This is a genomic window from uncultured Pelagimonas sp., from assembly GCF_947498515.1.
In the GTDB taxonomy this organism is placed as follows: domain Bacteria; phylum Pseudomonadota; class Alphaproteobacteria; order Rhodobacterales; family Rhodobacteraceae; genus Pelagimonas.
On record NZ_CANMKO010000010.1, the window covers coordinates 57,057 to 114,240 of the forward strand.

The 57,184-nt window shown below is 56.8% G+C and carries 53 protein-coding genes (2 of these 53 only partly in view); 19 read left to right on the forward strand and 34 right to left on the reverse strand.

All coding sequences use genetic code 11. The annotated features are described in order from the left end of the window. From Q1A43_RS18020 to Q1A43_RS18075, 12 genes are all read right to left on the reverse strand, one after another. Positions 1–241, reverse strand: the beginning of a protein-coding gene (locus Q1A43_RS18020; protein WP_299937468.1) for an ABC transporter ATP-binding protein. The gene continues 449 nt to the left of window position 1, outside the view; the window shows 241 of its 690 coding nt (coding positions 1–241); its start codon is at positions 239–241; the stop codon falls past the left edge of the window. Beyond that, a complete protein-coding gene (locus Q1A43_RS18025) occupies positions 238–987 on the reverse strand; it encodes an ABC transporter ATP-binding protein (RefSeq protein ID WP_299937471.1) in 750 nt (249 codons plus the stop codon). The genes Q1A43_RS18020 and Q1A43_RS18025 overlap by 4 nt, the downstream gene beginning before the upstream one ends. Then, complete coding sequence (locus Q1A43_RS18030; protein ID WP_299937660.1) at positions 980–1,963, reverse strand: branched-chain amino acid ABC transporter permease; 984 nt, start codon at positions 1,961–1,963, stop codon at positions 980–982. Before Q1A43_RS18030 ends, Q1A43_RS18025 begins: the two co-directional genes overlap by 8 nt. 8 nt (positions 1,964–1,971) lie before the next feature. Further along, positions 1,972–2,892, reverse strand: a complete 921-nt coding sequence (locus Q1A43_RS18035) for a branched-chain amino acid ABC transporter permease (protein ID WP_299937474.1) — start codon at positions 2,890–2,892, stop codon at positions 1,972–1,974. Between the two features lie 54 nt (positions 2,893–2,946). Further along, complete coding sequence (locus tag Q1A43_RS18040) at positions 2,947–4,083, reverse strand: ABC transporter substrate-binding protein (protein ID WP_299937477.1); 1,137 nt, start codon at positions 4,081–4,083, stop codon at positions 2,947–2,949. 144 nt (positions 4,084–4,227) lie between these two features. After that, complete coding sequence (locus Q1A43_RS18045; protein WP_299937480.1) at positions 4,228–5,844, reverse strand: AMP-binding protein; 1,617 nt, start codon at positions 5,842–5,844, stop codon at positions 4,228–4,230. An 8-nt stretch (positions 5,845–5,852) separates the two neighbouring features. Beyond that, the gene (kynA, locus tag Q1A43_RS18050; RefSeq protein ID WP_299937483.1) at positions 5,853–6,683 is read right to left on the reverse strand and encodes a tryptophan 2,3-dioxygenase; all 831 of its coding nucleotides are present in this window, start codon (positions 6,681–6,683) and stop codon (positions 5,853–5,855) included. Further along, positions 6,680–7,837, reverse strand: a complete 1,158-nt coding sequence (locus Q1A43_RS18055) for an acyl-CoA dehydrogenase family protein (protein ID WP_299937485.1) — start codon at positions 7,835–7,837, stop codon at positions 6,680–6,682. Before Q1A43_RS18055 ends, kynA begins: the two co-directional genes overlap by 4 nt. Next, entirely contained in the window at positions 7,837–8,637 is an 801-nt protein-coding gene (locus tag Q1A43_RS18060; protein ID WP_299937488.1) for an enoyl-CoA hydratase family protein, read from the reverse strand. Before Q1A43_RS18060 ends, Q1A43_RS18055 begins: the two co-directional genes overlap by 1 nt. Beyond that, positions 8,637–9,113, reverse strand: a complete 477-nt coding sequence (locus Q1A43_RS18065) for a MarR family transcriptional regulator (RefSeq protein WP_299937490.1) — start codon at positions 9,111–9,113, stop codon at positions 8,637–8,639. Before Q1A43_RS18065 ends, Q1A43_RS18060 begins: the two co-directional genes overlap by 1 nt. After that, on the reverse strand, positions 9,110–9,868 hold the full coding sequence (locus Q1A43_RS18070) for an SDR family NAD(P)-dependent oxidoreductase (protein WP_299937493.1): 759 nt from the start codon (positions 9,866–9,868) through the stop codon (positions 9,110–9,112). Before Q1A43_RS18070 ends, Q1A43_RS18065 begins: the two co-directional genes overlap by 4 nt. After that, a complete protein-coding gene (locus Q1A43_RS18075) occupies positions 9,865–12,159 on the reverse strand; it encodes a bifunctional salicylyl-CoA 5-hydroxylase/oxidoreductase (RefSeq protein ID WP_299937496.1) in 2,295 nt (764 codons plus the stop codon). Before Q1A43_RS18075 ends, Q1A43_RS18070 begins: the two co-directional genes overlap by 4 nt. A gap of 222 nt (positions 12,160–12,381) precedes the next feature. Here Q1A43_RS18075 and Q1A43_RS18080 point away from each other — a divergent pair, with 222 nt between their 5' ends. Further along, on the forward strand, positions 12,382–12,738 hold the full coding sequence (locus tag Q1A43_RS18080; protein ID WP_299924414.1) for a hypothetical protein: 357 nt from the start codon (positions 12,382–12,384) through the stop codon (positions 12,736–12,738). Next, complete coding sequence (locus tag Q1A43_RS18085) at positions 12,739–13,971, forward strand: biotin/lipoyl-binding protein (RefSeq protein ID WP_299924411.1); 1,233 nt, start codon at positions 12,739–12,741, stop codon at positions 13,969–13,971. It begins immediately after the preceding gene. A 201-nt stretch (positions 13,972–14,172) separates the two neighbouring features. Here the strand turns inward: Q1A43_RS18085 and Q1A43_RS18090 are convergent, their stop codons facing one another. Beyond that, the gene (locus Q1A43_RS18090) at positions 14,173–15,489 is read right to left on the reverse strand and encodes an MFS transporter (RefSeq protein WP_299937499.1); all 1,317 of its coding nucleotides are present in this window, start codon (positions 15,487–15,489) and stop codon (positions 14,173–14,175) included. A 72-nt stretch (positions 15,490–15,561) separates the two neighbouring features. Further along, positions 15,562–16,356, reverse strand: a complete 795-nt coding sequence (gene thiD, locus Q1A43_RS18095) for a bifunctional hydroxymethylpyrimidine kinase/phosphomethylpyrimidine kinase (protein WP_299937502.1) — start codon at positions 16,354–16,356, stop codon at positions 15,562–15,564. A 127-nt stretch (positions 16,357–16,483) separates the two neighbouring features. On the opposite strand from thiD, the gene Q1A43_RS18100 reads away from it, so the two are divergent. Further along, entirely contained in the window at positions 16,484–17,512 is a 1,029-nt protein-coding gene (locus Q1A43_RS18100) for a hypothetical protein (RefSeq protein WP_299937505.1), read from the forward strand. 52 nt (positions 17,513–17,564) lie between these two features. On the opposite strand, the gene Q1A43_RS18105 is transcribed toward Q1A43_RS18100, so the two are convergent. The 6 genes from Q1A43_RS18105 to Q1A43_RS18130 form a co-directional block, all read right to left on the reverse strand. Beyond that, on the reverse strand, positions 17,565–18,884 hold the full coding sequence (locus tag Q1A43_RS18105) for an SPOR domain-containing protein (RefSeq protein ID WP_299937509.1): 1,320 nt from the start codon (positions 18,882–18,884) through the stop codon (positions 17,565–17,567). A 67-nt stretch (positions 18,885–18,951) separates the two neighbouring features. Then, on the reverse strand, positions 18,952–19,584 hold the full coding sequence (gene upp, locus Q1A43_RS18110) for a uracil phosphoribosyltransferase (RefSeq protein WP_299924399.1): 633 nt from the start codon (positions 19,582–19,584) through the stop codon (positions 18,952–18,954). Beyond that, the gene (locus tag Q1A43_RS18115; protein WP_299937512.1) at positions 19,581–20,588 is read right to left on the reverse strand and encodes an adenosine deaminase; all 1,008 of its coding nucleotides are present in this window, start codon (positions 20,586–20,588) and stop codon (positions 19,581–19,583) included. The genes upp and Q1A43_RS18115 overlap by 4 nt, the downstream gene beginning before the upstream one ends. After that, positions 20,585–21,787 (reverse strand): phosphopentomutase, encoded by a 1,203-nt coding sequence (locus Q1A43_RS18120; RefSeq protein ID WP_299937513.1) that lies wholly within the window; start codon positions 21,785–21,787, stop codon positions 20,585–20,587. Before Q1A43_RS18120 ends, Q1A43_RS18115 begins: the two co-directional genes overlap by 4 nt. Next, the gene (locus tag Q1A43_RS18125; RefSeq protein WP_299937516.1) at positions 21,784–23,076 is read right to left on the reverse strand and encodes a thymidine phosphorylase; all 1,293 of its coding nucleotides are present in this window, start codon (positions 23,074–23,076) and stop codon (positions 21,784–21,786) included. Before Q1A43_RS18125 ends, Q1A43_RS18120 begins: the two co-directional genes overlap by 4 nt. Further along, on the reverse strand, positions 23,076–23,495 hold the full coding sequence (locus Q1A43_RS18130) for a cytidine deaminase (RefSeq protein WP_299937519.1): 420 nt from the start codon (positions 23,493–23,495) through the stop codon (positions 23,076–23,078). The genes Q1A43_RS18125 and Q1A43_RS18130 overlap by 1 nt, the downstream gene beginning before the upstream one ends. Positions 23,496–23,695: 200 nt before the next feature. Between Q1A43_RS18130 and Q1A43_RS18135 the strand changes: the two genes are divergently transcribed. Further along, the gene (locus Q1A43_RS18135) at positions 23,696–25,975 is read left to right on the forward strand and encodes an NADP-dependent malic enzyme (protein ID WP_299924387.1); all 2,280 of its coding nucleotides are present in this window, start codon (positions 23,696–23,698) and stop codon (positions 25,973–25,975) included. A 33-nt stretch (positions 25,976–26,008) separates the two neighbouring features. On the opposite strand, the gene Q1A43_RS18140 is transcribed toward Q1A43_RS18135, so the two are convergent. After that, complete coding sequence (locus Q1A43_RS18140; RefSeq protein WP_299937522.1) at positions 26,009–26,911, reverse strand: hypothetical protein; 903 nt, start codon at positions 26,909–26,911, stop codon at positions 26,009–26,011. A gap of 307 nt (positions 26,912–27,218) precedes the next feature. Between Q1A43_RS18140 and prpE the strand changes: the two genes are divergently transcribed. Next, the gene (gene prpE, locus Q1A43_RS18145) at positions 27,219–29,111 is read left to right on the forward strand and encodes a propionate-CoA ligase PrpE (protein ID WP_299937525.1); all 1,893 of its coding nucleotides are present in this window, start codon (positions 27,219–27,221) and stop codon (positions 29,109–29,111) included. A 121-nt stretch (positions 29,112–29,232) separates the two neighbouring features. On the opposite strand, the gene Q1A43_RS18150 is transcribed toward prpE, so the two are convergent. Together Q1A43_RS18150 and Q1A43_RS18155 are read right to left on the reverse strand one after the other, a co-directional pair. Continuing rightward, a complete protein-coding gene (locus Q1A43_RS18150; RefSeq protein WP_299937528.1) occupies positions 29,233–29,748 on the reverse strand; it encodes a hypothetical protein in 516 nt (171 codons plus the stop codon). A 68-nt stretch (positions 29,749–29,816) separates the two neighbouring features. After that, on the reverse strand, positions 29,817–30,578 hold the full coding sequence (locus tag Q1A43_RS18155) for an NAD kinase (protein ID WP_299924376.1): 762 nt from the start codon (positions 30,576–30,578) through the stop codon (positions 29,817–29,819). 179 nt (positions 30,579–30,757) lie between these two features. On the opposite strand from Q1A43_RS18155, the gene glyA reads away from it, so the two are divergent. Next, positions 30,758–32,044: a serine hydroxymethyltransferase gene (gene glyA / locus Q1A43_RS18160; RefSeq protein WP_299937531.1), complete on the forward strand. Its 1,287-nt coding sequence runs from the start codon at positions 30,758–30,760 to the stop codon at positions 32,042–32,044. 120 nt (positions 32,045–32,164) lie between these two features. Here glyA and Q1A43_RS18165 read toward each other — a convergent pair whose 3' ends face one another. Then, complete coding sequence (locus Q1A43_RS18165) at positions 32,165–32,572, reverse strand: VOC family protein (protein WP_299937534.1); 408 nt, start codon at positions 32,570–32,572, stop codon at positions 32,165–32,167. Further along, positions 32,572–32,952 carry a VOC family protein gene (locus Q1A43_RS18170; RefSeq protein ID WP_299937536.1) on the reverse strand — a complete coding sequence of 127 codons (381 nt, stop codon included), beginning with the start codon at positions 32,950–32,952 and terminating at the stop codon, positions 32,572–32,574. Before Q1A43_RS18170 ends, Q1A43_RS18165 begins: the two co-directional genes overlap by 1 nt. 39 nt (positions 32,953–32,991) lie before the next feature. Here Q1A43_RS18170 and Q1A43_RS18175 point away from each other — a divergent pair, with 39 nt between their 5' ends. From Q1A43_RS18175 to Q1A43_RS18195, 5 genes are all read left to right on the forward strand, one after another. Further along, positions 32,992–33,537 (forward strand): winged helix-turn-helix transcriptional regulator, encoded by a 546-nt coding sequence (locus tag Q1A43_RS18175; RefSeq protein ID WP_299937539.1) that lies wholly within the window; start codon positions 32,992–32,994, stop codon positions 33,535–33,537. Positions 33,538–33,707: 170 nt separating this feature from the next. Next, on the forward strand, positions 33,708–33,914 hold the full coding sequence (locus tag Q1A43_RS18180; protein WP_299937542.1) for a hypothetical protein: 207 nt from the start codon (positions 33,708–33,710) through the stop codon (positions 33,912–33,914). A 76-nt stretch (positions 33,915–33,990) separates the two neighbouring features. After that, complete coding sequence (locus Q1A43_RS18185; RefSeq protein ID WP_299937544.1) at positions 33,991–34,530, forward strand: RNA 2'-phosphotransferase; 540 nt, start codon at positions 33,991–33,993, stop codon at positions 34,528–34,530. Between the two features lie 107 nt (positions 34,531–34,637). Beyond that, the gene (locus Q1A43_RS18190; protein WP_299937546.1) at positions 34,638–36,848 is read left to right on the forward strand and encodes an NADP-dependent isocitrate dehydrogenase; all 2,211 of its coding nucleotides are present in this window, start codon (positions 34,638–34,640) and stop codon (positions 36,846–36,848) included. Positions 36,849–36,996: 148 nt separating this feature from the next. Continuing rightward, positions 36,997–37,125: a transposase domain-containing protein gene (locus tag Q1A43_RS18195; protein WP_299937548.1), complete on the forward strand. Its 129-nt coding sequence runs from the start codon at positions 36,997–36,999 to the stop codon at positions 37,123–37,125. Between the two features lie 91 nt (positions 37,126–37,216). Here Q1A43_RS18195 and Q1A43_RS18200 read toward each other — a convergent pair whose 3' ends face one another. The 6 genes from Q1A43_RS18200 to Q1A43_RS18225 all read right to left on the reverse strand — a co-directional run bounded on the left by Q1A43_RS18200 (position 37,217) and on the right by Q1A43_RS18225 (position 45,267). Then, positions 37,217–39,739: a methyl-accepting chemotaxis protein gene (locus Q1A43_RS18200; protein ID WP_299937550.1), complete on the reverse strand. Its 2,523-nt coding sequence runs from the start codon at positions 39,737–39,739 to the stop codon at positions 37,217–37,219. A gap of 228 nt (positions 39,740–39,967) precedes the next feature. Further along, a complete protein-coding gene (locus Q1A43_RS18205; protein WP_299937552.1) occupies positions 39,968–41,128 on the reverse strand; it encodes an ABC transporter substrate-binding protein in 1,161 nt (386 codons plus the stop codon). Positions 41,129–41,659: 531 nt separating this feature from the next. Beyond that, positions 41,660–42,289, reverse strand: coding sequence for a nucleoside/nucleotide kinase family protein (locus Q1A43_RS18210; protein WP_299937555.1), 630 nt, complete (start codon positions 42,287–42,289; stop codon positions 41,660–41,662). Next, positions 42,286–43,086 (reverse strand): ATP-binding cassette domain-containing protein, encoded by an 801-nt coding sequence (locus Q1A43_RS18215; protein WP_299937557.1) that lies wholly within the window; start codon positions 43,084–43,086, stop codon positions 42,286–42,288. Before Q1A43_RS18215 ends, Q1A43_RS18210 begins: the two co-directional genes overlap by 4 nt. After that, entirely contained in the window at positions 43,062–44,144 is a 1,083-nt protein-coding gene (locus tag Q1A43_RS18220) for an ABC transporter permease (RefSeq protein ID WP_299924350.1), read from the reverse strand. The genes Q1A43_RS18215 and Q1A43_RS18220 overlap by 25 nt, the downstream gene beginning before the upstream one ends. A 112-nt stretch (positions 44,145–44,256) precedes the next feature. Continuing rightward, positions 44,257–45,267 (reverse strand): substrate-binding domain-containing protein, encoded by a 1,011-nt coding sequence (locus Q1A43_RS18225; protein WP_299937559.1) that lies wholly within the window; start codon positions 45,265–45,267, stop codon positions 44,257–44,259. A 197-nt stretch (positions 45,268–45,464) separates the two neighbouring features. On the opposite strand from Q1A43_RS18225, the gene Q1A43_RS18230 reads away from it, so the two are divergent. The 3 genes from Q1A43_RS18230 (at position 45,465) to Q1A43_RS18240 (ending at position 48,612) form a co-directional block, all read left to right on the forward strand. Further along, the gene (locus Q1A43_RS18230; protein WP_299924603.1) at positions 45,465–46,664 is read left to right on the forward strand and encodes an ROK family transcriptional regulator; all 1,200 of its coding nucleotides are present in this window, start codon (positions 45,465–45,467) and stop codon (positions 46,662–46,664) included. Between the two features lie 637 nt (positions 46,665–47,301). After that, positions 47,302–47,469, forward strand: coding sequence for a hemin uptake protein HemP (locus Q1A43_RS18235; protein WP_299924344.1), 168 nt, complete (start codon positions 47,302–47,304; stop codon positions 47,467–47,469). A 657-nt stretch (positions 47,470–48,126) separates the two neighbouring features. Then, complete coding sequence (locus Q1A43_RS18240; RefSeq protein WP_299937562.1) at positions 48,127–48,612, forward strand: histidine phosphatase family protein; 486 nt, start codon at positions 48,127–48,129, stop codon at positions 48,610–48,612. Between the two features lie 142 nt (positions 48,613–48,754). Here Q1A43_RS18240 and Q1A43_RS18245 read toward each other — a convergent pair whose 3' ends face one another. Next, entirely contained in the window at positions 48,755–50,365 is a 1,611-nt protein-coding gene (locus Q1A43_RS18245) for a choline dehydrogenase (protein WP_299924338.1), read from the reverse strand. Positions 50,366–50,485: 120 nt separating this feature from the next. On the opposite strand from Q1A43_RS18245, the gene Q1A43_RS18250 reads away from it, so the two are divergent. From Q1A43_RS18250 to Q1A43_RS18270, 5 genes are all read left to right on the forward strand, one after another. Next, entirely contained in the window at positions 50,486–51,721 is a 1,236-nt protein-coding gene (locus Q1A43_RS18250) for a TRAP transporter substrate-binding protein (protein ID WP_299924333.1), read from the forward strand. A gap of 98 nt (positions 51,722–51,819) precedes the next feature. Next, on the forward strand, positions 51,820–52,488 hold the full coding sequence (locus Q1A43_RS18255; RefSeq protein ID WP_299937564.1) for a TRAP transporter small permease subunit: 669 nt from the start codon (positions 51,820–51,822) through the stop codon (positions 52,486–52,488). 1 nt (position 52,489) lies between these two features. Next, complete coding sequence (locus Q1A43_RS18260; RefSeq protein ID WP_299924327.1) at positions 52,490–53,845, forward strand: TRAP transporter large permease; 1,356 nt, start codon at positions 52,490–52,492, stop codon at positions 53,843–53,845. Between the two features lie 14 nt (positions 53,846–53,859). Continuing rightward, positions 53,860–54,630, forward strand: coding sequence for an IclR family transcriptional regulator (locus Q1A43_RS18265; RefSeq protein WP_299924324.1), 771 nt, complete (start codon positions 53,860–53,862; stop codon positions 54,628–54,630). 143 nt (positions 54,631–54,773) lie between these two features. Next, positions 54,774–56,210 carry an aldehyde dehydrogenase family protein gene (locus tag Q1A43_RS18270; RefSeq protein ID WP_299937566.1) on the forward strand — a complete coding sequence of 479 codons (1,437 nt, stop codon included), beginning with the start codon at positions 54,774–54,776 and terminating at the stop codon, positions 56,208–56,210. Positions 56,211–56,225: 15 nt separating this feature from the next. Here the strand turns inward: Q1A43_RS18270 and Q1A43_RS18275 are convergent, their stop codons facing one another. Both Q1A43_RS18275 and hpaR read right to left on the reverse strand, forming a co-directional pair. After that, positions 56,226–56,993 carry a DeoR/GlpR family DNA-binding transcription regulator gene (locus Q1A43_RS18275; RefSeq protein WP_299924318.1) on the reverse strand — a complete coding sequence of 256 codons (768 nt, stop codon included), beginning with the start codon at positions 56,991–56,993 and terminating at the stop codon, positions 56,226–56,228. A 5-nt stretch (positions 56,994–56,998) separates the two neighbouring features. Further along, positions 56,999–57,184: the final stretch of a homoprotocatechuate degradation operon regulator HpaR gene (hpaR, locus tag Q1A43_RS18280; protein ID WP_299924315.1), read on the reverse strand. It continues 264 nt past the right edge of the window; only the last 186 of its 450 coding nucleotides appear in the window; its start codon lies beyond the right edge, outside the window — the gene reads right to left on this strand; its stop codon occupies positions 56,999–57,001.

A 57,184-nucleotide genomic window follows, 5' to 3' on the forward strand; every position in this document is an offset into this window, starting at 1 on the left:
CAACGCCAAGTCGGGCCACCTTGTGCGACGGAACCCGCGCCAGATCTTGACCGGACAAGCACACCATTCCAGACGTGACCGGCAGCAATTTGCAGATGGTTTTGACAGTGGTCGATTTGCCCATGCCGTTGCGCCCCATCAGTGCCAAAACCTCGCCTTGGTCCACGGACAGCGACACGCCAAACAAGGCCTGTGTTGCCCCATAAGAGGCGGTGATGTTGTCGACAGTCAACAGGGTCATTCTTCGTCCCCCAGATAGGCGGCACGCACATCCGGATTGGCGCGAATGTCGGCCACCGTGCCCGTCGCGATCACCGCGCCGTAGACCAGAACGGAAATCCGATCGGCCAATGCAAAGACCGCGTCCATGTCATGTTCCACCAAGAGGATCGGGGCCTCGGATCGCAGCCCATCCAAGAAGGTGGTCAGTCGTTTGGAGCCTTCGGTGCCAAGCCCCGCCATGGGTTCATCCATGACAAACGCCTTGGGTTTCAAGGTGAGCGCCACGGCAACCTCGAGCTGACGGCGTTGACCGTGTGACAATTCAGCGGTGCGAGTTGTGGCGTGATCTTGCAAGCCAACGCGGGTGAGCGCCTCTTCGGCCACTTCCCGCAAGTCGGGGTTTTTCAACGCGGGTTTCCAGAAACGAAAGGGCGATCCCCCCGCCCCCAGCGCGCCCAGAACGACGTTTTGCAACACCGTGTCTTCCATGGCGAGGGCCGAGATTTGGAACGTCCGGCCAAGGCCGCGTTTCGCCCGCGCCGGTGTGTTGAGGGCGGTGACGTCTTGGCCTTGCAAGAACACCTGCCCTGCGTCGGGTTTTAGCCCCCCGGCGATCTGTTTGATCAGAGTCGATTTGCCCGCGCCATTGGGGCCGATCAAGGCGTGGATTTCCCCCGCGCGCAAATCGAGGCTCACGTCTTTGCTGGCCTGTAGGGCCCCGAAGCTTTTGGAAACATTGCGGGTTTCAAGGAGGACATCAGTCATGGGCATTCTCCTTTCCCGCCAGTGTGCCAATGACACCGCCGCGCGCAAACAGCACAATCAACAGCAACAGAATGCCAAGATAGATGTGCCAATAGTCGGACAAGCCGCCAAGCAAATGTTCCAACGCAATAAAGATCACCGCGCCAACCACCGGCCCAAAAAGCCGCGCCACACCGCCAATGATGATGAACACCATGATCTCACCGCTGGTTTGCCAGCTGAACATCGTCGGGCTGACAAAGCGGTTGAGATCAGCAAAGAGCGCGCCCGCCAAGCCGGTGATCATCCCCGACAGGGTAAAGGCCACAAGGCGCAGTTTGTAGGGCGAAATGCCGACGGTTTCGACCCGTTCGGCGGTTTGACGTGCGGCGTTCAGGGCAAGGCCAAAGGGTGATTTGGCCAGACGCGCGCAAAGGATCAGCACGATGGTCAGGACGGTGAAACAGATGCCGTAAAACTGGATCGGGTCAAGTGTGTTGAGGCCGGGAAAGCCGTTGCGCACATAGATCGACAGACCATCTTCGCCGCCATAGGCGGGCCAGCTGATGGCAAAGAAGTACAGCATTTGGCCAAAGGCCAGCGTGATCATGATGAAATAGACCCCAGAGGTGCGCAAAGACAGCGCGCCAATCGCCAAAGCCGCAAGGCCCGAGGAGATGATGGCGGTCAACCAGATCACCGGCATCGACTTGGTGCCTTCGATCACAAATGGGGTTTCAAGGATTGGGCTATAGCTTTGGGCGTGGCTCGCCAGAATGCCCATGGCATAGCCGCCAAGGCCGAAAAACGCCGCGTGGCCAAGGCTTACCAAACCGCCAAGACCCAGCGCCAGGTTTAGACCAACACCGGCCAATGCGAGGATGACCGCCTTGGTCGCCAGAGTGATCATAAAGGGTTCATCGGCGATCCACGCCCAAAGCGGGAAGAGGATCAGGCCGGCCATCATGGCAAGATTAAACAGGGTTTCGCGTGTCATCTGGGTCATCAGGCACGCGCTCCGAAAAGACCGGTTGGGCGCCAGATCAGCACCACCGCCATGAGGATGTAAATCGCCATAGAGGCCAGCGAAGAGCCAATGGATGTGGCCGCCGAGGCCTCCATAAACTGTTTGAAAAGCGCGGGGAGCAAGACGCCGCCCAAGGTGTCGGTCAGGCCAACAAGAATGGCAGCGATCAACGCGCCTTTGATTGAACCGATGCCGCCGATCACGATCACCACAAAGGCAAGGATCAAAACGGGTTCGCCCATGCCAACCTGAACCGATTGGATCGCGCCAACGAGCGCCCCCGCAAGTCCGGCCAGCGCCGCGCCGAGAGCGAAAACGATGGTGTAGAGTTTAGAAATATCAACGCCGAGCGCCGCGATCATCTCGCGGTCATTTTCACCGGCGCGAATTTGAATGCCCAGCCGCGTGCGGTTGATCAGCCAGAAAAGCGCCGCCGCAATCGACAGGCCAATGGTGATCAGGGTCAGGCGATAGAGCGGATATTCGATGCCGCCGGGAAGGGTTACAGGACCGGCAAGGTAGGGCGGTATGTTGAGAAACAGCGGGAAGGAGCCAAAGATCCAGCGTGTGCCTTCGGAAAAGATCAGGATGAGGGCAAAGGTGGCCAAGACTTGATCGAGATGATCACGATCATAAAGCCGTCGGATCACCACAACCTCGACCAAGGCCCCCACCGCCGCCGCCGCAGAGAGCGCCGCAATCAGAGCCAATAGGAACGACCCGGTCGCCCCGGCCACCGCCGCCGCCGCAAAGGCCCCGATCATAAAGAGCGAGCCATGGGCGAGATTGATCAGGCCCATGACGCCGAAAACCAGCGTCAGACCAGCCGCCATGACAAAGAGCATGACGCCAAGTTGCAGGCCGTTCAGGACCTGTTCGGCGAGAAGTATCATAGACATGCGAGGAGATCCGTTAGAGTGGTCCGGGCACCCATGCGCCCGGACCGGGTTGATTTAGAATTTGCAGTCAGCCGCGTAAACATCCGCATGATCCGACAGCGCCGTGCCGATGATCTTGTTGGTAAAGATGTCACCCTCTTTGATCACTTCGCGCACATAGATGTCTTGGACCGGGTGGTTGTTGGAACCGAATTTGAAGTCCCCGCGGGTGCTATCAAAATCCGCTGCCTGAAGTGCGGTGCGGAAGGCATCGGCATCCGAAACATCGGCCACATCCATGGCGCTCATCAACAGGTTGGCGGTGTCAAACCCTTGGCTCGCATAAAGCGAAGGCAAGCGGCCATAGGCCTCCTGGAAGGTTTTGACAAACTGCGCGTTGGTGGCGTTGTCGATGTCTTTGTTCCACTGCGAGGTGTTCACAACGCCCAGCGCGGCATCACCAACCGCCTGCAAAATCCCCTGATCAAAAGAGAAAGCCGGACCAACAACTGGGATGTCCAAACCGCTATCGGCATATTGCTTGAGGAAGGAAATCCCCATGCCGCCGGGCAAGAAGAAATAAACGCTATCGGCACCAGATGCACGGATCTGCGCAATTTCCGAGGCGTAATCGGTCTGACCGAGCTTGGTGAACAACTCACCGGCCAACTCGCCCTCATACATGCGTTTGTAACCGGTCAACGCATCCTGACCTGCCGGGTAGTTGGGGGCAAGAATGAAGGAATTCTTGTAGTCAGCCGTATTGGCATAGGCCCCACCTGCCTCGTGCAGGTTGTCGTTTTGCCATGCGACGTTGAAGTAGTTGGGGTTACAACCCTTGCCCGCCAAAACCGACGGACCAGCGTTGGGCGAGAGGTAGAATTTTCCCTGTGCGACTGCGGCGGGAACCACGGCCATAGCAAGGTTCGACCAAATGATCCCGGTCAAAACATCAACCTTTTCCGATTGGATCATCTTATCGGCCAATTGCACGGCGATATCGGGTTTACGTTGATCATCCTCGATCACCACTTCGATGTCTTTGCGGTCGGCTTGCGACACGGCAAGCATAAAGCCATCGCGCACATCAATACCAAGGCCCGCGCCGCCCCCAGACAGGGTGGTGATCATGCCAACTTTGAGACCTTCGGCCGCCACCGGGGCGGTCAGGGCCGCCATACAGCTGGCCAATGCAAGTGCTTTCAATTTCATATGTCTTTCTCCGTGTTGGTCCGCGCGTATCGCTCTTGCGGTGATCTGGCGGGTTGCTTTTTCGGGCCGTGAGACCGCTAACAGGGCTGCATTGATCTATGCAAAACCGACAGGGTCAACAGTCTTTTATCAATTGGTTGAATTCTAAGGGTCGTTTGCGCCCCCCGGTTTGAGTTGGAAACGTTGAATTTTCCCGGTTTGGGTTTTGGGAAGGGCGTCACAAAACACCACCGAACGCGGGTATTTATAGGGGGCGATGGTGGCTTTGACGTGGTCTTGCAAATCTTGCGCGCTTGCGGGCGTGGCCAACACCACATGCGCCTCAACCACCATCCCGCGCGCCTCGTCTGGGGCACCGATCACCGCGCATTCCTTGACCGCCGGATGCGAGAGCAAGGCCGCCTCAACCTCAGGTCCGGCGATATTATAGCCCGAAGACACGATCATATCGTCGTTGCGCGCTGCAAAATGCAGATAGCCGTCTTTGTCCATCTGGAAGGCATCGCCGGTGATGTTCCAGCCATCCTGCACATATCCCTGTTGACGCTCATCCGCCAAATACCGACACCCGGTCGGGCCGCGCACCGCAAGCTTACCAACCTCACCAGCGGGGAGCGTTTCACCCTTTGACCCAATGATTTTGACCTCATAGCCGCGCACCGGCTTGCCGGTACAGGCCGGGCGGTGATCGTCAAATCGGTTGGAGATAAAGATATGTAAAAGCTCGGTCGCGCCAATGCCGTCAAGCATCGGTTTGCCGGTTTTTTCCATCCAGTCCTGATAGACGGGCGCAGGCAAGGTTTCCCCCGCCGAAACCGCCGCCCGCAGCGATGATAAATCGGCCCCCTGCTCCATCGCGGCCAACATAGCGCGATAGGCGGTGGGCGCCGTGAAACACACCGTCGCTTTGTATTTCTGAATGATCTCAATCATCTGCGGCGGGGCAGCGTTTTCCAGCAAGGTCGCCGTCGCCCCAAAGCGCAGCGGGAACAACGCCAGTCCGCCAAGCCCAAAGGTGAACGCCAAAGGCGGCGAGCCGACAAAAACATCATCAGGGGTGACGCCAAGAACCTCGCGCGCATAGCCATCGGCGATGATAAGCAGATCGCGGTGAAAATGCATCGTCGCCTTGGGCGATCCGGTGGTGCCAGAGGTAAAGCCCAACAGCGCCACGTCATCGCGCCCGGTCTCTACCGCATCAAATTGCACCGGTTTCTCAAGCGCCAGTCGATCCAGCTCGGCATCATGGTTTGAGGTGCCATCAAACCCGGTGACCGAGGTGAGGAATGGCGACGTCTGCGCACAGGTTTCCAGCTCATCCAAGAGGCGCGTATCACAGAGCGCATGGCTGATCTCGGCCTTGTCGATGATCGCCGTCAATTCGGTTGCACGCAACATCGGCATGGTGTTGACCACAACCGCGCCCACCTTAGTTGCCGCCAACCAACAGGCGACCATGGCCGGGTTATTGGCAGAGCGGATTAACACACGATTGCCCGGTTTCACCCCAAGATCATCGACCAGAACATGGGCCAACCGGTTGGTCCAATCGCTTAGCTCTTTGTAGGTGCGCCGCCGACCATTGCCGATAAGCGCCGTGTGATCCCCAAAGCCACGCGCCACCATCACATCGGTCAGCTCAGCCCCGACATTCAACCGATCAGGATAATCGAACCCATCGAGCAAGAAGTCAGGCTGATGCTCGGGTGCCGGAAGGTTATCGCGGCAAAACGTGTCGGTATGAGCGGATGGTCCCAGCATGATGTTCCCTACAGTTCCGTGCGCACGTGCCAAAGCTCTGGGAAGAGCTCGACCGACAGCATCATTTTGAGATAGTCGACACCGCCGGTGCCCCCGGTGCCACGTTTGAAGCCAATTACCCGCTCAACCGTGGTCACATGGTTGAACCGCCAGCGGCGGAAATAGTCCTCAAGATCGACTAGCTTTTCACCCATTTCATAGAGCGTCCAATGGGTTGCCGGATCGGCGTACACCTTGGCCCACATGGCTCGGATCTCTGGAATGGCCTCATGCGGGGCTTGCGCCGGGGATGCGATGGCGTTGGTGGGAACGTCATGCCCCTGCCCCGCCGCATAGGTCAAAACGGTTTGATATAGCGTCGGCTCGGCCAATTCGGCCTCTAGCCGGGTGGTGCCCTTTGGATCGTGCGCGTGCGGTTTCAACATCGCCAAATTGCGGTTGCCCAGCGCATATTCGATCAAACGATATTGCAAGGACTGAAACCCCGAGCTCATCCCCAGATCATCGCGAAAACTGGTGTAATCGCTGGGCGTCATGGTGCGCAGCACGTCCCACGCATTGTTGAGCTGCTCCATGATCCGCGACACGCGGGCGAGCTTTTTGAACGCATCCGGGAGCCGCTCTGCAGCAATGTCCGCGCGCGCCGCACCAAGCTCATGCAGCATCAGTTTCATCCAAAGTTCCGACGTTTGATGCTGAACGATAAACAGCATTTCGTCATGGGCCTCGGACAAAGGATGCTGGGCCGAAATGACCTGATCGATATGCAGGTAATCGCCGTAGGACATCTTTTGCGAAAAATCGGTCTTGGCCCCGTGCTGTTCTGGATCAGTTGTCATGTCTGTCCTCCGAGTTCGGCTAGGGTCTGGCGGGCGATGATGATCCGTTGGACATCGGAGGCGCCTTCATAGATGCGCAACGCCCGGATTTCGCGATAAAGCCGTTCGACCGTTTCGCCGGATCGCACCCCATCGCCGCCATGCAATTGCACCGCCTTGTCGATGACTTTTTGGGCATGATCCGTGGCAAAAAGCTTGGCCATAGCCGCTTCGCGGGTGATACGCGGCGCACCGCTATCCTTGGTCCATGCGGCGCGATAGATGAGCAAAGCCGCCGCGTCGATATCCAGTGCCATATCGGCGATATGCCCCTGAACCATCTGCAAATCCGCCAAGGGGGCCCCTTGGATTTGACGCGACTGAACGCGCTTGACAGCCTCATCAAGCGCACGCCGAGCAAAGCCAAGCGCCGCTGCACCAACCGTGGCGCGAAACACGTCGAGCACCGACATCGCGATCTTGAACCCCTGACCCGAGGCCCCGATGAGGGCGCTGACCGGGATGCGGCAATCGCGAAACTCCAACGTTGCCAAAGGGTGCGGGGCGATGGTGTCGAGCCGTTCTGTTACGCGTAATCCGGGCGTGTCAGCCGGGACAACAAATGCCGACAGCCCCTTGGCCCCCGGGGCGTCGCCGGTTCGGGCAAAAACCGTATAGACGTCGGCGATGCCACCGTTGGAAATCCAAGTCTTTTCGCCGTTCAATACGTAACTATCGCCGTCCAGCGTTGCGGTCATTGTCGAATTGGCGACGTCCGACCCTGATTGCGGCTCGGTCAATGCAAAGGCGGAAATCGCGGTGCCGGAACGGGTGAGCGGGAGCCACGCGGCCTTTTGTTCGTCACTGCCAAAAAGTGATATCGCCCCGGTGCCAAGCCCCTGCATCGCAAAGGAAAAATCTGCCAAACCGTCATGTCGGGCCAATGTTTCGCGAGATAGGCACAGGCTGCGTACATCCAAATTTCCGGCAGGCGACGCGGTGTGATCCAACCACCCGGCCGCCCCGAGATTTGCGACCAAATCGCGACAGGTTTGATCGGTATCGGCATGATCAACATCGGTGAGCTTGGCTTTGGCCCAAGTCTCCAGACCCTCAGCCAAGTCGCGGTGCCGATCCTCAAAGAATGGCCAAGACAGAAAGCTTTGATCCGCCATCAGTTACCCTCAAACATAGGTTTTTCTTTGCCGACAAAGGCGCGATAGGCGCGCTCAAAATCCGCCGTTTGCATACAAATCGCTTGGGCTTGCGCTTCGGCCTCAATCGCCTGTTCGATAGACATCGACCATTCCTGCGCCAGCATGGTCTTGGTCATCATATGACCAAAATTCGGACCCGCTGCGATGCGGGTTGCCAAGGTTTCCGCAGCCTCCTCAAGGGCATCCGCCGCGACAACAGAGTTGTAAAACCCCCATGCCGCGCCTTCCTCGGCGCTCATCGAGCGTCCGGTAAAAAGCAATTCGGCGGCGCGGCCCTGACCGATGATCCGAGGCAGTATCGCACAGGCCCCCATGTCACAGCCCGCCAAACCAACGCGGGTGAACAAAAACGCGCATTTCGCGTCCGGTGTGGCGATACGCAGGTCGGATGCCATGGCGATAATCGCCCCGGCCCCAACACAGACCCCGTCAATCGCGGCAATCACCGGTTTGGTGCAATTGACGATGGCCTTGACCAAATCGCCGGTCATCCGGGTAAAGGCCAAAAGCTCTTTCATCGACATTCTGGTCAGCGGGCCGATGATGTCGTGCACATCCCCGCCCGAGCTGAAATTGCCGCCGTTTGACCCAAACACCACCGCGTTGACGTCATCGGCATAGGCCAGATCGCGGAACCAATCGCGCAGCTCGGCGTAGCTTTCGAAGGTGAGCGGGTTTTTGCGATCCGGTCGATCAAGCGCGACAAAGGCGATCCCATCGCGGATGTCACAGCGAAAATGCGTTACATCTGTGCGCATCAATCCTCTCCTTCGGTTAGGGTGGTCACAAGGTGGTCCAAACGGGTGGCCAAGACGGCGGCCTCGTCCTGATCAAAACTGCTCAGCATCTCATCGACCCATGTTTCATGGGCGGCGGCTTGGCGGGCAAATTCGGCCCGTCCTTGGTCGGTCAGGCACACTTTTGACGCCCGGCGATCTCCGGGCACGGCCACGCGCACCACGTGCCCCTCTTCGGTCAACCGATCAACAATGCCGGTGACATTGCCGTTTGAGACCCGCAACACACCGGAAAGCGCACTCATCTTGAGGCCCTCATCATAGCGCGACAGGGCCGCCATCACGTCAAATCGCGGCAGCGTCGCACCAAATTTCTGGCGTAGGTTTTCGCGTAACTCCGCCTCGACCAGACGGCTGGCTTTGAGCAACCGCAGCCACAGGCGCAGGCGGTCTTTGGAGGCGGGTTCTGGCACTTGGGTATTGGGTTTTTGGCTCATATTTCCCCTCCGGTCACGCTCAGAGCATGACCATTAACCGAGCGCGCCGCGTTTGAGCACAGCCAGAGCACCGCCCCCGCGACCTCATCAACCTCGATAAAACGTTTTTGCGGATTGCCGCGTTTGAGCGATGTCGCCGCATCTTCGGCGCTCATCCCGGTCTTCTCGCTGATGTTGGTGATGGACCGGTCCAACATGGGCGTATCCACAAAACCGGGGCAGATGGCATTAACGGTGATGCCGCTGCTGGCCAATTCAAGGGCCAAGGCGCGGGTCAATCCCACGACCCCGTGTTTGGCTGCGCAATACCCCGCCACATAAGGATAACCTTTGAGCCCGGCCGAAGACGCGATGGCAATCATCTGCCCTTCGCCCATTTGTTCCATATCGCCCAAAGCCGCCTGAAAGCTGTTGAACACACCGGTTAGGTTCACATCCAACATGGATTGAAAGGCCTCAGCGCTGGTTTTGGCAAAGGGAACGCTCACCGCCGCCCCGGCATTGGCAATCACCGCCGATATCGGGCCGTTTAGCCCGCGCGCCTGTTGATAGGCCGCTTTGACGGCGCTGGCATCGGTGACATCGCAGGTCACATAGCCGATGAATTTGTGTTGTTTGGCCACCTCGCGCAACGGCGCCTCGCGACGGCCCAAAATGGTGACCTTGGCCCCCTCATGGGCCAGCGTTTCGGCGATGGCCGCGCCAACCCCGGTGCCGCCGCCGGTCACAACGATATGTTTGTCGGCAACGCTCATACCCGGCCCGCCGTTTCCGCGTCTTTGTCGGCCAACCGCCAGGCCTGATCCCGCCCGGCCTCGTAAGGTTTGGGCCAGATTTCCTGACGATCCCCCAGCGCCGTGGCGGCGTGCAAGGTCCAATAGGGATCGGCCAAATGTGGCCGTGCCAAACAGACAAGATCGGCGCGCCCTGCCATCAGGATCGAATTGACATGATCGGGCTCATAGATATTGCCAACCGCCATGGTTTTAAGCCCGGCCTCGTTGCGAATTCGGTCACTAAACGGGGTCTGGAACATGCGGCCATAGATAGGCTTGGCCTCGGGCGAGGTTTGCCCGGCGGAAACGTCAATAATATCTGCCCCGGCGGCGCTAAACATCTTGGCGATCTTAACCGCCTCTTGCGCGGTAACACCCGCCTCGCCCATCCAATCATTGGCCGAAATTCGCACCGACATCGGTTTGTCGGCGGGCCAAGTGGCGCGCATGGCCGCAAAGACCTCGAGCGGATAGCGCATCCGGTTTTCGAGCGGGCCGCCGTAATCGTCGCCGCGCAAATTGGACAGGGGCGAGATGAAAGACGAGATCAAATAGCCATGCGCCGCATGCAGTTCGATCATGTCAAATCCGGAACGCGCGGCCATATCGGTGGCCTTCACAAACTGATCGCGCACGGTATCCATATCGGCGCGGGTCATGTCGCGGGGCGTGGCGTTGCCCTTTGTCCAAGGAAGGGCCGAGGCACTGATTAGCTCCCAATTGCCGGTTTCAAGGGGCTGATCCATGCCCTCCCACCCCACTCGGGTCGAGCCCTTGCGCCCGGCATGGCCTATCTGACAACAGGTCTTGGCGTCGGTCTCGGCGTGAACAAAGGCGTTTATCCGGGCCCAAGCCGTTTCATGCTCGGGCGCATATAATCCGGGGCAGCCCGGTGTAATCCGGCCATCCGCCGAGACACAGGTCATTTCGGTATAGACAAGCCCCGCACCGCCCTTGGCACGTTCACCATAATGTATCAGATGCCAATCGGTCGGAGAGCCATCAACCGCCTTGTATTGCGCCATCGGTGACACAACCACACGGTTTTTCAAGGACATATCGCGCAACTGAAACGGCGCAAACATCGGTGCGCGCGGTGTCTTGCTGCTCTCTGCTCCGGCCTGAACCTGAAACCAATCTTCGGCCTCGGCCAACCATTTCGGATCACGCTCACGTAGGTTTTCATGGCTGATCCGCTGGCTGCGGGTCAAAAGCGAATAGTTGAGCTGAACCGGATCAAGGTCGAGGTAACGCTCCACGTCCTCAAACCATTCTACCGAATTGCGCGCTGCCGATTGCAGGCGCAACACTTCGATGCGCCGCTGATCTTGGTATTTGGCGAAAGCGGCCTCGAGCGTTGGCTCATCCGCAATGTATTGGGCCAAAGCAATGGCGCTTTCCAAGGCCAACTTGGTGCCCGAGCCAATCGAAAAATGCGCCGTCGCTGAGGCATCGCCGAGCAAAACGATGTTATCCGCGCTCCAGTTTTCGCAAAGAACCCGAGGGAATTGCAGCCATGCCGAGCCGCGAATGTGATTGGCGTTGGTCATCAAGGCGTGACCATCCAAATGATCGTCAAAAACCTTTTGGCAAATCTCGATGGTCTGCTGCTGACTTTTGTCACCAAACCCATAGGCATCAAAGGTGTCTTGGGTGCATTCGACGATAAACGTCGCCGTGTCATCGTCAAATTGATAGGCATGCGCCCAAACCCAGCCCTTGTCCGTCTCTTCAAAGATAAAGGTAAAGGCATCATCAAATTTTTGATGGGTGCCAAGCCAGACAAATTGGCATTTGCGGGTATCAATTTCGGGTTTGAAACGATCGGCAAGCTCGGTGCGGGTCTTGGAATTCAACCCATCACTGGCCACGACAACGTCAAAGTCTTTGGCATATTCGGTGGCGGGACGCGCCTCGGATTCAAAGCGCAGGTCAACGCCAAGCGCGCGCGCCCGGTCTTGCAAAACCAAGAGCAATTGTTTGCGCCCGATGCCGCAAAACCCATGCCCGGTGGACAGCATCTTTTGCCCCTTGTGATGAACCGCGATGTCATCCCAATAGGCAAAATGTTCCCGTATTGCGGCGGCGCTTGCCGCGTCGTTTTGGGCAAGATTGTCCAAGGTTTCATCGGACAGAACCACGCCCCAACCAAAGGTATCATCAGGGCGGTTGCGTTCAAAAACAACGACCTCTGCATCGGGCTGACGCAGTTTAATCGAGATTGCGAAATACAATCCCGCCGGACCGCCACCAAGACATGCATATCGCATTTCACCGCCCCCAAAGACCTAAGTTAAGAAAAGCGTAACAGGGAAAAAATCTATTTCAAGCAAAAATATTTTAAGCCTAAAGTTTTTGATTTTCGCTGATCATTTACGCGCTGCGCTTTGCTCCGCTCAAAGACCCAAACCAAATCTTCAAATCTGAGAAAACTGTCGAAAAATACTAAGAAATAGGGCAACATAGCCCAAATTGGATGTGAGGATAGACTGATGGCGACTGAGACGACACTCCACGAAATGGCACCGCATCACCTACCGGGGTGGATACCGGCTGCGGATGGATCAGACCCGCTTTTCACCGTAGTGATTTGGCTTGTGGTGCTCTTGGTGCTTGGAATCGGGGTTTTGTACTTCAAGCTACATGCCCTACCCGAACACATGGCCCATTCCTCCAACAGCTCGCAATTGCAGCTTATTTCCATTCTGACATTGTTGGCTCTGTTGACGCATAACAACATCTTTTGGGTCGCGGCCTTAGTGTTGGCGACCATTCGAATCCCTGATTTCCTCTCCCCACTGGAAGACATGGCCAAGTCGTTGCGCAATATCGAAAAAGGGGAGAAGTAAATGCTCGAATTTTTCCTCTGCTCCCTCGTCACCATCCTGCCCGACTATCTGTTTCGCCGCTTTGCACAGGGCAAAAGGATCGGCATTGACATTGATATGTTCACTGTCTGGTATGAATTACGCTGGGGCATCACATCCTGTGCGATATTGGCGGTGTCCCTGATCACCACGATTTTCTACTACCATCCCTCAACCACAAACGCCGGATCGATGTATCGCACTCTGACGATCCTGTCCGAAGGCGGCGGACGTGTTGTCGAGGTTTTTGTCGAGAATGGCCAAGTTGTTGAAACCGGGGCTCCATTGTTCAAACTGGATGATCGCGAACAACTGGCCAATGTGGAAACGGCCAGAAACAAGGTTGCCGAGATTGAAGCCGCCCGCGAATTGGCCAAGGCCGATCTGGACGGTGCGATTGCTTTGGTCGATCAGGCCAAAGCCGGGTACCAACAGACGTTGCAAGAATTGGAGCGTGCCACGACGCTAACCGAACTTGGATCTTCGGCTGTTTCAGCCCGTGAAAAGGAACGCCTTGAAACCATGCTGGTGGCGCGTCAGGGCGGCATAGATGCCGCTGAGGCCAACAAAACCGCCAAGGAAATCAGCATCGCGGTGCTCTTGCCGGCGCAATCTGCAACGGCGCAATCCTCCTTGGATCAAGCTGAAACCGCGCTGTCCAAGACAGTGATCTATGCCGGGGTCAAAGGCCGGATCGAACAGTTCACATTGCGACCCGGTGACTATGTGAACCCTATTCTGCGACCAGCAGGAATTTTGATCCCTGAAGATGCGGGTGGCGGCATGATCCTTGCCGGATTTGGGCAGATCACCGCCCAGATCGTCAAGCCGGGCACCTTGGCCGAAGTCACCTGTGTGTCAGATCCGTTCAAAATCCACCCCATGGTGGTCACGGCGGTACAGGATGTCATTCCCGCCGGGCAGATCCGCCCGACGGATGCCTTGGTTGATATTCAAGATCGCGCTCGCCCCGGTACATTGTCGACCTTCCTCGCGCCGCTTTATCCGGGGTCGATTGACCACATCCCTCGCGGGAGCAAATGCATCGCCAATGCCTATACCAACAGTCACGACAAGCTGGCCGATCCCGATATTAGCACGTCAGAATGGCTGTTTTTGCACATGGTCGACACGGTGGCGATTGTGCATGCGCTGATCTTGCGGATTCAGGCGCTCTTGCTCCCGGTTCAGACCTTGGTTTTTGCCGGGCATTAACGGGCATTAAATGCGGAGCATGCAAGATCAAGCTTCCTGCGTCGCACCCGATGGGCGCGGCGCTTTTTCTTGCAATCAACGCTAGTTTCTACGTAGGACCAGCGGCACGCGCATCTAAATTCCATCCATGGAATTTGCAAAATCCTTGCAAGGATTTTTCAGCGTGCCGCTCCCCCTCAACAAGCCCCTTTTGACCTTGAATCAAGAGGTGGGCCAACTTGGGTGTGCATCGTCGATAACAAAGGCATGCCGGTGCCGGTAGGAGCCACCAGTCTGGGTTTCATCCCCCTCCGCATGCGGGGGAACCGTTGCGTCATGATCATGCTCGAGGGCCAATGGATCGTTTGCGGGCCACAGCTTTGCCGCCCCGAAAGTCGCCAAGCAAGCCAACGCCGCCATGGTCGCAAAGGTGATCGGAAGCCCCACCGCGCCCCCTAGAACGCCCGCCAAAGGATAGGCCAACAACCAAGCCGAGTGCGACAGTGCAAATTGCGCGGCAAACACCGCTGGGCGATCTTGGCTATGACAGGACCGCGTCAACAAAAGCCCGGTTGGCGTTTGAATGAGAGACGCCCCGGCTCCGATCACAAACCAAAGGATCAGGCCAACCCACATCTCGTCGCTTAGCGCCGCCACCCACAGCCCAAAAGACAGTATCACTCCTCCTGCCAACATCACCGGGCGAGGCGATGTTTCCCCCAGCAGCTTGGGCAAAGCCAAAGCCACCACCATCGAGCCGCACCCGCTTGCGGCAAAGAAAATGGCCACCAAACCATCGCCCTGCCCCAACACGTCTTTGACCAAGACAACCGTGTTGACGATCACCATCGCCGTCGCGGCCGCAACAGCAACGTACAGCGCTAGCACCCCGCGCAATCGTGGCGTGGCGAGGTAAATCCACAAACCGCGGGTCAGGCGTTTTGAAAAGGCGGCCGTTGGCACATGCTTGCGGCGTGGCAACCGAACGCTCATCACCAACCCAGCAGAAAGAAGGAAACCAATCGCGGTGCCTACAAAGAGGCTATTGAAGGTGAGAACCGTCAACGCGGCCCCCGCGATGAGCGGACCAAGTAAGGATTCAAGATCATAGGTCAGCCGCGAATAAGACAGCGCTTGGGTGTAATCACCCTCATCGGTTAGAATATCGGGAATGGTCGCCTGAAACGTTGGGGTGAAACCGGCGGAAAAGGCCTGAAACCCAAAGACCAATGCGTAGATGTGCCAAATCTCGGTTACAAAAGGCAAAGCCAGCACAAGACAGGCGCGCGCCAGATCAAGCCCAATCAGAAACCCTTTGCGCGGCAACCGTTCCGCCAAGGTCGTGGCGATGGGGGCCACGCCGACATAGGCCACCATTTTGATGGCCAGTGCGATGCCGAGAACGGCCCCCGCCTGCCCGCCTGCCATTTCAAAAGCCAACAACCCAAGCGCAATCGTTGTTAGGCCAGACCCCAGAACCGAGAAAATCTGGGCCAGTAAAAGACGGCGATAGGTGAGGTTATGCAAGGCTCCACTCATGGGCCAAGCCTACGCTGCATCCGCCAACAATCAAGCCACATGCCTTGGCGGGGCCTTGGTCCAAGACGTGTGTTAACGCCGCAGGGCAAAGAAGTGATCGGTTGGACCGACACCTTGCCCCACCTCCAATCCGCCACTGCCCAAAATGGCGTTTCGGGTATAGGTCTTTGCATTTGCCACCGCTGCACAAAGATCACCTAGAACCGCAATCTGTGTGGCCAAGGCCGATGATAGCGTGCAGCCGGTACCATGGGTTCCGGGCATATCCATTCGCTCGGCCTCAAACCAATGCGGCCCAGTCTCATCGACCAAAACATCCGGGCACTGCGGACCCGGAAGGTGCCCACCCTTTAACAGGATCGCCGGTCCAAGTGCGTGCAACTGCTCTGCTTGATCAAGCATCTCACCGCGATCCCGCGCCTCATCACAGCCCAAGAGCACGGCTGCCTCGGGCAAATTGGGTGTCAACACAGTCGACAGCGGCACAATATAATGGAGAAATCCCTCTAGGGCCTGTTGGCCGGTCAGGGTTTTGCCACTTGTCGAGGACAAGACCGGATCGACAACAACCTGCACCCCACGCCCCGCGAGGCATCCGGCCACCGCCTCACAGATAGTTTCAGAGCCAAGCATTCCGATCTTGACCGCATCAACACGAATATCTGTCAAAATCGCGTCAACCTGCGCCGCCACAAGGCCGGGATCGGTCAAAACGACATCGCTCACCCCTTGGGTGTTTTGAACCGTCAATGCCGTAATCGCCGCCATGCCATAGCCGCCATTGGCCGCAATCGCCTTGAGATCGGCCTGAACCCCGGCCCCGCCCGACGGGTCCGACCCGGCGATGGATAGAATATTTGGGATCATCTCAACACCCTGCACTTGCGTCTTCCTTGCGCATAGCCAAGCATCTTCCCTCTGTCCAGATTAGCCAAGATTGCCCAAGCCCGCGACGCATGATAGGCTATGCTCAAACAGAGGCAGAGCAGCCCACATGACAGCACTTAAGGAATTTGAACGGCTCGAGGCAACCGGGCTGTGGCGCCCGAACCAAGCCGAGCAACGACGCGAAGTTGTTGTCTCGCTTGGTGATGCGACGCTGACGATCACCGACGTCCCGGGCCGGGTGTTGGCCCATTGGTCTATCGCGGCGGTGGTGCGTTCGAACGGCACCGCCCTTCCCGCGATTTTTCACCCCGATGGCGACCCCGACGAGACGCTGGAATTGGCCGAGGACGAGGCCGAGATGATCAACGGTATTGATCGTCTTCTCAAGGCCATCGAAAAGCGCCGTCCTAACCCCGGCAAACTTCGCCTGCTCCTTAGTGTGGCCGTGATCGTTGGGACCACCGCCGCCGCCGTGATGTGGGCCCCCGGCGCTTTGAAAGACTATGCCGTCAAAGTCGTACCACCGGTCAAACGCGCCGAGATTGGCGTGGATCTTTTGAAACATATGTCGCGGGTCACCGGCCAACCTTGCATGACCAAAGACGCCCGCCCGGCCCTGCAAAAGCTTGCGACGCGTATCCTCGGCCCCGGTCGCGACGACACGGTTATTGTCGTTCCCGATGGCGTTGCCGAGGCGACCCATTTGCCCGGCGGTATTGTGGTGCTCAACAAGTCGGTGATCGAAGATTTCGAAGACCCGGATGTGCCCGCCGGGTTCATATTGGTCGAAGACACCCATGCCAAGATTCACGACCCTCTGGCCAGTGTTCTGGATCACGCTGGGCTTATGGCCAGTGCCCGATTGGTCACAACCGGTCAGCTCCCCGGTGAGGCGCTCTCGGCCTATGCGGAACATCTGTTGACTCAGCCCAAACCCGAATTGGACGAAACCACGCTAATCGACGCTTTTGGCACCGCCAAGCTGCACAGCACCCCCTATGCCTATGCCAAGGACATCACCGGGGAAAGCACGCTCGCCCTTATCGAGGCGGACCCAATGGCCGATCAGCCAAGCCAAGATGTCCTCAGCGACGGTGATTGGCTGCGGCTACAAGGGATTTGCGGTACCCCATAAAAAAGGCCCGCGTGACGCATCACACGGGCCGTTTTTACAAAGTGTTTCGAAGTTAGCGTGTATAGGCGCGCGCATAACCGGCGGATTTCACAGCGCCCAAGGCCGCGTGAAGCTCCGAAGACGACGCATATGGCCCAACCATGACGCGGCGCATGGATTGACCGTCACGGGTGTAGGTTCCGAACTTGACCGGCAGACCAGCACGGTTCAAACGACCAGCGGCGGCTTGAGCCTTGGCCGGGGTGGTGAACACACCGATTTCAACATAGCGAGCACCAGTCGCAACCGGACGCGGTGAAGATTTCGTCGAAATGACAGGACCGACCCGAGTGACGACCTGACCATCTTGGGTCACGACAATCGGTTTCGCATCAGTGGCACGATAGGCAATCACCGGAGCCTTGATCGTGTGATTTGGGACCGTCGCGGCCAAGCGGCGCGGCGTGGTGTTGGTCCAAATCTGCTGCGTGCGTCGGTGACCATCAACTGTCTGAAACGCCCGATACGGGTTCAAACGCCCATCATCCCACGCGGGGCGATAGCCCTCGGGAATATCAACCTGCGTGACACTGCGCTTTTCGTAAACATGGCGCGGTGCGATGCGGGTGTTGCCGCGCAGCTCGCTGCCCTGCCATCCACGGTTATGATAAACTTTCTTGCCCGGTCCGGGCGCTTCGCCACGGCGGATAACCGTCACATGCGGCGATTTTTGGGGGCCACAGCGCATGGCAACCGTCACACCATCGACGGTCTTGCTGTGGTGTCCATTTTGGCAAGCATTGTAGGTTGGAACCACAACACGGCGCGCCTTGGATTTTGGCGCAACGGCCGCGGCGGGGACCTGACGCACAACACGACGCGGAGCCGCGACGGGTTTGGACGCCGGTGCGCGCACAACCCGAGCACTGGGTGCCACTGGTTGTGGGGCTGCTGCGACGCGGGGCTTGGGTGTCGGTTTGATCACCACTGGCGCGGGGGCTGGCTTGGAAGCAACGCGCGGCGCTGGTTTCGGCTTGGGGGCGGGTTTTGGCTTGGGCGCAGCGGCAACAACTGGCTTGGGCGCGGGCTTGGCTGCGGGTTTAGGCGCAGGCTTGGCGGCCGGAGCTGCGGCGGTTGTGGTGCCAAAACTTGGTTTCTGGCCACAAATTTGTTTGCGATTGCGCGACACACGCGGCACCCAGTTCACAGCCCCATCAAACCCGGCGCGCACGTAAACGCAGCCCCGATTATCGACGAACTGTTTGCCGGAAAACGACGACGGCGGAAAGTTCGCCGGAACGTTGTTGATCTTGGATTGAGCCATGGCCGGATCGGATGCAAATCCGAATCCCGCTGCCAACACTGCAAAAATAGTTAAAGATTTCAAAGTCATGTCTGCCCCCACAGATGTAGAGGGCAGAATGCCAAATCAACAACGCTCTGTAAAGCGTTGAAATCGTTTATTTCGTTCCAAACATACGGTCACCCGCATCACCCAGACCGGGGACGATGTACCCGAGTTCATTGAGTTTTTCGTCCAAAGAGGCCGTGACGATTGGCACATCGGGATGCGCCTCTTTCATGCGCGCCACACCTTCGGGTGCTGCCAAGAGGCACAAAAACCGAATATCCTTGGCACCCGATTCTTTAACCAAATCGATCGCAGCCGCCGAAGAATTGCCCGTCGCCAGCATCGGATCAACGACAATCGCGGTGCGCTCTTCCATGCGTTTTGGCAGCTTGTTGTAGTACTGAACCGGCTGCAGAGTTTCCTCGTCGCGGTACAAGCCAACAAAGCCGACGCGCGCCGCGGGGATCAGCTCAAGAATACCATCCATAAGGCCGTTGCCGGCGCGCAAGATCGACACAAGCGCCAATTTCTTGCCCTCAATCACCGGCTGTTGCGTCGGCCCCATCGGCGTTTCGATATCCTTGAGGGTCACGGGCAGTTCACGCGTCACCTCATAGGCCAACAACAGGCTAATTTCGCGCAGCAGTTGGCGAAAAGACGCGGTCGACGTATCCTTTTCACGCATCAACGTCAGCTTGTGTTGCACCAGCGGGTGATCAACGATGGTCAGATGTTGGCTCATGACGTCTCCAATGCTTTGCGAATCTTCGCCTTTGTATCTGCGTTGCAGAAGGCCGCGTCCACGGCATTCTTGTCTATTTGGTCAAAGATTTCTTCGTCCCAGCCAAAGACCCCCACCAGAGCGGCATATTCTTTGCGCATTGTCGTGTGAAAGAACGGCGGATCATCGGTGGACACGGTCACTTTGACACCCCGATCACGCAGCTTTTCGATCGGGTGCTGATCAAGCGCATCATAAACGCCAAGGAACACGTTTGATCCCGGACAGACCTCAAGCGTGATGTCGCGTTCAATCAACATATCGACTACGGCCAAATCTTCGCTGGCGCGCACGCCGTGACCAATACGTTCAACGCCAAGATCCTCGACCGCCTCGCGGACCTCTTGCGGGCCGCGCCATTCACCGGCGTGAGAGGTGAGGTGCAACCCCGCCTCGCGGGCCATGTCGAAACTATAGGCAAAATCCTTTTGCTGGCCTTGGTTTTCGTCACCGCCCATGCCCAGACCAACAATGAAATCCCCCGCCGTTTCGGCGGCGCAAAGGGCGGCGGTCTTGGCTTTGTCCGGGCCGAAATGGCGGATTGGCGTGGCGATCCCGCATAGGGTGATGCCAAGATCGCGCTCGGCCTCAACCGCCGCATCTTGAATGGCATGAAGGTATTCTTTCCATGCCTCAACATCGCTATTGCCGCAGAAATCCGGGCTGATGAAGCTTTCGATATAGATCACATCGCTTGCGGCGGCCTCTTCGAGAACCGCGCGGGTTAGCCGGGCAAACTCCTCGGGGCCGGTCAAGACCGATGTCGCCGCCTCATAGACCGACAAAAAATGCACAAAATCGCGGTAATCATACGACCCGTCTTCGCGAAAAATCTTGGACAGATCGACGTTCTTTTCCTGCGCCAAACCGCGAATGAACGACGGAGGGGCCATACCCTCAAGATGTGTGTGCAGCTCGATCTTGGGGCGTTTGATAATGGCGTCTAACCGCTCTTCACTGATCATAGAAAACTCCTGCCCGGCCCCTGTGCCGGGATGTTAAGATGGGCGGCGATACTTGCGGCAACATCGGCAAAAGCGATCTGACCGATCTCTCCCGCGCCTTTGCCCGCTACCAAAACCGGAACCCGCTCACGGGTGTGATCCGTCCCGGACCAGCTTGGGTCGTTGCCGTGATCTGCGGTGATCACCAGCATGTCACCGTCCCGCAGACGCGCCAAAAGCTTGCCCAGCTCCACGTCAAACCATTCCAGATGCCGCGCATAGCCAGAGATGTCGCGGCGATGGCCATATTCGGAATCAAATTCGACGAAATTGGCAAAGGTCAAACTCCCGTCCTCCCCCGTTTCAACCCAATCCGAAAGATGTTCCATCAGCGTGGCATCGGGGCCTTTGCGGACCTCATCAATGCCGGTCATTGAAAAGATGTCGCCAATCTTTCCAACCGCATAGACGGCGCGCCCGGCATCTTGGGCCCAATTGGTCAAAACCGAGCTTGGGGGCGTAATGGCGAAATCCTTGCGATGTGGCGTGCGGGTGAAATTGCCCGGTTCGCCCACAAAGGGGCGCGCAATCACGCGGCCAACTTTCATCTCATGCAAGATCGGCGCAAGGCCTTTGCAGAGATCATAAAGCCGGTCGAGACCAAAATGCTCTTCGTGGGCGGCAATCTGAAAGACGCTATCAGCCGAAGTATAGCAAATCGGAAAACCCGTCTCGACATGCTCGGTGCCAAATTGCTCAATCATCACCGTGCCCGAGCCATGGCAATTGGCCAAAATCCCGGTCGTCCCGGCAAGCTCTGCGGCTTTGGCGGAAATATCGGCGGGAAAGGCCGGGTGCGTATCCGGGAAATAGTGCCAATCCCACGGCACCGGCAGACCGGCGAGCTCCCAATGCCCCGACGGTGTGTCCTTGCCTTTGGATACCTCGGTCGCGGCGGCAAACCGCCCCGACAATTTCGGGCTTGGGGCCTCCATTCCGCTGGCCAATGTCAACGCGTGAAAAAGCCCGAGCGACGCCAGATTTGGGACGTTTAACGCACCGCTGCGCCCCTCTTCGGCTCGCCCCTCGGCACAGGCCTGCATGATGTGGCCCAATGTGTTGGCACCGGTATCGGGCAGGTCACCGTTGAAATAGGCATCCGCATCAGGTGCTCCGCCAATGCCGACGGAATCCATCACCACCAAAAAGGCCCGCATCACGCCACCCTCTCGATCACAAGAGGCACCGGTTTTGGGGCCTTGTTTCCAAACGTCATCGCATCTTGTACCGCCCGCGCCGCCGCGTCGGCCTGCTCTTCACGGGCCGCGTGGACCACGGCAATCGGTTGCCCCTTGGCCACCTTGTCGCCCAAGCGCACCACATCCGTAAGACCAACGGCCGGGTTGATAATATCAGTCTCAACCCGGCGTCCGCCGCCAAGGTCCACCACCGCAAGGCCAAGCGCCTCGCCGTCAATCGCCGTGACAACGCCCGCCTGCGGGGCCACAACTTCGCGGATCACCGGGGCTTCAGGCAAAAAGCGCCGCCAGTCGTCCACAAAGCTTAGTGGGCCGCCAAGCGCATAGACCATCTTGCCGAACCGCTCCGCCGCCTCACCCGAGGAGATCGAGGCCCGCAGCTTAGTCTCGCCATCGTCAATCCCGGCGGTTTTCAACAGCTCAACCCCAAGGTCAACACTCAGCTCAAGCAAAGGCCCCGCCAGTTTGCCGGTCAACACCTGCATACACAGATCAACCTCAAGCGCATTGCCGAGCGAGGGCACCAAAGGTTGGCTCATATCGGTGATCAAGGCGCTGGTCGGGCATCCGGCGGCATTGGCCGTCGACACCAAAGACCGTGCAAGCGCGCGCGCCTCATCGGCGGTTTTCATAAAGGCACCGGAGCCGACCTTTACATCCAACACCAGCGATTGCAGCCCCGCCGCCAGCTTTTTGGACAGGATCGAGGCGGTGATCAGATCAAGGCTTTCGACCGTGCCGGTGACATCGCGGATCGCATAAAGCCGCTTGTCCGCCGGGGCGATATCCGCCGAGGCGCTGACGATGGCACAGCCTGCGTCCTTTACGATCTCACGAAACCGCGTCTCATCCGGGGTCACCGAATAGCCGGGGATCGCCTCAAGCTTATCAAGCGTGCCGCCGGTATGGCCCAAGCCCCGCCCGGAAATCATCGGGTTATACACTCCACACGCCGCCAGCATCGGGGCAAGCACAAGGCTCACACAATCGCCGACCCCGCCGGTGGAATGCTTGTCGACAACAGGGGCATCGAGATCCCAATCCAATACATGGCCGCTGTCGCGCATCGCCAGCGTTAGGGCAACGCGCCCGGTTTCGGACAACCCCCGAAGACACACGCCCATCGCAAAGGCCCCAGCTTGGGCCGCACTTACCCGGCCATCGGCCAACCCATGGGCAAACCACGACAATTCGGCTGGGCTTGGGTCTTCACCTTTGCGCAGGGCCGCGTTGATTGCACGTGCATCCATCAGGCATCGCCTCCGGTCTCGGTCTCCATGTGATCACGACCAAAGGCCCCCGGCAGCAAATCGCCGACCTTTGTAATCAACTCCGCCCCATCAATCGTGGCTAGCGTCACCTGCGCCCCGGATTTGGCAAATTCCGCCAATTTCTGACGACAGCCCCCGCAAGGCGGCACCGGATGCGGGCTATCGGCAATCACATAGGCTTCGGCAATTTCGGTCTCGCCATCTGCGACCATCGCGGCAATTGCACCGGCTTCGGCGCATGTCCCTTCGGGATAAGCAACGTTTTCTACATTACACCCGGTATAAGTCTTCCCTGATGGGGTGCGCAGCGCCGCGCCAACTTTGAAATGGGAATAAGGGGCATAGGCATTCTCGCGCACGGCGCGGGCCAAATCAGACAACGACTCAGGTCGGGACATCAAACTCTCCGGTAATCAAGGCAGCAGTTTGCGAAGCGGGTCACCAGAATGCAAGACCCCCTTCTCGTCTCTGACCCCAACCTGGCCCCAGCGTCAATTCAGTTTTCAATTTTTGCGGGAAACTGCTAAGCCACACGAGATCACCGCCTCAGAACGGAATTTGGTTTAACGCTAAACCATATTGGAAATCAGGACTTACCATGACCGACTCAGCCAAGGAAACATTGCGCCAGGCGGCGCTGTTCTACCACGAAAACCCGCAACCGGGTAAATTGGAGATCCGCGCGACCAAGCCGCTGGCCAATGGCCGCGACCTAAGCCGCGCTTATTCACCGGGTGTGGCCGAGGCTTGTCTTGAGATCAAAGAAAACCCGGAAAACGCCGCCCGCTATACCACGCGTGGCAATTTGGTGGCGGTTGTGTCCAACGGAACGGCGGTCTTAGGCCTTGGGAACATTGGCGCTTTGGCTTCCAAACCGGTCATGGAAGGCAAGGCGGTCCTGTTCAAGAAGTTTGCCGATATTGATTGTTTTGACATCGAGGTTGATCAGCCCGACCCCGAAAAGCTTGCTGATATTGTCTGTGCGTTAGAACCGACCTTTGGCGCGATCAACCTCGAAGACATCAAAGCGCCCGATTGTTTTATCGTTGAACGAATTTGTCGCGAGCGGATGAACATCCCGGTTTTTCATGACGATCAACACGGCACGGCGATTGTTGTCGGCGCTGCTGCGACCAATGCTTTGCATGTGGCGGGCAAAAAATTCGAAGACATCAAGATTGTTTCGACCGGCGGTGGTGCCGCTGGGATTGCCTGTCTCAACATGCTGTTGAAACTCGGCGTCAAACGCGAAAACGTCTGGCTTTGCGACATCCATGGCCTCGTTTACGAAGGCCGCGACATCGACATGAATCCGCAAAAGGCCGCCTTTGCCCAAGCGTCGGATTTGCGCAGCTTGGATGAGGTGATGGATGGGGCCGATATGTTCCTTGGCCTCTCTGGTCCGGGGGTGCTTAGCCCCGACAACGTGTCGAAAATGACCAAACGCCCGATCATTTTTGCCCTTGCCAATCCAACACCGGAAATCATGCCCGACCTCGCGCGTACCGTCGCGCCTGACGCCATCATCGCAACGGGCCGAAGCGATTTTCCCAATCAGGTCAACAACGTACTCTGCTTCCCCTTCATCTTCCGTGGGGCGTTGGACGTTGGTGCAACCGAAATCAACGATGCGATGCAGGTCGCTTGCGTCGAAGGGATCGCCGCCCTTGCCCGTGCCACCACAAGCGCCGAAGCCGCCGCCGCCTATCGCGGAGAACAGCTCACATTTGGCGAAGACTATTTGATCCCCAAGCCGTTTGACCCACGCCTGTCCGGCGTTGTCTCAACGGCCGTTGCCAAGGCCGCGATGGAAACCGACGTCGCCAAACGCCCGGTTGCCGACCTTGAAGCCTACAAGCAAAAGCTTGACGCAAGCGTGTATAAATCCGCCCTGCTGATGCGGCCGGTCTTCCAAGCCGCCGCCACCGCGTCGCGCCGCATCGTTTTTGCCGAAGGCGAAGACGAACGTGTTTTGCGATCCGCCCAAGCGATCTTGGAAGAAACCACCGAAACGCCGGTATTGATTGGTCGCCCGGATGTGATCAACGCCCGCTGTGAAAAGCTTGGCCTAGAAATTCGCCCCGAGCGGGATTTCAATATCGTGAACCCCGAAAATGACCCGCGCTATCGCGACTATTGGGAGGCCTATCACCAACTCATGTGTCGCCGCGGTGTCACCCCCGAAACCGCCCGCGCCATCATGCGCACCAACTCGACCGCCATTGGCGCGATCATGGTCCACCGAGGTGAGGCGGATAGTTTGATTTGCGGGACCTTTGGGGAATTCCGCTGGCATTTGAACTATGTCAATCAAGTGCTTGGCAGCGAAACCATGCGCCCGCATGGGGCTTTGTCGATGATGATCCTCGAGGATGGGCCGCTATTCATTGCCGACACCCACGTGCGCTCCCTGCCCTCGCCCGAGGAACTTGCCGAAAGCGCAATTGGCGCGGCGCGGCATGTGAAACGCTTTGGCCTTGAACCCAAAATCGCCTTTTGCTCGCAATCGCAATTTGGCAACCAGGCCGAAGGTTCGGGCAAGCGCTTGCGTGAGGCGATGGCCATTCTCGACAAGCAGCAACATGATTTCTGTTACGAGGGTGAGATGAACGTCGACGCCGCGCTAGACGAGAATTACCGCGAGATGGTATTGCCCGGAAACCGCATGAAAGGCAGCGCCAATGTGTTGATCTTTGCCCATGCCGATGCGGCCTCTGGTGTGCGTAACATCTTGAAAATGAAGGCGGACGGGCTCGAAGTTGGGCCTATCCTGATGGGTATGGGCAACCGCGCCCATATCGTCACGCCCTCGATCACAGCGCGCGGATTGCTCAACATGGCCGCCATCGCCGGCACCCCGGTTAAGGCCTATAGCTAAGCAAGGTTGGGCGGGTATCCCCCGCCCACCTCGTTACTTGAGTGGCACCAGATCGTTGTTTTCAACCGTAAAGCTTTTGCTGCACCCGGCCGCTCCGATTTTGCCACAGGCGGACCCGTGCAAATTCAGGGTGATCACCGGTTTCACCGTGACCTGATAGCCATACATATGGCCGCCGCCGATGCGGACGAACCCGCCCCCCTGTTGTTGGCGATAGAATTCCATCGGGCACCCGGCGCTCCCACAGAACAAAGATGCCGCCTTGTCACAAGTGATCTGCGCGTAATCAATCACCTGATCCAAAAGCCCGTCACGATCAAAGTCTTCTTTGATCACCGCCCCGTCCTGCACGGTCACCGACCCACCAAAGGTCCGGCAATCTTTTTCCACCTTTGCCTTGGCCAACGCCAACGGTTCTTGAACCGGAGGAGGAGGCGGCAACGCACATTGCCGAGCTGCACTATCCAGCGCTTTGGACGACCCGCGCAATGACATCGCCGTCCTATTCACTACCTCGCCACTTGTGCCATCCATCAAGACCAGCTCGGCCCGCGTGCCTGATTTGAGGGCGCCAATCAGAGATCCATGCGCCGCAAGGTCATAGGGCGCGTGGTAGTCTTCGTAATCCGTTTGGCCCGTATGCGTAAACGTCATGCGACCCGCCTCGTTTCCATCGACCAAAACACGGGCCTGCAGGGTTTCAGGCAAGACCTCGCCGTGAAAAAATATCCGATGCGCCAATGTCTTCTGGTTTTGACAGCCGACCATGTAGCAAAAATAATTTGCCTGCTCTTTGTCATCGACGGGGCAGACAACCGCACCTTTAAACCCGGTATTGGCGTTGTCGAACGCCTCCCATCGCCCTTGTGCTACCGCTGACGTGCTAACACAGCAAAGCGCCAGCAACGCCATCATCAAAGCTTTTACCAAATGCATTTTCACCCCTGAATATACCTAAAAACCACCCTCAGGATGCCGGGTTTTGCCTTGTCAGGCAACGGGTTTGAGATTCGCGTCTTGGGCACTGGCAAATTCGCAGATTAGATTTGCATTTTTGCAATTTCGGTAAAAATTTGCAGCCAAAGGGCTAAAACACAGGGGCTTTGCAAAAATTTGCAAGGCCGTTTGCGAAAAACCACACATTCCTCTGCGGTAATCTGTCCACATCACGCCCTAGACACTTGCCCGGATCAACCCGCCCCGCTTATGCCTTTGCCAGAGGATGGAATAAGTGGAGGACGCCATGGGCTATCAAGAGGTTTACGACAGTTGGAAATCCGATCCTGAGGGGTTCTGGATGGACGCGGCCAACGCAATTGACTGGGACAAGAAACCCAGCAAGGCGCTCTCGGATCTTGGCGATGACATGTATGAATGGTTCGCCGATGGCATGGTCAACACCTGCTATAACGCCGTTGACCGTCATGTCGAAAACGGCCGGGGCGAGCAAACCGCGATCATCTATGACAGCCCGATCACCCACACCAAACGCGAGATCACCTATGTTGAGCTGCGCAACCGCGTTGCCAATCTTGCCGGTGCTTTGCGTGCCAAGGGCGTCGAAAAAGGCGACCGCGTCATCATTTATATGCCGATGATCCCCGAGGCGCTCGAAGCCATGCTAGCCTGCGCCCGCCTTGGTGCGATCCATTCGGTTGTGTTCGGCGGATTTGCGGCCAACGAATTGGCGGTGCGCATTGACGACGCCAAACCTAAGGCGATCATCGCCGCCTCTTGCGGGTTGGAGCCGGGCCGCGTCGTTCACTACAAGCCGCTCTTGGATGGCGCGATTGACCTTGCCGATCACAAGCCCGACTTCACCGTCATTTTCCAACGTGAACAAGAGGTTGCCGAGCTTAAAGAAGGCCGCGACTATAACTGGCACGGCTTTCAATACGGTGTTGAACCGGCTGAATGTGTTCCGGTCGAAGGCAACCATCCGGCCTATATCCTCTATACCTCTGGCACCACCGGCGCGCCCAAAGGCGTGATCCGCCACACCGGCGGTCAGCTTGTGGCGCTGAACTGGACGATGAAAAACATCTACAACGTCGATCCCGGCGATGTGTTTTGGGCGGCGTCTGATGTGGGTTGGGTCGTTGGCCACAGCTATATTTGTTATGGCCCGCTGATCCACGGCAACACCACCATCGTGTTTGAGGGTAAACCCGTCGGCACCCCCGATCCCGGCACCTTCTGGCGGGTGATCGAAGAGCACAAGGTCAAAACCTTCTTCACCGCGCCGACCGCCTTCCGTGCTGTGAAACGCGAAGATCCGACCGGCGAATACGTCAAGAAATACGACTTGAGCTGTCTTGAACAGGTGTTCTTGGCCGGTGAGCGCGCCGACCCCGACACCATCGTTTGGGCGCAGGATCAGTTGAAAAAGCCGATCATCGACCATTGGTGGCAGACCGAGCTTGGCTATCCCGGTGTGTGTAACCCGGTTGGAATCGAACTTTTGCCGGTCAAACTTGGCTCGCCCTCGGTACCGCTTCCCGGTTATCAGATGAAGATCCTCGATGATGCGGGCAACGAACTGCCACCCGGTGAGTTGGGGGCCATTGTGACGCCTCTGCCGCTGCCGCCAGGCACCTTCCCCAACCTGTGGAACGCCGAAGATCGTTATAAGAAAAGCTATCTGACCAACTTCCCCGGCTACTATGAAACCGGCGATGCGGGCATGATCGACGAAGACGGCTACCTCTATATCATGGCGCGCACCGATGACGTGATCAACGTCGCCGGTCACCGCCTGTCGACGGGTGGCATGGAAGAAGTGCTTGCCGATCACCCCGATGTTGCCGAATGCGCCGTGATTGGTGTGTCCGATAGCCTCAAAGGGCAGATGCCCATGGGCTTTCTCTGCCTGAACGCGGGCACTACCAAGGCTGATGATGAGATCGTCAAAGAGGTCATCAAGTTGGTGCGCGAAAAGATCGGACCGGTTGCCGCGTTCAAGCTTTGCTGCGTTGTCGATCGCCTGCCTAAAACCCGCTCGGGCAAAATCCTGCGCGGCACCATGGTGTCGATTGCCGATAGCAAAGAGTACAAAATGCCCGCCACCATCGACGATCCGGTCATTCTGGACGAAATCAAAGTGGCGCTTCAGGGGCTTGGCTACGCCAAAGGCTAAACCCATCCTGCAATGTACACGACCAAAGCGGGCCTACGGGCCCGTTTTTTCTCTGCGTAGTTGTCAACCCCTAGCGGAAACGACGCGACGCCAAAAGGTGGAGCAGAGATCAGCCGGGCACCTATAACGGATCGGGCAACCTGATTTCGGGGGTGCCATCCGTGGGCAAGAACACAATCCGCGCACGATCACCCAGAACTTCATCAAAGCGCCCCACATAGCGCATGCTTGGATAGATGTACGATTGATCAGTGTCGGTTTCGCCTGCCCTATCCCCCTCGGTCAGCGTGGCACGCCTTTTACGACATTGCGCTGCGGCGTCGTCGAACCGAACAGGGGCCAGTCGAAAAGCAATGCACCCATTTTGCCCTTCATCCAGAACAAACAAGCCTGCCTCGGCGAGGTATAGGTTGGACCCCCTCCACCAACCAGTGTCTCCAGCTAGTTCGCGCGAAACAGCCCGGCCATTGTGTTCAACAATCAATGTCCGGTGCCAATCGCTATGTAGGCCGAACAGTCCTCTGGCGGCCAGTGTTACACGAACGCCGCCTTCCAAATCGGCTATGGCCCGGTGTTCCTCGCTCTCGCACCCCGCCAGAAAAACTGCCGTTAAAAAGAAAGCAAAAACAAAGCGCATAGATTCCCGATCCCTAGGAGGTTTTGAAATTTGCGGACGTCTTTAAGGCAATAGAATGAAAAAACGTCTTAGACAAACTGCTCCCGGATCAGCCGTTCTTCTAATCCATGTCCCGGATCAAACAACACGCGGTGCTCAATCCCCGGTTCTGATTTGATATGCACCTGCAAGACATCCCGGACGCTATCACCATCCGCTTCGGCCATCACCGGACGTTTGTCCGGGTCCAACACCTCCATCGACACCTCAGCAGATTTGGGAAGCAATGCGCCGCGCCATCGTCGTGGGCGAAAGGGTGCAACCGCAGTCAATGCCAAGACATCCGACCCAATCGGCAAGATTGGACCGTGGGCGGAATAATTATACGCGGTTGACCCCGCAGGGGTAGCAACCAGCGCCCCGTCACAAACAAGCTCAGACATTCGAACCTGACCATCTACACTAATGCGCAATCTCGCCGCCTGAGGTCCGGCGCGCAGGATCGACACCTCGTTGATCGCCAGCGCCCGGTGTTCAACACCATCGCTACAGGACGCCCGCATGACCAGCGGGTTGATCACGGTTTCCTCTGCCGCCTTTAGCCGTTCCTCAAGCGCGTGCTCGGAATATTCGTTCATCAAAAACCCAACCGTGCCGCGGTTCATCCCGTAAACCGGGGCCGGATTGCCTTCGGTGCGGTGCAGGGTTTGCAACATGAACCCGTCCCCGCCCAGCGCCACAATCACATCGGCCCCCGGCTCGGCATGGTCGCCATAGCGCCGCGTCAACCCGGCCAATGCCGCCTGAGCAATTGGCGCGCGCGAGGCGCAAAACGCAATTTTGAGGGACATCGGAGTTTCCTGTCTGTGGCTTTTGTCTCCGAAACAATCACAAGTTCACCGAACTAGCCAGAGATGCCGCAAGATTATTGCGCTTTGTCGCTTTACTCCCTTTGCCTTATGTGTCGTTTCCGATAGGAAACAGCCCAAATTCGAATCCGATCACACTGGACCCTTGAAGGAGCAGCCCAATGACTGCATCGCGCGATTTCTTTTCCCAGCCTCTGTCCGAGCGGGACCCCGAGCTTTTCGGCTCGATCACCAACGAGCTTGGTCGCCAGCGCGACGAGATCGAATTGATCGCTTCGGAAAACATCGTGTCCCGTGCCGTGATGGAAGCGCAAGGCTCGGTTCTGACCAACAAATACGCCGAAGGCTATCCAGGCCGTCGCTATTACGGTGGCTGCCAATTTGTTGACGTGGCCGAAAACCTCGCCATTGATCGCGCCAAGCAGTTGTTTGATTGCGATTTTGCCAACGTACAGCCGAACTCGGGCTCACAGGCCAACCAAGGTGTGTTTCAGGCGCTGATCCAGCCCGGCGACACCATCCTTGGCATGTCGCTTGATGCTGGTGGTCACCTGACCCACGGCGCACGCCCCAACCAGTCGGGCAAGTGGTTCAACGCCGTTCAATACGGTGTGCGCAAAGAAGACAACATGCTCGACTATGACCAAGTCGAAGCGCTCGCCAAAGAGCATCAGCCCAAGATGATCATCGCCGGTGGCTCCGCCATCCCGCGTCAGATTGATTTCAAACGTATGCGCGAAATCGCCGATATGGTTGGCGCGTACCTGCACGTCGACATGGCACACTTTGCCGGTCTGGTTGCGGCGGGTGAGCACCCCTCGCCCTTCCCGCATGCGCATGTGGCCACCACAACCACGCATAAAACCCTGCGCGGTCCGCGCGGCGGCATGATCCTCACCAATGACGAGGCCATCGCCAAGAAAATCAACTCGGCGATCTTCCCCGGCATCCAAGGCGGCCCGCTCATGCACGTTATCGCCGCCAAGGCCGTTGCCTTTGGTGAGGCGCTGCGCCCCGAGTTCAAAGACTATGCCAAGCAGGTCATCGCCAATGCCCAAGCCCTGTCTGATCAGTTGATCAAAGGCGGTCTCGACACTGTGACCCACGGCACCGACACCCATGTTGTTCTGGTTGATCTGCGCCCCAAAGGCGTGACCGGCAATATCGTCGACAAGGCCCTGGGCCGCGCGCATATCACCTGCAACAAAAACGGTGTGCCGTTTGACCCTGAAAAGCCAACTGTGACCTCGGGCATCCGCCTTGGCTCCCCGGCTGGTACCACCCGTGGCTTTGGTGAGGCCGAGTTCCGCCAGATCGCCGATTGGATCATCGAAATCGTCGATGGCATCGCCGCCAACGGCGCGGATAACAACGGCGCGGTCGAAGAGAAAGTCCGTGGCGAAGTCGCCGCCCTCTGCGCCAAATTCCCGCTGTATCCCGATCTGTGATCACACCAACCTATTGAAGTTAAAAGGGTGCGGCCATCACCGCGCCCTTTTTTGTGAGACCAAACAATCCGATGCAGCATCGCAATCTATCAACAGCTGCGGGATTATGAGCCATCTCATTTAGGGCAGATCGTAAAGCCCAAGAGCATTCCCACCAGGATCTACAAACTCTGAAAACGTGACAACGTTTGGAACCTGAATTATCTTACCAGTCTCAATGCCAATTTCGGAGCGTTGGCGTTGAGTTGTCTCTATGTCTTCGACCAAAAAGCGAACAACTGGCGCTGACGGTTGCTGATCATTTGCCTCAAAAATCTGCAACCAAACATTGGGGGAGACTTTGAATTCCACGATGCCGGGCACGGGTCTAAGCTCGTCGACATCCGCGCCCAGCAAATTTGTATACCATGCCTCCGCCTCGGTGATTGACGAAACCGGCAAACCGATTGTCACTTCCTGAAAAGGTTCTGCACTGGCGATATTTGACGTCACCAAACAGGCCACAGCAGTTCTGGCCAACCAGAGCATTACTTTGCATCCCCGGTTAAATCTTGCGCAAGCATCAAGGCGTTGCCATCAGGGTCATAGAAAGTCGCCGTCTTGACCATGCCTTCGATCACATCGGTCTCGCCGTCAAATTTCACTTTGGCCTGTTCAAGGGCCTGCCGCGCGGCATCCAAATCTGCGATCCCAAAAACGGGCACACAGTTGCCGGGAACGGGTTTGGTGTGCTCACCCAATCCTATTGTCACTCCGGCGGTGTTCGTCTGAAGCTCTGACCAACCTGCGTCGTCCGCATGGTAGAGTGTCTCAAACCCCAACATACCCTCGTACCAAGCGGCGCTTGCGTGCCTGTCTTTTACAGACAGTGCGATGTTGATTGTGTTGTCCAATGAAATGAGCGACATGGGCTTCCCTTTTGATTCTAAATATACTAACTATACTTTATGGACATAAAGCTTTTTGTCAACATCACCTCTCGGGCTTGGGCATTGCCCATTTTGTCGAACCTCCACAAAGGTGTTGCCGGGCGGCAGGCACCCTTGCTGGCTGCGACGGGTGCGGGTAGATCCGCGTTCGCGCAGAGCATGGATCATCTTATTTCCATTGGATTGCTGGAAAGAAACCCGGGTTACGGGCATCCGCTGCGCCCTGAATTTCGGCTGACAGCGTCCGGAATTCACGCCGCTGCAATCGCGAGCAAAATACAATGCGTTTCGGCGGACGAAGATCAGGATTTGCTTCGCCGCTCGTGGACTTTGCCGGTACTCACGTCGCTTCAGTCGCCCAGCCATTTCAACGAAATAAAGCGAAACCTGCAAACGATTACAGATCGCGCCTTGTCACAATCATTGAAATCTATGGAGGTCAGAAACTGGGTCTGTCGCAGCGTGGACGAAGCCGCCCGCCCGCCAAGATCAATATACAGCGCCGTGAACACCGGTGGCGCAATAAGCAAAACCATCGCGCCCGACATTAGGTTTGGTTCGTGAGACCGACTATCATTGAGACCTGTGGAGTGGTATCCAAAGTCGGCGTGGCGGCCCTTGCGCCATCACCCCCAAGACGGTTTTTCGCCTCCTCTTGAAAAAACGTCCCGCAATACCGACGGAACCTGTCAGCACCTGCGTGTAACCTCTCAAAAGACGAACAGGAGACAGTCATGCGCAGCCCCATCAACGCCCCCGTCCTTGCCACCGCTTTCGCCATTGGCCTTGGGTTTCTGGCTCAGGCGGCAAATCCCGCCGATCCGTACCAAGGTCCGCTTCTCAAACTTTGGAACGCGACCTTTCACAGCGAGCCAGTCGAAACACCATCGCAGTTCACCCCGCAAGACATCGCCAACACATCCAAGAGTTATTGGCTCTGACCGCTTGTACAGACCTTTGGTGTTTGCGAAACTCCGCGAGGAAAGAGTGCGACTTGTGATTTGAAGGATGTGCAACGTGACGCAAAAGCTAGACAAGACATCTTTTAGTAAACTGTTGTCATTTGTCTTGCGCCACGATCCCGGCAGCATCGGATTAACGCTTGATCGCGGCGGCTGGGCTGATGTTGATGACTTGCTCGACAAGGCCGGGCATCAGATCACCCGCTCCGAACTGGAAACTGTTGTCCAGACTTCCGACAAACAACGATTTGCCTTGTCCCCTGATGGCCGTCGCATCCGCGCCAATCAAGGGCATTCTATTGATGTCGACTTGGGGTTGTTGGCCGCCTGCCCGCCCGATGTTCTCTTTCATGGAACCGTTCAAAAATTTCTCAGTGCCATTCTGGAACACGAGCTGACACCGCAGGCGCGCCATCATGTTCATTTGTCCCCTGATACGGCCACGGCGCAAAGTGTCGGTGCGCGCCGAGGGACCCCAATTGTGTTGCGCATCAACGCCAAGGCGATGCATGAAGCGGGCTATCTGTTTTACAGATCACAAAATGGCGTCTGGCTAACTGATCACGTTCCCGCGTCGTTTCTGATGCCAAGCTGATTACACCTTTCGACGCGACGAAATGCATCACGGTATACGCTGGTATACTGTAGACCTTCGCGCGCTGATGCCCTAAGGAGAGCGCAGCAAACGAAAGGCAGTTACCCATGTCGAAGACCACTCCTGATATCATTTACACCATCGTAGACGAAGCGCCCGAGCTGGCCTCGGCGTCGTTCCTGCCCATCATTCAAAGCTTTGCCAGCGCCGCTGGCGTGTCTGTTGGCACCAAGGACATCTCGCTTGCCGCTCGAATCATTTCGACGTTCCCCGAGAACCTGACCGAAGAACAGCGTCAGTCCGATGATCTGGCAGAACTTGGCAAACTGGTGAAAACCGCCGAAGCCAACGTCATCAAGCTGCCAAACATCTCCGCCTCGGTGCCTCAGCTGGTTGCCGCCGTCGAAGAGCTTCAGGCGCAGGGCTACAAGCTTCCTGACTACCCAGAAGAGCCAAGCACCGACGAAGAAAAAGCCGTACGCGCGCGTTATGATGCCATCAAAGGCTCCGCCGTGAACCCGGTTCTGCGTGAAGGCAACTCGGACCGCCGCTCGGCCAAGGCCGTGAAAAACTACGCCCAGAACAACCCACATTCGATGGGCACATGGGAAAGCACCTCGAAGACCAAAGTGTCGTCGATGCCCGGCAATGATTTCTACGCAAACGAGAAATCCGCCACCATCACCGAAGCCCAAGCCGGTGACGCGAAAATCGAATTTGTCGGCAAAGACGGCTCTGTCACCGTGTTGAAAGACGGCTGGCCGCTGGAAACCGGCACCATTGCTGATGCTACATTCATGTCTGCCAAGGCGCTAGGCACCTTCCTTGCTGGCGCAATCGAAGACACCAAAGCCGACGGCACCATGTTCTCCCTTCACATGAAAGCCACGATGATGAAGGTTTCCGACCCGATCATCTTTGGCCACGCTGTCAAAGCATGGCTGGCCCCTGTGTTCGAAAAATTCGGCGCTGAACTCGACGCGCTGGGTGTGAACCCGAACTCCGGCATGGGTGACCTTCTGGATCGCGTCAAAGACAACGCCGACATCATGGCCGCCATCGACGCCGTCACCGCGGACCGTCCCGGCATGTATATGGTCGATAGCGACAAGGGCATCACCAACCTGCACGTGCCATCCGACGTGATCATCGACGCCTCGATGCCCGCCGTGATCCGCGCAGGCGGCAAAGGTTGGGACGCCGCAGGCGCCAAAGGCGACACCAACTGTGTCATCCCGGATCGCTGCTATGCCACCGTCTATGACGAATCGATCAACTTCTTCAAAGCCAATGGCGCGCTTGACGTGACCACCGCTGGCTCGGTCGCCAACGTTGGTTTGATGGCCCAAAAAGCCGAAGAATATGGCTCGCACCCGACCACATTCGAAGCCCCAGCCGACGGCACCATCCGCATTGTTCTGGCCAATGGCGACACGCTGCATAGCCATGACGTCGAAGCGGGTGACATCTGGCGCTCTTGCACCGTGAAAAAGGCCCCGATCGAAAACTGGATCAGCCTTGCCATGGACCGTCAGCGTCTGACCGGTTCCGAAGCGATCTTCTGGCTCGATGCCAACCGCGCCCATGACGCCGAGCTGATCAAATATGTTCAGCCTGCGCTGGACGCCGCTGGTGTTGCGGATAAATTCCAGACCATGGCCCCACGCGAAGCCACGGCTCAGTCGCTCAAAACCATCACAGCCGGCAACGACAGCATCGCCATCACCGGCAACGTTCTGCGTGACTATCTCACCGACCTGTTCCCAATTCTCGAACTGGGCACATCGGCGAAAATGTTGTCGATTGTGAAACTGATGAACGGTGGCGGCTTGTTCGAAACCGGCGCGGGCGGCTCTGCGCCCAAGCACGTTCAGCAGCTGGTCGAAGAAAACCACCTGCGTTGGGACAGCATGGGCGAATTCTGTGCCCTTGGTGAATCGCTGAACTTCCTCGCCGACAGCCGTGGCAATGCCAAAGCCGGTGTTCTGGGTGTGGCCGCCGAAGCCGCGACCCAAGGCATTCTGGATGACAACCGCTCGCCATCGCGCAAAGTCGGTCAGCCTGACAACCGCGACAGCCACTATTGGTTCGCCCGCTACTGGGCCGACGCTTTGGCGGCGCAATCCGACGACGCCGATCTGGCAGCCCATTTTGCCCCCATCGCCAAAGCACTGGCGAGCGGCGAAGAGGCGATCTTGGCCGAACTGGCCGCCGTTCAAGGCCCAGCGGCCGACATAGGTGGCTACTACCGTCCAAGCGTTGAACTGAAAGCCAAAGTGATGCGCCCAAGTGCGACACTGAACGCGATCTTCGGCTAAACCACGCTCAACCAAATAAATGGACCCGCCACACAAAGCTGTGGCGGGTCTTTTTCATTTTAGGGCACCTTGTATTGGCTCACGACCCCCAAAACCCACCCATTTTAGAGTCCGGATTGAGCCCAGAATGACCGATGCTGCGCTTTGAATGAATGTCAGCTTTGCATTCGTTTCGCGGTTGCGTCGTGAGCGTCTGGTGAACCCGACCAAGATTTGCGCTACCCTCATTGAAACGGCCAAGCTTAACGGCGTCGATCCTCAAGCCTGGCTCACATAGAGCCTCGCCCATATCGCCGATCACAAAATCACACGTCTCGACGAACTCAGGCCAAGGCAGTACACTGTATCAGCCGCGCAACAGACAGCGCTTAGGCGACCTGTTCTTCATCTGGACTATCATCTGATAAATCTGCAGAGAAATCAGGTTGATCAGCCCGACCTGCAGACATATCCTCAGCAGATCCAATCTCAAACTGCGCAGCCAATTCCCCCATACGCGTGGCGTCCGATTTCAGCATTTGACCTGCTTCTGTAGTTTCCTCAACCATAGACGCGTTTTGCTGGGTCACACGGTCCAGTTGGGTAATGCCTGTATTGATTTCATTCAGACCGGCGGATTGTTCTGCGGTAACCTTTGCAATGCTCGACACAAGCTGCGAAATATGGGCAAAGCGATCAAGAATTGAGGTGAGTGCATCGCCGGTCTTGCCGACAAGCTCCACCCCGCGCTCTACATGTTCAGAGCTGTCATTTATCAGGGTTTTGATTTCCTTCGCGGATTCTGCAGAACGCTGTGCCAACGCCCTGACTTCCGAGGCGACCACAGCAAAGCCTTTCCCGCTTTCCCCTGCGCGTGCTGCTTCGACACCCGCGTTTAACGCCAAGAGGTTGGTCTGAAAGGCGATGTCGTCGATGACGTTGACGATTTTGGTTATCTGGGTTGAGCTTCTGTCAATTTCGGTCATGGCTGCAACAGCTGAGTTCACAACCACGCCGCTTTCCTCTGCATCATGCCGGGCCTTTTGCATGGTTTCTTCTACGTTGCGCGCATCATCAGCCGAGGACCGCACGCTTGAGGTCATTTCATCAAGCGCAGCTGCGGTTTCTTCCAAGGTTGCAGCCTGGCTTTCGGTGCGCTGCGACAATTGACCAGTGGCTGTGCTGATATCGGCGGTACCATTGCGGATGCTGGAGACAGCATTGATAACTTCTTCGAGCGTATTGCGCAGGTCAAGCTGGGCGCTGTTAAAGTTATCGCGCAGCTTTTCGTAACCATTTGCCATTTCCACCCGGATTGGTTTGCTTAGGTCGCCATTTGACAACCGCTCCAACCCATCGCCAATCGCATCTACGGCTGCTTTTTGCTCTGCCGCGCGCTCTTCGCGTTCCTTTTCGGTTCTAGCGGCCAGTTCCTGCCGTTCGACCAAACCATTGCGGAAGATAGCCAGCGCTTGGGAAATGCGATGGATTTCGTCAGAGGATTTTTCGAAGCCTGTCACCTCTGCGAGATCACCTTCAGCCAAACGTTCAGTTGTTTTGCTAATACTGCGCAACGGGATTAGGATCAGGACGCGCGTCAAGATAAGGGCAAGTAACAAAACGCCAGCCGATCCCGCTAATAACATTTGCACCCATTGTTGGTTCTTTTGGACTACCGTAGAAATGCCCTGCGCCATGCCGGCAATCATTTCTAGGTTTTGCTGGCCCAATGCTGTGGCTTGTTTTGAGATTGCAAGTACCGCTTCGGCAGTTGCCTTGGATTCGCGTGCCGCTGTGGCATTGGCTTGCAGAGATGCGGTTTTTAATGCTGGCAATCCCATCTTGGGGTCGGCCAAGGCAATTAGGCCTGAGAGATTTTTCGTCAGAATGCCATCATGGAAATCCAGGAACTTCTTCAACTCTTGCGAGGCCTTCGCCAAGTTGCCGGTGGCGTTATGCGTTTCAAACACGCCCCCGGCCACGACCACGTCCAGTGCGGCCATTTGAAAGGTGCTGATCCAAAAATTGATCTCTAGCAATGTGTTGAGATAGCCGACCTCGTTATCAAGCAGTTTCTGGATCGTTGCTTTGTTCTCTTCGCTCACTTCTTCGGCGGCAAAGACCAGGCTGAACACCATGTCATCTACTGCTGAGGATAGCAAAACATCCGCGTCGCGCCGCGCACTCAAGACAGCTTGGCGGTTATCAGACAAGCGAGATTGTCCTTGAAGGATTATTTTTGAGAACACTTTGGCAATTTCGCGCAGCTCATTTGTATCGAGTGTGATTTCTTCTGATGCTTCAAGCGTGGCGATCACATCGTTAAGCCGTTCTGAGGAGGCTTTGACCAGATCGACCAGAATGGATTTTGTGCCTGAATCTGGCTTGCTAGACAGGGCAAAGGTTGTGCCTGAAAGCAGGTTGATTTCTGCGCGTGCTTGCAAGAGGGCCTGCATGGCCGCGAATTTGTTATCGACCAGATTGCTCAGCGTAGAGTCGATTTTGGCAATGGTCGTGTCGCCGCCAGTTTTCAGATTGGTAGAGGCCTCGGCCGCCATTCTGGTCAGGATCTTTTGTATTTCGGTGCTGCGTTCCTGCATTTCACCGATTTGTGCTTCGATCCAGACCTTGTTTCTAAAGCTATTAGAGCGCGCTGCGATCAGCTCCTTGATAGTTTTAGCCGCGATTTGGCTTTGCGGCTCCATTTCTGCCTGTATGTCCTCAGGAAGCTCTACGATGAGCATACCAAGACGTTCAACAGCTGCTGTGGTTGCAGCCTCTGCCTTTTTCATGTCTTCTGCGTTATCGACCAGCAAAACCGATGTCATTGCATTCTTGGTTTCGCTGCTTGCGGCCACCAATTGGCTGCTGAGTTCAAGACTGGGCAATTGTTGTTTGGTCAGCAGATCCATATCTGTCGAAACATGACCAAAAACAATGGAAACAAGCACGCCGACCGCAGCTGACACCGCCCCCATTGCCAGCAAGATCAGTGTGATTTTGCTACCAATAGAGGAAAACAGACGAAATCTACGCTTTGCTTTGTTTGGTTTTTTCTTGAACATAGCCTTACCGTCCAGAGAGTTGCCGGTTTTCAAAGGTGAACCTGCCCCGACAGTGTAGGGCAGGTCGTTTTTTGGTTAGGAAGAGCCGCCGGTCTCGATCGGAGCGAAACCGCCATCTTTGGTGATATGTGTCAGGAAGACGTCGTCCATGCCCTGGTTGTCACCTGGACCAAATTCCATCTGCACTCCGCCGAAATCGATGCTGCGCAGGCCGGACAGCGCTGCGAGGAAGCTCTCACGGGTCAGATCACGCCCCGCTGCTTCTAGCGCTTTGAGAGCAAGGCGGCCTGTGAGATACCCTTCGAGCGTGACAAAGCCGGGTTTGGCCTCAGCATCCACGGCCTTAAGCGCTTTGTGGTATTGGGCCACCACAGCGCGGGAATCATCCCATGGGAAGGGAACAACCTGGCTGATAATCACACCTTCACCATCGGAGCCAAGTTCGCGTGCCAGCGCCTCCGATCCCACAAATGAGATGTTCACAAAGGCTGGGTTGAACTTGAGCTTGCGTGACAGCCGGATGAACTCAGCAACCGGCTTGTAGGCACCAACCATAACCACCGCGTCCGGCTTGGCCTTGCGGATCGACAGCAGCGCCTTTTTCACAGCGACTGTATTACGGGTATAGGTGCCTTCGGCCGCCAGGCTCAATCCGCGACTTTCCAAAGCAGCGGTCACACCGGCCAGCCCAACACGGCCAAACCCATCATCCTGATAGAGCAAGGCAATGTTTTTCATGCCTTTTTCGTCGACCAAATGCTTGATCCAGGCCTCGGTCTCAGCAAAATAGGTGGCGCGCACGTTAAACACAGTGCCGTGCTCGGCCTTGCGCAGGAAACCCGCACCTGTAAAGGGGCCGATAAAGGGCATTTGCGCTGCAGTCGCAATGGGTTGCGTGGCGGCAGAGGTCGGGGTGCCAACCGCTCCGATCAGACCGATATGCGCATTGTCTGCGATGATACTTTCAACATGGCTGACCGAACGGTCGGGTTCATACCCGTCATCCATGCTGTCCAGAACAATCTGTCGGCCATGGACACCACCGGCTGCATTTGCCTCTTCAAAGGCGGCCATCATCCCAAGGCGCATGCCCTGACCCAATGCGGCTGCTGGACCTTCCAGCGCGGCGACCTGAGCCAAGGTGATCTGGTTGTCGGTGATTCCCTGGTCAGCGTTTGCCAAGCCAGGCAGGGCGGCGAGCATTGCCGCCAATAGGGTCTTCGTTGCTCGTCTCATCAAAAATCTCCAATAGCCGGATGTGCGCCAGATGCTGGAGAGCAACCCTTAATAATCCAGTCTATGCGACCAAAGAAGCCGATAAGTTTCACCAGGCGTTGTAGCAAACCAATAGGTAAACAGCTGTTTTTACGACGATTTTTGAACTATCGATATCTCAAATTGAAAACAAAAACCTCTCGGACTTGCTCATTTTTCACGCTGAAGCGGGTCCGACTGGAAGTCGGAGGGTCTAGACCTGTGCCTGGATACAAAAGCCTGCCGTGGCCTCAGAGGCTATGGGATGTGTCAGCTTCTGGAAGATGCTTTAATCAGGTCACCGGGTGGCAACTGAGTACAGACATCTGGAATCGAACTTTGGCGCAACCGCAGCAAATGACTGGAAAGTCCTCTGATCAGTCCTTCAGCTGCGTTTGCGATGGGTTCTCCCGACAGAATTTAGCAGTAAACCCTTGTTGACCGATACTGCATCCAACATGGCTGACCGCAAACCCTCCTATCTAGATTTGCCAACTTTTAGCAAAAAACTGGTCAAATCTTGATTACAACATCTGCCAACATTGATTCCGTTGCTACCAGAGCGGCGTTTCTTAGGTCGTTCATCTCGGCGCGCTCTATCGCCTGTTCTGGCGTTAGCCCGTGAGCCAGCCATCGCTTTACGAGACGTTCTTTCAACACAGAACGTTGAACATCCAGTTGAATGGCAAAGTCCCAGCAATCCCTGAGGTCACGCCAACCAAGCGCGTCGAGAAGAAGATAATTCCCTTCAACAATTACACTATCGGATTCGCCGGAAACCATTCCAGCGCTGGCAATGGCAATATCGCGCGCTCGGTCAAAGATCGGAAAATACACGGCATCCGATCCGGGAAGTGCTTTCACCAGTCGCAGCAATCCCTCGACGTCAAAGGTCTCAGGCGCGCCTTTTCGCGTCAGAAGGCCTTGCTCGGACAGAATTTGATTGTCGAGGTGGAAGCCATCCATCGGAATGACCTGCGATTTTCTTCCAGCCGCGGTCATTCGATCGGCCAAAATCTCCGACAGGGTGGATTTCCCGGAAGCAGGCGGGCCGACGATGGCAATTAGCCTGCGCCGGCCAGCGCGAGGCGCCGCCAGAATTTGCTCAAGCAGCGTCTCGGCAATTTCGTTTGGGTCGCTCATCCGGCGTCCTGAGCGGGCGGTTCCTTGGCTCCCGTCATGAATGCGACCGCGTCGGACATGGTGTAATCCTTGGGGTCGATGGTGCAAAGCCGTTTGCCCAGACGGTGTATGTGGATGCGGTCAGCAACTTCGAAAACATGGGGCATGTTGTGGCTGATCAGGATGATCGGAATGCCACGGGAACGTACGTCCTGGATCAGCTCCAACACCTTGCGACTTTCCTTAACGCCCAAGGCCGCCGTCGGTTCATCCATGATGATGAATTTGCTGGCAAAGGCCGCTGCGCGAGCCACTGCTACGCCTTGGCGCTGGCCTCCTGAAAGTGTCTCGACCGGCTGTTTGATCGATTGAACTGTCATTAACCCAAGCTCGGTCAACTTGTCGCGGGCAAAATCCTCCATGGCTGTTTTATCGAGCAATCGCAGGTATTTTCCCATCCAGCCTTCCTTGCGGATTTCCCGGCCGGTGAACATGTTGTCGGCAATCGATAATGCCGGGGATAGAGCAAGGTTCTGATAGACGATCTCGATCCCCATTTCGCGAGCTTCGATCGGCGAGTTGAATTTGACAGGCTTTCCCTCGATCAGGATTTCGCCTTCGTCGGGGATGGTGGCACCGCAGATCGCTTTCACGATTGAGGATTTTCCGGCGCCGTTGTCTCCGATAACCGCCAGCACCTCACCTTGACGTAATTCGAAGTCTGAGTGGTCGATCGCGGTCACGTGGCCATAGCGCTTCACGATTCCACGGGCTTGAACAACAGGAGTGGTCATTATGCCGAAACCCTTCTGATCCATTGGTCGATAGCGACCGCGATGATGATAAGCCATCCGATGGCGAAGACCTGCCACAACACATCAACACCCGATAGGCGAAGACCCGAGCGGAAGACGCCCACGATGAGCGCTCCGAACAAGGCCCCCATAATCGAGCCCCGCCCACCAAAGAGAGAGATGCCTCCGATGACCACCGCAGTGATCGAGTCGAGATTGCCCTCGTAGAACGACTGAGGCGAGATTGAACCAACACGGCCGATCGATGCCCAGCCCGCAAGGGCGCAGACGAAGCCGGCCAGCCCGTAGACGGACAACAGGGTACGATCGGTTCGAATACCTGACAGATCAGCCGCTTCTTTGTCATCGCCGATGGCATAGACATGGCGACCCCAAGCGGTTTTGTTCAGCATGTACCAAAGGACGAAGAAGACGAGGATCATCAAAATGGCACTCAGCGTAATGCGGGCACCACCAAGATTGAACGATGCACCGAAGAATTTCAGGAAAGGTGCTTCTGTATCAATATCTTGCCCTCGAATAGACTGCGCTCCAGAAAGCCAAAGCAAGAGCGCATAGAAGATCGACCATGTACCAAGCGTGGTAATGAAAGGCGGCAATTTAACCTTCGTAATGAACCAACCGTTCATTGCCCCTGCACCGACACCGCCAGCAAGGCCGACAAGAATTGCGATCCCGGAAGGCACACCGGCAAATACAGCCAGATTACCCATGACAACGGACATTAGGACCATGATGGCAGCAACCGAAAGATCGATACCGGCTGTTATGATGATCAGCGACTGGGCCGCGGCCAAGATGCCGATAATCGACACCTGTTGCAGGATCAGACTGAGATTGAAGGCCGAGAAGAACTTTCCGCCAGCAATTAGCCCGAATGCGATCAGGCTGATAACCAAAACGATCACGGGGACCAAGGTGGGGTTATTGTGCAGCACGTGCTGAATGCGTTCTAACAGCGTGTGGTGCTTGAGTTCGAACGAAGCAACCTTGGTATCGCTTTGATCCAAGATCTGTTCGAATTCTTGCCCCTTTGGGGCCGGATTTGGCGTGTCAGACATGACTATCTCCCTCGCCGGCTAGCGTAGCTGCGGCATCAGATTCCGTCAAAAGTGGTGATTTAAGGCCCAGCGGCAGGGCGCTTTCACGCCCTACCTTGGAATTAGCTAAGGATCAGCCCCAGCACTTCTTCAAACCTTCGGCAGACGTGATCGAGGGGATACCGTCGACAGGTTCGTCGGTAATCAACTCGACGCCGGTGTTGAAGAAGTCCAGCCCTTCGCTGTTTTGGGGCTTCTCACCGGTCTCAGCGAAGGCTTTGATCGCATCGATACCTTTTGAGGCCATAAGAAGCGGGAACTGCATCGAGGTCGCACCAATCACGCCTCCCGCAATGTCCTTCACGCCTGGGCAACCGCCATCAACGGAAACGATCAGAACGCCTTCTTCTTTGCCAAAGGACTTCAACGCCTCATAAGCACCAGCTGCGGCAGGTTCATTGATTGTGTAGACAAGATTGATATCCGGATCGATCTGGAGAAGGTTCTCCATCGCGGTACGGCCGCCGTCGGGCGACCCGTCGGTCACATCATTGCCGACAATACGCGGATCATCTTCATCGCCAATATCTTTCGGGTCTTTGATGTCGATCCCGAAGCCCTGCAGGAAACCGTTGTCGCGTTGGTAGTCGACCGAAATTTCCGAGGCATTCAGGTCAAGAAGAGCGATTTTTGCGTTGGCTGCATCGTCTCCCATTTTCGCCTTGGCCCATTGCCCGATCAAAACACCGGCTTTGAAGTTGTCGGTAGCAAAGGTCGCGTCAGCAGCGTCAGCAGGCTCGAACTGTGTATCGAGAGCAATGACAAGGGCGCCGGCCTCGCGCGCTTGGGTGATAACGGGCACCAAAGCGCGGCTGTCTGTTGGGGTGATTAGAATGCCTTTGGCACCGGAAGCGATACAGGTTTCGACCGCGGCAACCTGAGTTTCCACGTCGCCATCATATTTGCCCGCGAATGTTGACAGTTCAATGCCTTTGGCAGCAGCGGCTTCGGATGCACCTTCCTTCATCTTTACGAAGAATGGGTTGGTGTCGGTCTTGGTGATCAAGCAGGCGCTGGTTTCAGCATAGGCTGCACCGGCCGTCATTGCTATGGCCAGAGCTGAAGTGGTCATTAGTGTTTTCATGATTTCCTCCCAAAAAAGAAACTTTTCGAGTTCTGGATCGGGCTCCTCCCCAATCCAGGCCTGCAAACATCAAATTAGCAGGTCTGACCCCAAAAAGCCCGATTCCACTGGTCCTGTCAATAAGTAAGTTAACTTTACTAACTAATGTGTTTTGGATTACCTTTTAATTCATACGGGAGGCAACTATGTTCCAATCCATGGACGGAGATAGCATCAGAGGGCAAAGCGCCGGCGTGAACCAAAGTGGTATTCGCGACCACAATGAGCGTTTGATTCTTACCGTCCTGCAACACCATCGCGCGCTTCCAGCGGCTGATCTTTCGCGGCGAACAGGACTATCCAAGCCAACAGTATCTACGATCCTGCGCAACCTAGAAAACGACGGGCTAATTCGCCGAGGAGACCCGGTTCGCGGAAGGATAGGCAAGCCATCCATTCCGATAGAGTTGGACCCAGATGGCACGTTTTCCGTGGGACTCAAAATTGGTCGCAGAAGCGCTGATCTGTTGCTTATTGATTTCGATGGGACTGTTCGCGGACAACTTCATACGACCTATGACTATCCAATGCCGGATGCGGTATTTGGCTTTCTTAAGGAAGGGTTGGATAAACTGCTTGGTGAACTGCCTGCGAGGCTGCAGGCTCGTGTCTGTGGCATTGGTATTGGCACACCCTTCGAGTTGTGGAAATGGCATGATCTGGCCGGCCTTGCAGCCGAGAAATTCCGCTCTTGGAAAGACATCGATTTCGCCAAAGAAGTCGCTACCTTCAGCAACCTTCCCGTTTTCGTTGTCAACGATGCGACCGCCGCATGCCAAGCCGAACATCTTTACGGTCACGGCTACGAATTTCGGGACTACGCATACTTCTTCATCGGCTCATTTGTTGGCGGAGGGGTGGTCTTGAACGGAACAGTCTTCGAAGGCAACCAGGGCAACGCCGGCGCATTGGGATCGATGCGCAGCACAGGTCCGCTCGGTGAAGCACAGCAGTTAATCGATGTGGCGTCCATTCACTTGCTCGAAACCCGCCTGACTGAATCTGGCCTCGATCCATCGGTTCTTTGGCAGCAGCCGCAGAACTGGAGCGGTTTGTCGCGGCATGTCGAGCCATGGGTCGGCCAAACTGCACAAGAATTAGCCAAGGCGTCATTGTCAATCTGCTCGGTCATTGATTTCGAGGCCGTCTTGATCGACGGCGCTTTCCCAGCGGATGTGCGCGACGAATTGGTGGACAGAACGCGGCGCTATCTGGTCAATCAGGACAAACGCGGGTTAATCGAGCCTCAAATCGAAGCAGGAAATGTCGGCCACAACGCCCGCGCTATTGGCGCCGCCAGCAGCCCTATTTTCTCGCAGTTCCTACTGAACACCAATGCCGGACTTTCGGCAATTTGACCCGGCACGTCAAATCCAACCTTTGTTCGCTTCTGTACCCATAGCCGGGAGCATGAGGTCAAAACCAGACGCTTGCACTGAAGAGGTGAGTGGTAGCTCTGTCCGCTCTGCAGGCCTGAGAATATCATAGTTGGTACTAAGTTATGACACGACCACCAAACCGGCACGGTATCACAATTGTGCTTGTTTCGACTTGATCCAACATGTCTTTGACTTTGTCGCCGCTGTTCCGGTGTGGGATATTTTGCAAGAAGAACGACTTTCAGAAAGGGGCGATATTCGGCCCAATAGCACGTCCTTGACAGGCCCCGTCGCCGGCAAAAACCCTTCCGGACGCGGATTTGATCAAAGGAGGTTTTGGTTGGTCAACTTTCCGACCAGAGCAATAACTGATTGTTTTAATCAGGATTGACTTACCTGAGTCTAACAGTCATATTAAGCGAACCAGCCAGCCCAACGGGTCAGCCAATTCCTTGCGAAAACGGAGATAGCCGATGTTGAAAACCGTCGCGCAGACTGCTGGTAAAACGACCCAACCTTCCCAAGAGGTGTCTTTCAGCTTCAGCCTTGGCCTTCCCCGTTTTCGCAATCTCGAAACTTTTCTGGACCTGATCGAGCACGCCGGAGGTGCTGACACATGACCCTGAACATCGCCCATGACCTTGCAAATCACCCTGTTCAACGTCTGCCTATTCATGACGCGACCGAGCTGACCGATGGCGGCAGCCTGGCCAATATTCAACTTGGCGAACAGGTCTATACCCTGCGCATCACCCGCGCTGGCAAGCTTATCCTGACCAAGTAACCCCGGCACTCGGCCTTTCCCCCAAGAGCAAAGCCCACCGGTAAATACAAGCCCTATGGCGCTTTGCACGGGGTCAGTCCCAATCGGGATGATCCTGCTTTTGAGTGAGGGCCGCGATAACGGGCCTCCCCACTTGCCCCCATTCCACCCGAGAATAGGCGAGTGCGCAAAGGCAAGATCTGACCTTGCGTTGGGGGGCTATCCCCCAATGCCTTTTAGGCGATCATGTCATTTTGGGTGCTTGTTTGGGCAAATCCGGTCCTAAACTGAAACCGCCGCGGGCGTGGTGCCTTTGATCTCTACTGAAAGACCAAGCCAGACCCGCCCGCCACAGGCGCAATCACTGCTCAAGGAACGGGGCTGATAACTGTCGACCTAGGCCGTTGTGTCGAACCGCTACGCGACATCCAAGATCATTGCACGCCAGTGTTTTTCAACCCCATCACCCGTTTGGGGGATATTAACGAATTTTCCCAGCAAATATGGTTAACATGCAGCGGGGCTGACCCCACACTTATCAGCACTATCCCCTTTTTATCCAACTTTTCCCTATCTCCAAATTTTTGGTCAGTTTCGCTGCACTTAACTGCGACGGCACGGCAATTGCCTGAGCCGCATCACGACGCTACCCTTTCCCTATTTATAGGGAGGTATACGATGTTACGACGTAGCTTTGTTTTTTCCACCACCGCGTTCTTGACGGCCTGTGCAATGGGCACCGGCAATTTGGCTTTGGCCCCGAACTCTACTTTGATCGTCGTGCGTCACTCGGATCGAGACGGCGAAGATCTGAGCGCGGCCGGCCATGCACGCTCCAAAGCGTTGGTCAAAGCGTTAGAAGGCATGGATCTCGACGCGATTTTTTCACCCGGCATCAAACGCAATCTCGACACGGCCGCCCCTTTGGCCAAAGCGCGCGGCCTGCCCGCTCAACGTATTCCGCAAGAGACCCCAACCGCCGGGCTGGTCACGCAAGGCGCGGGAAAATCGGTGATTTGGATTGGCAACAAGGGCAATATCAAAACCATCTGGGAGGACCTGCGCCTAAGCGATCCGGCCCCATTGGAATATGGGGATTTGCATATTCTACGGTCGGATGCAGGCGGCGCGGTCACGATTGAACGCCGTCGTTTTGGCGCGTGAGACGGCGATGAGGGGCCAGCCCCTCTTGTCGCAAGCGACAATTCACCCCGAGATATTTGTGGAAAGAAGACGCGCTAAAAAGAGTGGTTGAATGGTTTGCTGCCGACCCGCGCACCAAAAAGCGGATCGGCGGTTGGTTTGATTAGGCCGAGGCGTCTTCTAACATCAGGTCCGAGGCCTTTTCGCCAATCATGATCGCCGGGGCGTTGGTATTGCCCGACACGATTTCGGGCATGATCGAACAATCCGCAACCCGCAGCCCTTGAATGCCATGAACGCGCAGCCGATCATCGACTACCGCCATCGGGTCGCTGCCCATTTTGCAGGTGCCGGTTGGGTGATAGATCGACGCGGTATTGTTGCGCGCCCAATCCAAGGTCGCCTCGTAGTCATCCATCGGCAGCGACGCATTGGGCCGAAACTCCTCTGAAATCTTAGAGGTTAGCGGCGCATGGCGGGCGATATTACGAGCAATCTTGACCCCTTCAACCACCGTCCGACAGTCGGTTTCGGTCGACAGGTAGTTGGGAATGATCTTGGGATAGGTCCGTGCATCCGACGACACGATGCGAATTTCCCCTTTGGATTCAGGGCGCAACTGGCAAACCGACATAGTAAAGGCCGAAAACGGATCGGCCCCCTTGCCGGGGTTTTCCGCCGAAAGCGGTTGCACATGGAATTGAATATCCGGCGTTTCCAGATCAGGCCGGGTTTTCAAGAAACCGGTGGCCAGCGAGGCCGCCATCGTCATCGGCCCAGCGCGGAACATCGCATATTTCAACGCAATCTTGGCCTGCCCAAACAGGCTGCGCACCTCGTCATTCAAGGTTGGCTCGTTGCATTTGTAGACCAGCCGCGCTTGAAGGTGATCTTGCATATTCTTGCCAACACCGGGCAGGTTCTTGTGCACGGTGATACCATTTTGAACCAGCTGTTCGACCTCGCCAATGCCCGACAACATCAAAAGCTGTGGGGAATTGATTGCCCCGCCAGCCAAGACGATATCCTTGCGCGCCCGCACCGTATGCAACTGACCGGCCTTGTCGCGATAGGTCACGCCGGTCGCGCGCTTACCGTCGAGCTCAACCTTTTCGGCCAGTGCATGGGTGATGATTTGCAGGTTGTCACGCCCACGCGCCGGGTTGAGATAGGCCACAGCCGAGCTACAGCGGCGGCCGTTTTTGGCGGTTAGCTGAAAGAAACCGACGCCTTCTTGGGTTTCTCCGTTGTAGTCGGGGTTAAACTTGTGCCCAGCCGCTTGCGCCGCCGCAACCCAGGCATCGGTAATCGGGCGTTGGATTCGCATGTTGGACACCGACAAAGGACCGTCATCACCATGAAACTCATCTGCGCCGCGCTCATTGTTTTCCGCCCGCTTGAACAGCGGCAGAACCTGATCCCAGCCCCACCCTTTGTTGCCCATCTGTTGCCAGCGGTCATAATCCTGCGCCTGACCACGCACATAAAGCAAGCCGTTCAACGAAGACGAGCCGCCCAAAACCTTGCCGCGCGGCCATTCAATCGACCGGCCATTCAGCCCCGGATCGGGTTCGGTTTTATAGCACCAATCAACCGACGCATTGTGGATGGTTTTGAAATATCCAACCGGAATATGGATCCACGGGTTCCAGTCACGCCCCCCCGCTTCCAGCAAAACAACCTTGTTTTTCGGGTCAGCCGACAGACGATTCGCCAAAACACAGCCTGCCGAGCCTGCCCCCACGACGATAAAATCTGCATCAATTTCTGACATTTAACTCCCCTCCCGGCCGGTAATGTGCGGCAATTTGAACTTTTTCCTTGCTCAAACCACCATAGTCACCCCATTATTGAGACTGCAAGTATCAAAATTGCACGAATGGGAGGAAACACTATGAAAGCATCGAAAGCCCTCAGTGGCATTTCGCGCCGCGACCTTTTCAAGCTGACGGGTCAGTTTGGGATTTCGTCGGTTGTTTTGGGCGCTGGCGCTCTGACTGGCGCGGCGACCCTTGGCTCGGTCGCGCAGGCTGCCGAAAGCACATACACAAAACGCTTTGCCAAAGAGCCCAAGCACACGCTGAAATTGGGCGCGTCCGGCTTTAACGCCCGCAACCTGTTGATCGAACGCGCTGGCGTTCTGGAATTTGCCCGCGATCTGGAGGAACGCACCGAAGGCGAGATTCGTGTCGAGTTCATCGGCGACAACCAAATTTGTGGCCAGCTGAGCTGTGTTGAGAAAACCCAACTGGGGGTTGTCGACATGTATGCCGCTTCGACCCAGAACTCGGCCGGTGGCGCGCCCTATCTGAACGTGCTCGACTATGCCTATATGTTCCCAAGCCGCGCCGCCCAGTATCACTTCCTCTATAGCCCCGAGTCGCAAAAGCTGCTGCGCGAGCCGCTTGAAAAGCGTCATGGTCTGAAATTCCTGTTTAGCCATTGCGAATTGCGCGGGCTTCAGATGGGGTCGTCCTTTGCCGACAAACCCACCGTGACCAAGCTTGAAGAGCTGTTTGGCACCAAAAACCGCGTCACCGGCACCCAATTGGGTCGCATCGCGATGCAACTTTTGAACCTGAACCCGGTTCCGGTTGCTTGGGAAGAAACCCTTGACGGCCTCAAGCAGGGCCTAATTGATGGGGCGGAAACCTGGGCCTCGGCTGTGGCTTATGCCAACATGTCGCCGGTTGTGTCTCAGTCCGTTGACCTGAAATTCTTCTGCGGCACCGAGCACACATCCATGTCGGCCAAAGTCTTTGACGCTATGGAAGCCCATCTTCAGGACGCGATCATGGAATCCGCCTATCTGGCGCAGGTCCATGTTCAGGCCGCCAACGAAGCGGCTCTGGTCAAAACTGTTGGCTTCTCGGATCCACAGCTGCCGGACACCATTTTTGTCAAAGACGGCGTGCGTCCTGCGTTCTTGGCTGATGATCAGATCAAAATGGCCGAGGAAATGTGTTCACCCGAGTTCAACCCAGAGCCATGGGCCCAGTGGCGTGACCGTCTCAACAAATGGTCGGGTGGTCATGACACCTATCAGGAAATCTACGACGTTGCGCGTCAGATTCCCAAAGACACCCTGCCAGAGAACGTCGAACCCCGTCGTTGGTGGCGGTCGGCCTAATTCGGCTACACTAAGGGATGGGCCGTTTGGCCCATCTCGCACCGCTGCGCGAGACAGCGGTTTTTTTACATTTACGGCACACCTAAGGAGGAGAGGTTATGACCGGTTGGTTTCAGGGCGCAGGAGAGATTTTTGCAGCCCTCGCCGAGGGCGATTCATGGATGTTGAGCGAGGCAATGGGAGCCCCAGCCATTTGGCCACTTGGCCTGATTGGCATGCTCAGCGCCGCGACATTTATCCTTGTTCTTTATCGGGTTAGCCCCTGGATCGAGCGCAACTTGGAATCCAGCGTGATGGTGGTGTCTTACCTTGCGATTGGCGGCATCATCTTTGTCGAAGTGTTCCGCCGGTTTGCCTTGGGTCTTCAGGCCCCGTGGTCCACAACGCTACCACCATTCCTATTCCTAATCATGACGTGGTTTGGCTGCTCTTATAATGTCAAACTGCGCACCCATTTGGCCTTTGCCGAATTTCGCACGGCCATGCCGCGCATCGGTCAAATCGCCTGCCTGACCCTCGATGCGGTGCTTTGGATCGGCTTTAGCTGGATCGTTGTCGTCACCTCAAGCCGCGTTGTCGCCAACTCGGCCGCCAACTTTCAAATCATGCTGGGCACTGACAACGTCATGCAGTGGTGGTTCCTTCTCGCGGTGCCGATTTCCTTCACCATGCTCGTGGCGCGGGTCTTGGAAAACTATCTCACCGACCTCGCCAACTATCGCTCAGGCGACATCCTGATCAAACAAGCCGTAATCGGAGGGGACTGACGTGACCGACGGAACCATCATCACTTTGCTCTCTGTGGGCGTTACCATCCTCTTCATGCTCGGCGTGCCGGTCTTTCTGGTCATTGGTTATTGGGTAGTCGGCATGTCCTTCATGCTGCAATTGCCGCTCGACAATATCGGCGCGGCTCTTGGCGACGTTTTTACCGATGGGTTCGCCCTGTTGGCGATGCCGCTGTTTATCCTGACCGGTGACCTGATCAACCGCTCGGGCATTGCCCGCCGCCTGTCTGATTTCGCCTATTCCTGCCTCGGTTGGATTAGGGGTGGTCTCGCCATGGCTAGCCTCGGGGCCTGCGGGTTGTTCGCGGCGATCTCTGGCTCAAACTCGGCCACCACCGCTACCATCGGCTCAATGTTGCACCCCGAAATGGTCAAAGGCGGCTATGACGAACGCTTTTCGGCCGCCACCGCCGCCGCTGGCGGCACGGTGGGCATCATCATCCCGCCATCCATCATCTTCATTGTCTACGGGTTCCTCCTCAATCTCCCGATTTCGGACCTGTTCGTCGCCGGAATCATTCCCGGAGCAATGATGGTGGGCGGGATGATGTTGGCCTGCTTTGTGATCTGCTACCGTCACGGCTGGGGCCACCTAATCGCACTTGATCCCATGCGCGTGTTCAAAACCGCCGTTGGGGCTTGGCTCGGTTTCTTTGCCATAGGCCTTGTGCTTTGGGGCATCTATACCGGAAAATTCTCTCCGACCGAGGCCGCCGGTGTCACCGTTGGGTTCTGTGTCATTGTTGGTTTCCTAAGCCTGCCGATCCACAAAATCCTTGGCCGCGACGAATCCCGCCCTGTTAGCGAAAAGAGCGTCGCAGAAATGCTTGTCGTCCAAGGGTTTGGCCCGCTCGAACTGCCGTCGATCACCATGCGCTCGGCCCAGATCACCGGCATTCTTGCCCCTCTGATCGCCGTATCGGTTGTTATGCAACAAATCCTCTCGGTGCTTGGGGCGCAACAAATCATCGGTGATTTCGTCACCTCGATGGGCGGTTACTACGCAGTCCTCTTTACCTCGATGGCCATCGTCTTTGTTGCGGGCATGGTGCTCGAAAGCCTGCCGGTAACGATCATCCTTGCTCCAATCTTGGCCCCGATTGCCCATTCCGTTGGTGTCGAACCGGTGCAATTCTCGGTGATCTTCTTGGTTGGCGCGTCGATTGGGTTCATCACACCACCCTATGGTTTGAACCTCTATGTCGCGTCAGGCGTAACAGGCGTTCCCTACTTCCGTCTCCTGCGCTATACCGTGCCATATCTATTCTCGCTGATCGCGGTATGGCTCATTGTGGCGCTGGTTCCAGCCCTCTCAACGGCCCTGCTACCGAACTAACGACGGAGCTGCACATGGACGGGGACAAGCCCGATACGATCCCAACAAATCTCAGGCTGTTGCTTGTTATTGAAGAGGTCGCGAGGGCCGGTGTTCCCGTCACGCCAACATCGGTGAATGAACAAATCGGCTTGCCCAAGCCCACCATTCACCGGCTGTTTGCCACCCTCGAAGAAGAGGGGTTCTTGCAAAAAGACATGGACGGGCGAACCTATTCGCCCGGTCCGCGCCTTCGGGTTGTTGCCGGCGGCATCCTATCGTCCCTACGCATTCGCACTGCCCGGCAATCCATCCTTCGCAAGCTGAGCCAAAAGGTCGGGGAAACCTGCAACATCGCCTTGGCCGATCGCCACGCGATGACCTATCTGGAACGGGTCGAAACCGAATGGCCGCTGCGCATTCAGCTCCCCATCGGGACGCGCGTTCCGTTTTATTGCACCGCTGCGGGCAAAATGTATCTCTCCTCCTTGGCGCGCGCGCATTTGCAACGCTACCTAAGCTCGACCGACCTTGAAAAACGTACCGCCAACACCATCACCGACCCCGATGAACTGGTGGCCGAAATCGCTCAGGTCCGCAAAAACGCCTATGCGTTGGATCGCGAAGAATTCATGGATGACATGATCGCACTGGCGGTTCCGATCCCGGACGTGCATGGCCGTCTGATGGCGACACTGTCCTTCCACGCCCCAACCCAACGCTTTGACGTGGATCACGCGCTGACCTTCTTGCCCGCTTTGCAAGAAGCCGCTCAGGAACTTTCGAGCTTGGTCTCCGAAGATTGATCCCTTGGGGGCCGGGCCTAGGTCCAAATTTGATCACATTACCTTACCACGGCTGAAATACGCTTGATCTTCGCCTGAGCGCCTTCATTAATGGGCCGGTTGCCGCCTTTGCGCGGTGGGATTTCAATGCGGGGGTTTGCCAAATGGCACTCTTTGATCAGGTTTACATCGATGGCGCTTGGCAAAAGGCCGACGGTGATACACGCGCCTTGATCAATCCCGATACCGAAACCCAAGACGCAACGCTAATCTGCGCCTCTTCCTCTGCCTGCGCGGCCGCCGTTGCCAGCGCCCGCGCCGCCTTTGACGCCGGATGGGGGCGCTCTGACATCGCCACGCGCCGCGCCGCTTTGGCCCGGATCATCACCGAAATCGAAGCCCGCGCCGATGCCTTTGCCAGCTGTATCAGCACCGAGATCGGTGCTCCAATTGACTTTGCCCGGACGGGTCAGGTCGCCGCCGGGTTGGCGCATCTGCGTGCCACGCTTGCCGCGCTCGAAACGCTTACAAATGACGCGCCTTTGACCACCGCCCCCGATCATCGCATTCGCCACGAACCCCTTGGGGTGGCCGCGCTGATCACACCTTGGAACTGGCCGCTCAATCAGGTGGCGCTGAAACTTGGCGGGGCCATTGCGGCGGGCTGCACTATGGTGCTCAAACCCTCTGAACTCTCGAGCCGTACTGCCATCATCCTGACCGAGGCCATCCACGCCGCCGATCTACCACCCGGTGTGTTCAACATGATCACCGGCGCAGGTGACGTCGGTGCGGCCCTCATTTCGAACCCCGATGTGGATGTGGTGTCCTTTACCGGATCGACCGCAACCGGGCGTTTCATTGCCGCCGAAGCCGCACAAAGCATGACACGCACCACTTTGGAACTTGGCGGCAAATCCGCCAACCTGTTGTTCTCCGACTGCGATCTGCCCACCGCCATCACCCAAGGCCTCGCCCATTGTTTTCGAAATGCCGGGCAATCCTGCAACGCCGCCACCCGGATGCTGGTGGCGCGCGACATCTATAATGACGCCCTCACCTTGGCCGCGCAGATCGCGACGCAAACCGAGGTCAACCGCCCGCACCTTTCCGGCGCCCATATCGGCCCACAGGTCAGCGCAGCGCAATTTGCCAAGGTGCAATCCTTTATCGAAACCGGCGTGGATCAAGGCGCGCGCCTTGTTGCCGGTGGTCCGGGTCGTCCCGATCACCTGCCCCGCGGTTTCTATAGCCGCCCGACGGTCTTTGCCGATGTCCGCCCTGACATGACCCTGTTCCAAGATGAGATTTTTGGCCCGGTCCTAACAATGACCCCGTTTGATAGCGAAGAAGAGGCCATCGAACTGGCCAATGCCACGCCCTACGGGCTTGCGGGGTACATTCAGACCGCAGATGCCAAACGCGCCGATCGCGTCGCCCAAGCCTTGCGGGTTGGTATGGTCCAGATCAACGGTCAAAGCCGCGAAGCCGGGGCCCCCTTTGGCGGGCGCGGTCTTTCGGGATATGGCCGCGAGGCCGGCGTTTGGGGCATCCGCGCCTTTCAGGACATCAAATCCATCAGCGGCGCGGCGGCCTTCTAGGCCAAGCCCAATGCCTCACTCCGACGGGGCAACCACCACATCTGTGTCCCAGTCCGCACAGCGCGCCGCCAACTCCTCGGACAACGGCGTATCGGTGAAAAACGTATCAATCTCGGCAAGCGAGGCAATCCGCGCCGGGGCCGTCCGGGTGAACTTGGACCCATCCGCCACCAAAAACGTCTTGCGCGATTGGCGCAGGATGGTTTGGCTGACATCCACCTCTTGAATGTCAAAATCCAACAAATCGCCCTCTTGATCCAAGGCGGAGCAGCCAATCACCGCCAAATCAACCTTGAACTGTTTGATCGTGTTGGCGGCAAGATTGCCGATCAGCCCGCCATCGGTGCGCCGCAAACTGCCCCCTGTCACCACGATCTCACAGCCCGAATGACCCGCCAAGATATTGGCCACATTCATGTTATTGGTCACAACCATCAAATTGCGATGGCCTTGCAACGCATGGGCCACCGCTTCGGTGCTCGTGCCAATGTTCAAGAAAAGCGAAATATTATCCGGGATTTGCGCGGCACAGGCTTTGGCGATCTCGGCCTTGGCATCTGGGTTCAAAACCCGCCGCTCTTCATAGCCGATATTGGTGGTCCCCGACGGCAAAACCGCGCCGCCATGCACCCGCTCCAACTGACCGGCTTCGGCCAAATCGGTCAAATCCCGACGGATGGTTTGCAATGTCACGCCAAAATGCGCCGCCAGCCCATCCACCGTCACCTTGCCTTCGCGCCGCGCCATATCCAAAATCTCGGGGTGCCGAATGGTCTGTGACATCACCGTTACTCCAACTCACAAAGCGCGTTCAGCGCATCAATCAAGGCCTCATGACGTTCGTCGCCAAGACGATCGCGAAACCCATCCATAATAAGCGTCACTTGTTCCAGATTGCGGTCAATGATCTCTTGTCCGGCCGGGGTGATCGCCAAATTCTGACGCCTCCGGTCGCTTGGGTCCTGGGCCCGCGT

What these genes read in the sequence shown, in the direction of transcription:
- kynA (WP_299937483.1), bottom strand. Translation starts at nt 6,683, where the DNA reads ATGACAACTGATCCAGAACAGCACGGGGCCAAGACCGATTTTTCGCAA.
- upp (WP_299924399.1), bottom strand. Translation starts at nt 19,584, where the DNA reads ATGAGCCAACATCTGACCATCGTTGATCACCCGCTGGTGCAACACAAG.
- Q1A43_RS18255 (WP_299937564.1), top strand. Translation starts at nt 51,820, where the DNA reads ATGACCGGTTGGTTTCAGGGCGCAGGAGAGATTTTTGCAGCCCTCGCC.
- Q1A43_RS18265 (WP_299924324.1), top strand. Translation starts at nt 53,860, where the DNA reads ATGGACGGGGACAAGCCCGATACGATCCCAACAAATCTCAGGCTGTTG.
- Q1A43_RS18070 (WP_299937493.1), bottom strand. Translation starts at nt 9,868, where the DNA reads ATGAGCGTTGCCGACAAACATATCGTTGTGACCGGCGGCGGCACCGGG.
- Q1A43_RS18045 (WP_299937480.1), bottom strand. Translation starts at nt 5,844, where the DNA reads ATGCTGGGACCATCCGCTCATACCGACACGTTTTGCCGCGATAACCTT.
- Q1A43_RS18105 (WP_299937509.1), bottom strand. Translation starts at nt 18,884, where the DNA reads ATGACTTTGAAATCTTTAACTATTTTTGCAGTGTTGGCAGCGGGATTC.
- Q1A43_RS18245 (WP_299924338.1), bottom strand. Translation starts at nt 50,365, where the DNA reads ATGTCAGAAATTGATGCAGATTTTATCGTCGTGGGGGCAGGCTCGGCA.
- thiD (WP_299937502.1), bottom strand. Translation starts at nt 16,356, where the DNA reads ATGATCCCAAATATTCTATCCATCGCCGGGTCGGACCCGTCGGGCGGG.
- Q1A43_RS18170 (WP_299937536.1), bottom strand. Translation starts at nt 32,952, where the DNA reads ATGTCGCTCATTTCATTGGACAACACAATCAACATCGCACTGTCTGTA.
- Q1A43_RS18270 (WP_299937566.1), top strand. Translation starts at nt 54,774, where the DNA reads ATGGCACTCTTTGATCAGGTTTACATCGATGGCGCTTGGCAAAAGGCC.
- Q1A43_RS18180 (WP_299937542.1), top strand. Translation starts at nt 33,708, where the DNA reads ATGCGCAGCCCCATCAACGCCCCCGTCCTTGCCACCGCTTTCGCCATT.
- Q1A43_RS18150 (WP_299937528.1), bottom strand. Translation starts at nt 29,748, where the DNA reads ATGCGCTTTGTTTTTGCTTTCTTTTTAACGGCAGTTTTTCTGGCGGGG.
- Q1A43_RS18215 (WP_299937557.1), bottom strand. Translation starts at nt 43,086, where the DNA reads ATGGATCAGAAGGGTTTCGGCATAATGACCACTCCTGTTGTTCAAGCC.
- Q1A43_RS18220 (WP_299924350.1), bottom strand. Translation starts at nt 44,144, where the DNA reads ATGTCTGACACGCCAAATCCGGCCCCAAAGGGGCAAGAATTCGAACAG.
- glyA (WP_299937531.1), top strand. Translation starts at nt 30,758, where the DNA reads ATGACTGCATCGCGCGATTTCTTTTCCCAGCCTCTGTCCGAGCGGGAC.
- Q1A43_RS18210 (WP_299937555.1), bottom strand. Translation starts at nt 42,289, where the DNA reads ATGAGCGACCCAAACGAAATTGCCGAGACGCTGCTTGAGCAAATTCTG.
- Q1A43_RS18100 (WP_299937505.1), top strand. Translation starts at nt 16,484, where the DNA reads ATGACAGCACTTAAGGAATTTGAACGGCTCGAGGCAACCGGGCTGTGG.
- Q1A43_RS18055 (WP_299937485.1), bottom strand. Translation starts at nt 7,837, where the DNA reads ATGGCGGATCAAAGCTTTCTGTCTTGGCCATTCTTTGAGGATCGGCAC.
- Q1A43_RS18060 (WP_299937488.1), bottom strand. Translation starts at nt 8,637, where the DNA reads ATGCGCACAGATGTAACGCATTTTCGCTGTGACATCCGCGATGGGATC.
- Q1A43_RS18190 (WP_299937546.1), top strand. Translation starts at nt 34,638, where the DNA reads ATGTCGAAGACCACTCCTGATATCATTTACACCATCGTAGACGAAGCG.
- Q1A43_RS18085 (WP_299924411.1), top strand. Translation starts at nt 12,739, where the DNA reads ATGCTCGAATTTTTCCTCTGCTCCCTCGTCACCATCCTGCCCGACTAT.
- Q1A43_RS18115 (WP_299937512.1), bottom strand. Translation starts at nt 20,588, where the DNA reads ATGATCAGTGAAGAGCGGTTAGACGCCATTATCAAACGCCCCAAGATC.
- Q1A43_RS18250 (WP_299924333.1), top strand. Translation starts at nt 50,486, where the DNA reads ATGAAAGCATCGAAAGCCCTCAGTGGCATTTCGCGCCGCGACCTTTTC.
- Q1A43_RS18040 (WP_299937477.1), bottom strand. Translation starts at nt 4,083, where the DNA reads ATGAAATTGAAAGCACTTGCATTGGCCAGCTGTATGGCGGCCCTGACC.
- Q1A43_RS18065 (WP_299937490.1), bottom strand. Translation starts at nt 9,113, where the DNA reads ATGAGCCAAAAACCCAATACCCAAGTGCCAGAACCCGCCTCCAAAGAC.
- Q1A43_RS18125 (WP_299937516.1), bottom strand. Translation starts at nt 23,076, where the DNA reads ATGGATGCACGTGCAATCAACGCGGCCCTGCGCAAAGGTGAAGACCCA.
- Q1A43_RS18175 (WP_299937539.1), top strand. Translation starts at nt 32,992, where the DNA reads ATGGACATAAAGCTTTTTGTCAACATCACCTCTCGGGCTTGGGCATTG.
- Q1A43_RS18240 (WP_299937562.1), top strand. Translation starts at nt 48,127, where the DNA reads ATGTTACGACGTAGCTTTGTTTTTTCCACCACCGCGTTCTTGACGGCC.
- Q1A43_RS18030 (WP_299937660.1), bottom strand. Translation starts at nt 1,963, where the DNA reads ATGACACGCGAAACCCTGTTTAATCTTGCCATGATGGCCGGCCTGATC.
- Q1A43_RS18195 (WP_299937548.1), top strand. Translation starts at nt 36,997, where the DNA reads ATGAATGTCAGCTTTGCATTCGTTTCGCGGTTGCGTCGTGAGCGTCTG.
- Q1A43_RS18080 (WP_299924414.1), top strand. Translation starts at nt 12,382, where the DNA reads ATGGCGACTGAGACGACACTCCACGAAATGGCACCGCATCACCTACCG.
- prpE (WP_299937525.1), top strand. Translation starts at nt 27,219, where the DNA reads ATGGGCTATCAAGAGGTTTACGACAGTTGGAAATCCGATCCTGAGGGG.
- Q1A43_RS18025 (WP_299937471.1), bottom strand. Translation starts at nt 987, where the DNA reads ATGACTGATGTCCTCCTTGAAACCCGCAATGTTTCCAAAAGCTTCGGG.
- Q1A43_RS18235 (WP_299924344.1), top strand. Translation starts at nt 47,302, where the DNA reads ATGACCCTGAACATCGCCCATGACCTTGCAAATCACCCTGTTCAACGT.
- Q1A43_RS18035 (WP_299937474.1), bottom strand. Translation starts at nt 2,892, where the DNA reads ATGTCTATGATACTTCTCGCCGAACAGGTCCTGAACGGCCTGCAACTT.
- Q1A43_RS18075 (WP_299937496.1), bottom strand. Translation starts at nt 12,159, where the DNA reads ATGCGATATGCATGTCTTGGTGGCGGTCCGGCGGGATTGTATTTCGCA.
- Q1A43_RS18205 (WP_299937552.1), bottom strand. Translation starts at nt 41,128, where the DNA reads ATGAGACGAGCAACGAAGACCCTATTGGCGGCAATGCTCGCCGCCCTG.
- Q1A43_RS18165 (WP_299937534.1), bottom strand. Translation starts at nt 32,572, where the DNA reads ATGCTCTGGTTGGCCAGAACTGCTGTGGCCTGTTTGGTGACGTCAAAT.
- Q1A43_RS18130 (WP_299937519.1), bottom strand. Translation starts at nt 23,495, where the DNA reads ATGTCCCGACCTGAGTCGTTGTCTGATTTGGCCCGCGCCGTGCGCGAG.
- Q1A43_RS18135 (WP_299924387.1), top strand. Translation starts at nt 23,696, where the DNA reads ATGACCGACTCAGCCAAGGAAACATTGCGCCAGGCGGCGCTGTTCTAC.
- Q1A43_RS18090 (WP_299937499.1), bottom strand. Translation starts at nt 15,489, where the DNA reads ATGAGTGGAGCCTTGCATAACCTCACCTATCGCCGTCTTTTACTGGCC.
- Q1A43_RS18275 (WP_299924318.1), bottom strand. Translation starts at nt 56,993, where the DNA reads ATGTCACAGACCATTCGGCACCCCGAGATTTTGGATATGGCGCGGCGC.
- Q1A43_RS18230 (WP_299924603.1), top strand. Translation starts at nt 45,465, where the DNA reads ATGGACGGAGATAGCATCAGAGGGCAAAGCGCCGGCGTGAACCAAAGT.
- Q1A43_RS18155 (WP_299924376.1), bottom strand. Translation starts at nt 30,578, where the DNA reads ATGTCCCTCAAAATTGCGTTTTGCGCCTCGCGCGCGCCAATTGCTCAG.
- Q1A43_RS18200 (WP_299937550.1), bottom strand. Translation starts at nt 39,739, where the DNA reads ATGGATCTGCTGACCAAACAACAATTGCCCAGTCTTGAACTCAGCAGC.
- Q1A43_RS18225 (WP_299937559.1), bottom strand. Translation starts at nt 45,267, where the DNA reads ATGAAAACACTAATGACCACTTCAGCTCTGGCCATAGCAATGACGGCC.
- Q1A43_RS18140 (WP_299937522.1), bottom strand. Translation starts at nt 26,911, where the DNA reads ATGCATTTGGTAAAAGCTTTGATGATGGCGTTGCTGGCGCTTTGCTGT.